The organism is Acinetobacter sp. NIOH-H-8, from assembly GCF_046635365.1.
Classification (GTDB): domain Bacteria; phylum Pseudomonadota; class Gammaproteobacteria; order Pseudomonadales; family Moraxellaceae; genus Acinetobacter.
In genome coordinates this window covers 57672-100906 of record NZ_JBHDVN010000007.1, presented here as the reverse complement: position 1 = coordinate 100906, position 43235 = coordinate 57672, and the positions used below count along the sequence as shown (strand labels likewise).

The 43235-nt window shown below is 44.4% G+C and carries 36 protein-coding genes, 7 tRNA genes and 1 pseudogene (1 of these 44 only partly in view); 22 read left to right on the top strand and 22 right to left on the bottom strand.

The features are described 5' to 3' along the window. Positions 1-261 precede the first annotated feature (261 nt). Positions 262-1923 (bottom strand): DNA repair protein RecN, encoded by a 1662-nt coding sequence (recN, locus tag ACEWB7_RS05225; RefSeq protein ID WP_180013368.1) that lies wholly within the window; start codon positions 1921-1923, stop codon positions 262-264. Positions 1924-2360: 437 nt separating this feature from the next. On the opposite strand from recN, the gene ACEWB7_RS05220 reads away from it, so the two are divergent. The 3 genes from ACEWB7_RS05220 (at position 2361) to ACEWB7_RS05210 (ending at position 4537) form a co-directional block, all read left to right on the top strand. Further along, positions 2361-2684, top strand: coding sequence for a pyrimidine/purine nucleoside phosphorylase (locus ACEWB7_RS05220; protein ID WP_004787221.1), 324 nt, complete (start codon positions 2361-2363; stop codon positions 2682-2684). A 142-nt stretch (positions 2685-2826) separates the two neighbouring features. Next, positions 2827-3576, top strand: a complete 750-nt coding sequence (rlmB, locus tag ACEWB7_RS05215) for a 23S rRNA (guanosine(2251)-2'-O)-methyltransferase RlmB (RefSeq protein WP_005233526.1) — start codon at positions 2827-2829, stop codon at positions 3574-3576. A 43-nt stretch (positions 3577-3619) separates the two neighbouring features. Then, positions 3620-4537, top strand: a complete 918-nt coding sequence (locus ACEWB7_RS05210; protein ID WP_312317085.1) for a DMT family transporter — start codon at positions 3620-3622, stop codon at positions 4535-4537. A 38-nt stretch (positions 4538-4575) separates the two neighbouring features. Here ACEWB7_RS05210 and coaE read toward each other — a convergent pair whose 3' ends face one another. Genes coaE through pilB form a run of 4 tightly spaced genes read right to left on the bottom strand, consistent with a single transcriptional unit; the run spans position 4576 to position 9012 of the window. Beyond that, positions 4576-5181 carry a dephospho-CoA kinase gene (gene coaE / locus ACEWB7_RS05205; protein ID WP_262738462.1) on the bottom strand — a complete coding sequence of 202 codons (606 nt, stop codon included), beginning with the start codon at positions 5179-5181 and terminating at the stop codon, positions 4576-4578. A 1-nt stretch (position 5182) separates the two neighbouring features. Next, positions 5183-6043, bottom strand: a complete 861-nt coding sequence (locus ACEWB7_RS05200) for a prepilin peptidase (protein ID WP_262738460.1) — start codon at positions 6041-6043, stop codon at positions 5183-5185. Beyond that, complete coding sequence (locus tag ACEWB7_RS05195) at positions 6043-7272, bottom strand: type II secretion system F family protein (RefSeq protein WP_411580479.1); 1230 nt, start codon at positions 7270-7272, stop codon at positions 6043-6045. The genes ACEWB7_RS05200 and ACEWB7_RS05195 overlap by 1 nt, the downstream gene beginning before the upstream one ends. A gap of 30 nt (positions 7273-7302) precedes the next feature. Further along, positions 7303-9012: a type IV-A pilus assembly ATPase PilB gene (gene pilB, locus ACEWB7_RS05190; RefSeq protein ID WP_302700322.1), complete on the bottom strand. Its 1710-nt coding sequence runs from the start codon at positions 9010-9012 to the stop codon at positions 7303-7305. A 278-nt stretch (positions 9013-9290) separates the two neighbouring features. On the opposite strand from pilB, the gene tpiA reads away from it, so the two are divergent. The 11 genes from tpiA (at position 9291) to ACEWB7_RS05135 (ending at position 16549) form a co-directional block, all read left to right on the top strand. Further along, positions 9291-10082: a triose-phosphate isomerase gene (tpiA, locus tag ACEWB7_RS05185; RefSeq protein ID WP_166136391.1), complete on the top strand. Its 792-nt coding sequence runs from the start codon at positions 9291-9293 to the stop codon at positions 10080-10082. A gap of 13 nt (positions 10083-10095) precedes the next feature. Next, positions 10096-10425, top strand: a complete 330-nt coding sequence (secG, locus tag ACEWB7_RS05180) for a preprotein translocase subunit SecG (protein WP_004787204.1) — start codon at positions 10096-10098, stop codon at positions 10423-10425. A gap of 53 nt (positions 10426-10478) precedes the next feature. Continuing rightward, positions 10479-10563 (top strand) — tRNA-Leu (locus ACEWB7_RS05175). A gap of 52 nt (positions 10564-10615) precedes the next feature. Continuing rightward, a tRNA-Met gene (locus ACEWB7_RS05170) sits at positions 10616-10692 on the top strand. Between the two features lie 81 nt (positions 10693-10773). Then, positions 10774-10850: transfer RNA gene (locus tag ACEWB7_RS05165), tRNA-Met, on the top strand. Between the two features lie 72 nt (positions 10851-10922). Further along, a tRNA-Met gene (locus tag ACEWB7_RS05160) sits at positions 10923-10999 on the top strand. Positions 11000-11087: 88 nt separating this feature from the next. Beyond that, a tRNA-Met gene (locus ACEWB7_RS05155) sits at positions 11088-11164 on the top strand. A 214-nt stretch (positions 11165-11378) separates the two neighbouring features. Then, complete coding sequence (gene rimP / locus ACEWB7_RS05150; RefSeq protein ID WP_125278902.1) at positions 11379-11903, top strand: ribosome maturation factor RimP; 525 nt, start codon at positions 11379-11381, stop codon at positions 11901-11903. A gap of 35 nt (positions 11904-11938) precedes the next feature. Continuing rightward, entirely contained in the window at positions 11939-13423 is a 1485-nt protein-coding gene (gene nusA / locus ACEWB7_RS05145) for a transcription termination factor NusA (RefSeq protein ID WP_004787201.1), read from the top strand. Positions 13424-13433: 10 nt separating this feature from the next. Next, entirely contained in the window at positions 13434-16145 is a 2712-nt protein-coding gene (gene infB, locus ACEWB7_RS05140) for a translation initiation factor IF-2 (RefSeq protein WP_262737959.1), read from the top strand. Further along, positions 16145-16549, top strand: a complete 405-nt coding sequence (locus ACEWB7_RS05135) for a ribosome-binding factor A (RefSeq protein WP_004810065.1) — start codon at positions 16145-16147, stop codon at positions 16547-16549. Before infB ends, ACEWB7_RS05135 begins: the two co-directional genes overlap by 1 nt. A gap of 72 nt (positions 16550-16621) precedes the next feature. Here ACEWB7_RS05135 and ACEWB7_RS05130 read toward each other — a convergent pair whose 3' ends face one another. The 11 genes and pseudogenes from ACEWB7_RS05130 to ACEWB7_RS05080 all read right to left on the bottom strand — a co-directional run bounded on the left by ACEWB7_RS05130 (position 16622) and on the right by ACEWB7_RS05080 (position 29695). Beyond that, complete coding sequence (locus tag ACEWB7_RS05130; protein WP_175966277.1) at positions 16622-17026, bottom strand: Na+/H+ antiporter subunit G; 405 nt, start codon at positions 17024-17026, stop codon at positions 16622-16624. Between the two features lie 10 nt (positions 17027-17036). Beyond that, complete coding sequence (locus ACEWB7_RS05125) at positions 17037-17312, bottom strand: monovalent cation/H+ antiporter subunit F (RefSeq protein ID WP_004787192.1); 276 nt, start codon at positions 17310-17312, stop codon at positions 17037-17039. After that, positions 17309-17827: a Na+/H+ antiporter subunit E gene (locus ACEWB7_RS05120; RefSeq protein WP_180025455.1), complete on the bottom strand. Its 519-nt coding sequence runs from the start codon at positions 17825-17827 to the stop codon at positions 17309-17311. Before ACEWB7_RS05120 ends, ACEWB7_RS05125 begins: the two co-directional genes overlap by 4 nt. Next, positions 17827-19635: a monovalent cation/H+ antiporter subunit D gene (locus ACEWB7_RS05115; protein ID WP_180013387.1), complete on the bottom strand. Its 1809-nt coding sequence runs from the start codon at positions 19633-19635 to the stop codon at positions 17827-17829. Before ACEWB7_RS05115 ends, ACEWB7_RS05120 begins: the two co-directional genes overlap by 1 nt. Then, a complete protein-coding gene (locus tag ACEWB7_RS05110; RefSeq protein WP_004787185.1) occupies positions 19635-20000 on the bottom strand; it encodes a Na+/H+ antiporter subunit C in 366 nt (121 codons plus the stop codon). The genes ACEWB7_RS05115 and ACEWB7_RS05110 overlap by 1 nt, the downstream gene beginning before the upstream one ends. 4 nt (positions 20001-20004) lie before the next feature. Beyond that, positions 20005-22842 (bottom strand): monovalent cation/H+ antiporter subunit A, encoded by a 2838-nt coding sequence (locus ACEWB7_RS05105; protein WP_262737958.1) that lies wholly within the window; start codon positions 22840-22842, stop codon positions 20005-20007. Between the two features lie 437 nt (positions 22843-23279). Beyond that, positions 23280-24674 carry an AAA family ATPase gene (locus ACEWB7_RS05100; RefSeq protein WP_262737957.1) on the bottom strand — a complete coding sequence of 465 codons (1395 nt, stop codon included), beginning with the start codon at positions 24672-24674 and terminating at the stop codon, positions 23280-23282. A 39-nt stretch (positions 24675-24713) separates the two neighbouring features. Next, positions 24714-26216 (bottom strand): AAA family ATPase, encoded by a 1503-nt coding sequence (locus ACEWB7_RS05095; RefSeq protein ID WP_262737956.1) that lies wholly within the window; start codon positions 26214-26216, stop codon positions 24714-24716. Between the two features lie 19 nt (positions 26217-26235). Next, positions 26236-27018, bottom strand: coding sequence for a bifunctional phosphoribosyl-AMP cyclohydrolase/phosphoribosyl-ATP diphosphatase HisIE (gene hisIE, locus ACEWB7_RS05090; protein WP_262737955.1), 783 nt, complete (start codon positions 27016-27018; stop codon positions 26236-26238). A gap of 215 nt (positions 27019-27233) precedes the next feature. Then, positions 27234-28121 (bottom strand): SDR family NAD(P)-dependent oxidoreductase, encoded by an 888-nt coding sequence (locus ACEWB7_RS05085; RefSeq protein WP_166136366.1) that lies wholly within the window; start codon positions 28119-28121, stop codon positions 27234-27236. Positions 28122-28417: 296 nt separating this feature from the next. Beyond that, positions 28418-29695, bottom strand: a pseudogene (locus ACEWB7_RS05080) (O-acetylhomoserine aminocarboxypropyltransferase/cysteine synthase family protein). 318 nt (positions 29696-30013) lie between these two features. Between ACEWB7_RS05080 and ettA the strand changes: the two are divergent. Continuing rightward, a complete protein-coding gene (gene ettA, locus ACEWB7_RS05075) occupies positions 30014-31675 on the top strand; it encodes an energy-dependent translational throttle protein EttA (RefSeq protein ID WP_005233568.1) in 1662 nt (553 codons plus the stop codon). Between the two features lie 45 nt (positions 31676-31720). Here the strand turns inward: ettA and ACEWB7_RS05070 are convergent, their stop codons facing one another. The 6 genes from ACEWB7_RS05070 to ACEWB7_RS05045 all read right to left on the bottom strand — a co-directional run bounded on the left by ACEWB7_RS05070 (position 31721) and on the right by ACEWB7_RS05045 (position 35135). Further along, on the bottom strand, positions 31721-32131 hold the full coding sequence (locus ACEWB7_RS05070) for an SEL1-like repeat protein (protein WP_125278893.1): 411 nt from the start codon (positions 32129-32131) through the stop codon (positions 31721-31723). Positions 32132-32451: 320 nt separating this feature from the next. Continuing rightward, entirely contained in the window at positions 32452-32793 is a 342-nt protein-coding gene (locus ACEWB7_RS05065; protein ID WP_004787163.1) for a hypothetical protein, read from the bottom strand. 143 nt (positions 32794-32936) lie between these two features. After that, positions 32937-33012: transfer RNA gene (locus ACEWB7_RS05060), tRNA-Glu, on the bottom strand. 36 nt (positions 33013-33048) lie between these two features. Next, positions 33049-33124 (bottom strand) — tRNA-Ala (locus ACEWB7_RS05055). Positions 33125-33181: 57 nt separating this feature from the next. After that, entirely contained in the window at positions 33182-34690 is a 1509-nt protein-coding gene (gene gltX / locus ACEWB7_RS05050) for a glutamate--tRNA ligase (protein WP_262737953.1), read from the bottom strand. Between the two features lie 139 nt (positions 34691-34829). Then, complete coding sequence (locus ACEWB7_RS05045; protein ID WP_005233572.1) at positions 34830-35135, bottom strand: hypothetical protein; 306 nt, start codon at positions 35133-35135, stop codon at positions 34830-34832. Between the two features lie 396 nt (positions 35136-35531). Here ACEWB7_RS05045 and ACEWB7_RS05040 point away from each other — a divergent pair, with 396 nt between their 5' ends. The 7 genes from ACEWB7_RS05040 to ACEWB7_RS05010 all read left to right on the top strand — a co-directional run. Continuing rightward, positions 35532-36536, top strand: coding sequence for a sulfate ABC transporter substrate-binding protein (locus tag ACEWB7_RS05040; RefSeq protein WP_411580476.1), 1005 nt, complete (start codon positions 35532-35534; stop codon positions 36534-36536). A 242-nt stretch (positions 36537-36778) separates the two neighbouring features. Continuing rightward, positions 36779-37798, top strand: a complete 1020-nt coding sequence (locus tag ACEWB7_RS05035) for a sulfate ABC transporter substrate-binding protein (RefSeq protein ID WP_004787154.1) — start codon at positions 36779-36781, stop codon at positions 37796-37798. 190 nt (positions 37799-37988) lie between these two features. Continuing rightward, entirely contained in the window at positions 37989-38900 is a 912-nt protein-coding gene (gene rsmH / locus ACEWB7_RS05030) for a 16S rRNA (cytosine(1402)-N(4))-methyltransferase RsmH (RefSeq protein WP_034702209.1), read from the top strand. Between the two features lie 10 nt (positions 38901-38910). Beyond that, the gene (ftsL, locus tag ACEWB7_RS05025) at positions 38911-39243 is read left to right on the top strand and encodes a cell division protein FtsL (RefSeq protein WP_034702206.1); all 333 of its coding nucleotides are present in this window, start codon (positions 38911-38913) and stop codon (positions 39241-39243) included. Positions 39244-39258: 15 nt separating this feature from the next. Continuing rightward, positions 39259-41082, top strand: a complete 1824-nt coding sequence (gene ftsI, locus ACEWB7_RS05020; protein WP_034702203.1) for a penicillin-binding protein PBP3 — start codon at positions 39259-39261, stop codon at positions 41080-41082. A gap of 11 nt (positions 41083-41093) precedes the next feature. Next, the gene (locus ACEWB7_RS05015) at positions 41094-42590 is read left to right on the top strand and encodes a UDP-N-acetylmuramoyl-L-alanyl-D-glutamate--2,6-diaminopimelate ligase (RefSeq protein ID WP_034702201.1); all 1497 of its coding nucleotides are present in this window, start codon (positions 41094-41096) and stop codon (positions 42588-42590) included. Positions 42591-42598: 8 nt separating this feature from the next. Next, positions 42599-43235, top strand: the beginning of a protein-coding gene (locus ACEWB7_RS05010; RefSeq protein ID WP_411580475.1) for a UDP-N-acetylmuramoyl-tripeptide--D-alanyl-D-alanine ligase. 767 nt of this gene lie beyond the right edge of the window; the window shows 637 of its 1404 coding nt (coding positions 1-637); the start codon lies at positions 42599-42601; the stop codon falls past the right edge of the window.

Genomic DNA, 43235 nt, shown 5'->3' with positions numbered 1-43235 from the left:
CTTTCAACTTTTGCCAGTGTTGATCTGTCAGCATGGTACGAGGCATAGCGAATAGTAAAATTGGGTTTGGCGATTTGATTTTACTACTTCGCTATTTTTTTAAGCTAAAAGTGTCAACACACCCTAAATAGAAGAAAATATTAAATTTTATATTTAAAGCGGAGTGCTTTATTTTTTATTAATTTTTTATAAGTTGTTTTAAACTAAAAGCTGTTCATAAAAAATCCCTGCACTAGTCAGGGATTTTTTATTAAGCATAATTCATGCTTGCTGAAACTTTAACTGTCTTAACTGACGTGCATGCTGCAAGGTGGTTTCATTAATTTCCACGCCACCCGTCATACGTGCAAGTTCCTGTACAATTTCACTTTCTTCCAGATTAATAATGGTACTGCTGGCTGGATCAGTCTGGCGTTTTTTCACCAGTAAATGCTGGTCGGACTGTGCAGCCACCTGCGCCTGATGGGTGATACATAGAATTTGTACATGCTGTGCCAGATCAGCCAATAAGCGACCCACGATTTCCGCAGTACCGCCACTGATCCCGACGTCGATTTCATCAAAGACCAATACTTCAGCTTCGGTTTTTTCTGCATTCATCACCTGCATCACCAAGGCGATACGGGATAATTCACCGCCTGAAGCCACGCGTGCCAGAGGTTGTGCTGGTATGCCCTTGTTGGCAGTAAACAGAAGCTGAATAAAACTCAAACCTTCACTTGATGGATGTTCCAAAGGCTCAAATTTAAATTCAAAATGCGCTTCAGGTAGGGCAAGCTGTTTCACCTGTTCGGTCAGTTTTTTCGCCAGCGGTTCGGCTGCATCACGGCGAATCTGGTCCAGATGTTGAGCTTTGCTTAGAAACTCCTGATAAGAGACCTCGACCTGTTCAGCCAGAGTTTCTGGGTCTTCTAGCTGATGCAATTGTTCAAGTTCAGTCTGCCAGGCCTCATATTCTTCTTTCAGCAATTCTGGCTGGGTGCGGTATTTGCGTGCTAAACGGTGAAACACTTCCAGTTTGGAATTCAGTTCTTCCATACGTTCCGGATCAAAGCTTTGCCGATCCATAAACTGGCGTAAGGTCGCCGTCGCATCTTCGAGTTCACTTTGGGCATTGAGCAATGAAGTGTAAATCTGGGAAAGCTGTTCGCTACGACCGGCATGCGATTCCATACGGCGTAAGATTGAAGCCAGTTCCTGAGAAATATTCTGTTCACCTTCGTCCAGGCCATTCAGGCTATAGACACAATCCTGCATGATGGCTTCATGATGGGAAAGGCGGTCAAATTCCTGCTCAATTTCCTGATAATCCGTCTGAACGACTTCTTCTAGTTCTTCGAGTTGCAGCTCCAGAGTTTCTATACGTTGCTTACGGGTTGCTTGTGCATCCAGCGCGGCCTGATGCTGGCGAATATTTTTATGCCAGGTGCTATAAGCATCACGTACTTCCTGAGCTGGTGCATAAAAATTGCTATAACGATCTAGCCAGTGTTTGGGATAAGGCGGTTCTAGAAGTTGCTGCTGACTATGCTGGCTATAAAGCTGGACCAAGAGTCGGCCAATTTCTTTCAGTTCGGATAGGCTGCTTGGGCGGCCATTGATCCAGGCCTTGCTACGGCCAGTGGCAAAGATCACCCGGCGTAAATGAATTTCCCCTGACTCATCATCGAGTTCATGCTCTTTTAACCAGCTCGCTTCAGGGCTGTCTTCCTGATAGCTAAAGGTTGCTGTTACATCGGCTTTTTCGGTGCCATAACGCACATAATTGGTATCGGTTCGCTCACCTAGACAGGCAGACAGGGCATCCAGTAACAGGGATTTACCTGCACCGGTTTCACCAGTAAGAACGTTAAAACCTTTATCAATATCAATAGCAAGATGCTCGGCCAAAGCAAAATTGATCAGAGTTAAATGTGTCAGCATAAACGCATCCGGGCTGCGAAAAGTTTGAATGAAATAGCATGTCAGTTGCTTCAGTCTAGCAACGCGGCTGTTATTATAAATCAGGATAAATCGATTTCATTCTATCTTAAATTTCATGGATTAATACACGCTTATTTGAATGTTATGTCACAGGAACTAAGATTAGGCCACTGAAGTTACAAAAGATATTTTCATTTTTCTGACATGCTTGAAATTTAAATTAAATCAGGTCGGAATATATTTTGCTTATAAATGACGGGAAAAATCACGGCATTTTCCAGGATCTGTCGAAATCACTCAAACAGGCTGGAATCAAGGCAAGCAGGGGCACCCAATAATTTCATTCAAGTCCGATAAACTTCGATTGATTAGTTGCGGGTGCACATTTAAACTACAGCAATCAAAATATTACAAAATGCTTTATCTGGAGAAATGGCATGTCAGCTCAGTTTGATCATGTATCAGTACTTAAAAAATCGAATGTGTATTTTGGCGGGTTATGCATCAGCCATGTGGTGCAATTTGAAGATGGCACTAAAAAAACCTTAGGGGTAATTTTACCTTCAGAAAATGCATTAACTTTTGAAACACATGTGCCTGAGCGTATGGAAATCATCTCAGGTGAATGCCGTGTACAAATCGCTGACAGTGAAGAGAAAGAACTGTTCCGTGCGGGTCAGTCGTTCTATGTGCCAGGCAATAGCCGTTTCAAAATCGAAACTGATGACGTGCTGGACTATGTTTGCCATTTTGAAGGCTAAACAGACCTACAGATGAGCTGTAACCGATCAAGAAATTTTGTTCTGAATCGGTTAAACTAAGCTTGATACAGAATCCTGTGAAGTTGGCTTTGCAGGATTTTTCTTTTGCTGCCTATTTCCTAATTTATTTTCGAGGTCGTTCATGGCTAAACCTGAGTATTATTATGGCGTCCATTCAGTAGAATCACTGCTGGAGCTTGAGCCTGAACGTGTCTTGACTCTTTTTACCCTGAAAGGCCGTGATGATCAGCGCCTGAAACGTGTGCTGGAGTTGGCTGAACCTTTCGGCATTAGTGTCCAGCAGGCTAGTCGTGACAAGTTAGAAAAACTGGCTGGTTTGCCTTTTCACCAAGGCGTTGTGGCGGCAGTTCGTCCGCATCCAACCTTAAATGAAAAGGATCTGGAAGATCTATTGAAGCAAGATTCTCAAGTACTTCTATTAGCGCTCGATCAGGTAACTGATCCGCATAACCTGGGTGCTTGTATTCGTACTGCCGCAGCGATGGGTGTAGCGGCTGTGATTGTGCCGCGTGACCGTTCAGCAAGCCTGACACCGACTGCACGTAAAGTAGCAGCGGGTGGTGCAGAAAAAGTGAAGTTTATTCAGGTGACCAATCTGGCGCGTACTTTGGGGCAAATCAAAGATGAATTTAATGTACGTGTGGTTGGTACCATGCTGGATGAGAAAGCTTTACCTATCCAGAAATTTGATTTTACTGGTACAGGTGTATGCGTGGTGATGGGTGCGGAAGATACCGGTTTACGACCAATTACCCAAAGCCAATGTGATCAGACGGTTTATATTCCGATGGCAGGCAATCTGCAAAGTCTGAATGTGAGTGTGGCAACAGGGATGGCTCTTTATGAAGCCTGTCGTCAGCGTCAAGCCTAAGTCCTTTTTATTATTTACCTAAATACTGTTAAAGAAGAAGTCTATGTCTCCCCGAACGCAAGGTTATGCCTTTGTCTTAATTACCATGTGTATTTGGGGAGGTTTTACCTTAAGCACGCGCTTAAGTGCCCAGTGGGGGATTAGTGCCTGGGATCTGGTTGGATTACGTTTTCTATTGGCTTTTCTGATTCTGATGCCAGTCCTGATTTATAAAAAGGACACAGCCTTTTTGTGGAGTAAGGAATCCTTTCTCTTAGCCATGATTGGCGGGGTGGGATATTGTCTGACTGCTTATACTGCTTTCCATTATGCACCTGCAGCTCATGCTGCCGTATTTCTAAATGGCTGTATTCCACTTTGTACCGCAGTGGCTGCTTTTGTATTATTTAAACAGGGGTTTGACCGACATACCTGGATCAGTATGACGATTATGCTGCTTGCGATTGGCAGTATGAGCTGGTTGATGTTCCGGGAGTCTGGTGTGGCCTTGGGACTAGGCGATCTGCTGTTTTTCATCAGTGCGATGTGGTGGGGGGTGTTTACTGTACTGCTACGTCAATGGAAACTCTCTGCCTGGCATTCTATGGCCAGTGTAGCGATCTGGTCAGCCATCGTTTATGTGCCCCTTTATCTGCTATTCTTCCCCAAACATCTGGATGCAGCTGAACCTTGGCAAATGGCTTCCCAGGTACTCTTTCACGGTGTTTTTGTGGTGATTGTAGCGACACTAACTTATGTGGAAGCGATTAAGCGTTTAGGTGCATTTAAAGCGGGTAGTATCGTGACTCTCGCACCATTTATTGCTGCCATACTCGCTGTGCCGCTTCTAGATGAACCTCTAAGTCTCGCGATTGTCTCTGGTTTAGTAGGTATGGCAATTGGTGCCATACAGCCTTGGCGTTGGTTGATGCATCAAGATGGCTTGAGTCAAAAACTGGAACAACAAAAAAAGCAGTCCTAACAAGGCTGCTTTTTATTTTAGTTTTAAATAGGTTTGGATTAATTATTTTGAGCAGCCATTTGAAGATATTTTTCATGTAATGGCGTGAGATGGGCATAAAGATGTTCCAGCTCACCATCATTCAGTACAATATCATTAGCCATAGCACACTTTTGTTCACGTGGCATTTGTGCGGCAATGATCTTCTGAATTTGCTCCATATTTTGTCCATCACGCTGTGAAGCCCGTTGAATTTGCAGTTCAATAGCAGCATCAATTAATAACGTATGTTGTGTCAGTTCATGCTGATTTGTTTCAAACAATAAAGGAGAAACTAAAATCGCATAAGGACTTTGTGCTGCATGCAACTGTTGAATAATTGAAGTGCGAATAGCAGGGTGAGTGATATTTTCCAGCGTTTTGCGTGCTTCAGGAGACTGGAAAATATGTTCACGTAAAGCACGGCGATTCAATGAACCATCCTCAAGCAAAACCCAATCGCCGAAAGCTTGCTGAATCTGCTGTAGGGTTGGTTGACCGATATCAACGACTTCACGGGCGACAATATCCGCATCTACGACAGCAATCCCTTGAGCTTCAAACCATTGGCTGGCAGCAGACTTGCCACTACCAATTCCACCAGTTAAACCGAGTACAAATTTCACTTTACTGACCTAAATAGATTTTCATGATCTGCTCACCCCATAAAAAGGCAATCCAGCCGGCAATGGCAATATAAGGGCCAAAGGCAAAGGGCTGATTTTCTTTACGGACTTTAAGCAGGATAATCCCAATAATCGCGCCCACCAATGATGACAATAATACAATGAGTGGTAGGAGCATAGGCCCCATCCAGGCACCTAAGGCAGCTAGTAATTTGAAATCTCCATAGCCCATACCTTCCTTGCCGGTCACCAGCTTAAACAGATAGTACACCACCCACAAGCATAAGAAGCCAATGATATAGCCCCAGATGGCAGAATCAGGGGTAGTATAAATCGCATAACTATTAATGCCCAGGCCGAGTGCAGCCAGCGGCAGGGTATAGCGATCGGGTAATAACTGGGTATCGAAATCAATAAAGGTGAGGGCAATCAGGACATAGGTAAAAACCAGACCAAACAGCATCTGTATGGTAGGCCCAAATACTGCCACCACTATCAGCGCACAAGCAGCTGTGAGAAGTTCAATAAATGGATAGCGGATACTGATTGGATTCTGACAGTTACCACATTTACCACGTAATAAGATCCAGCTAATCACCGGAATGTTCTGATACCAGCGAATAGGAGTCTGACATTTCGGGCAGGTGGAAACTGGTTTGCTTAAAGTAATTTTGTTCTCATCAATGATGGGCTGGTCTGGATGCAAAAACAGCTGGCAATCTGTACGCCATTCCTGTTCCATCATTTTAGGGGTACGGTAAATGACAACGTTTAAAAAGCTACCAATACAAAGACTAAAAAGCCCAACTGCGAGATAAAGCGCAGTTGGGTTTTGACTGAAATATAAAATAAAATCTTGCATTAAACCACGGAACCCATTTGGAAAATTGGAAGGTACATTGCGATAACAAGGCCACCAACAAGGACACCAAGAATTGCCATAATCAAGGGTTCCATCATCGAGGTTAAACCGTCGACCGCATTGTCGACTTCGTTTTCATAATGGGTTGCAACTTTATCCAGCATGGCATCCAATGCACCAGATTCTTCACCAATCGCGACCATCTGTACGGCCATAGAAGGGAATTTATCGGTGACACGCATGGCAAATTGAAGCTGTTGACCGGTTGCTACGTCTTCCTTGATTCTTAATACTGCCTCTTCATAGACTACGTTATTGGTCGCACCAGCAGTCGATTCAAGCGCATCAATTAATGGCACACCGGCAGCAAAAGTGGTGGCGAGAGTGCGGCTATAACGAGCAATAATCGCTTTATAGACCAGGTCACCAAAGATGGGGGCTTTGAGTGCGGCTTTATCAAGCAAATCACGGAATTTTTTACTACGTTTTTTTGCTTCAAGAAAGGCCGTAATCACAACACCAATCCCGAGAATTAACAGAAACCAGTATGCCTGCATCCAGTTAGACATATTTACGACCATTTGGGTAAATGCAGGTAAGTCAGCACCAAATGAAGAGAATAAGTCCTGGAATACAGGGACTACTTTCACCATCAGAATAATTGTTACGATCACAGCTACTACAATTACTGTAGCTGGATATTTCATGGCTTTTTTAATTTTTTGCTTTAAAAGCTCACTTTTTTCTTTATAAATCGCGACACGATCCAGCATGGTTTCCAGAGCACCAGATTGCTCGCCAGATTCGACCAAAGAACAGAATAGGTTGTCAAAATATTGTGGGTATTTTCGTAATGCTCCGGCAAAAGTATTCCCCCCTTCAACTTCACCTTTGATTCCCAGTACAACCTCGCGCATAGATGGATTTTCTAAACCTTCTGCAACAATTTCAAAGCCTTGTACTAAAGGCACCCCTGCTTTCATCATGGTGGCGAGCTGACGGGTGAAGATGGTGATATCCAGAGTGGAAACTTTTTTCTTCATCAAACCTTCGAGAATATTTTTTTTCTTTTCCCGGATGGTTTTGATCGTAATGCCTTGTTTGCGCAAGTTCACTTTTGCCAAGGCCATATTTCGTGCCGGCAATTCCCCCTTGATCTTGGCGCCTTTGCGATCAACTCCTTCATAACTGAAGATCGGTGTCATCTGGCCTTTTTTTACTGCTGCCATAGCTTTATCCTTATTTTATATTCAGCACGATCATTCGCTGGTTACACGATTGACTTCCTGTAAAGAAGTCACCCCCTGCATAACCTTCACTAACCCTGATCGGCGTAAATTGTTAAATCCTGCACGTGCGGAAGCTTCAGCAATTTCAATGGCATTGCCATCTTCCATAATAATTCTTGAAATTTCAGGTGTGACTTTCATAACTTCATAAATACCGACCCGGCCCTTATAACCTTCACGACATTCATTACAGCCGACTGGCTCATAAATCTGAAATTCAGGGCTTTGTAAATCTGCTTCGGTAAAGCCCATCTCCAGTAAGCTTTGCTTTGGAATGTCAGCCGGTTTTTTACATTGTGAACACAAGCGACGGGCCAGACGCTGCGCAATCACCAGATTGACTGAAGTCGCGATATTGAAAGAAGGTACGCCCATATTACGTAAACGGGTCAAAGTTTCCGGAGCACTGTTGGTGTGCAGAGTTGACATCACCATATGACCTGTTTGCGCTGCTTTGATTGCAATTTCAGCTGTTTCCAGATCACGGATCTCACCGACCATGACAATATCAGGATCCTGACGCAGAAAGGATTTTAAAGCAGCTGCAAACGTCAGGCCAACTTTATTATTGACGTTCACCTGATTAATCCCTTGCAGGTTAATCTCGACTGGGTCTTCCGCAGTAGAAATATTGGTATCTTCACGATTTAAGATGTTTAAGCCCGTATAAAGGGATACTGTTTTACCGGAACCAGTAGGACCGGTAATCAGTAACATCCCTTGCGGTTTATCTAAGGCTTCCATAAATAATTCTTTCTGCTCAGGTTCATAACCTAAAGCATCAATTCCCAGCATGGCACTAGACGGATCTAAAATACGTAGAACCAGTTTTTCGCCAAACAGGGTAGGGAGCGAGTTAACACGGAAGTCGATGGCTTTGTTTTTTGAGAGCTTTAATTTAATACGGCCGTCTTGAGGCACGCGTTTCTCAGAAATGTCCATCTGCGACATAACTTTTAAACGTGACGCCAAACGGTTTGCTAGTTGTAGCGGCGGTGTTGCAATCTGACGTAAAACGCCATCGACACGATAGCGTACCCGATACATTTTTTCATAAGGTTCAAAATGTAAATCTGATGCCCCCATACGAATGGCATCAATCAGTAATTTATTAATATATTTAACAATCGGGGCTTCTTCACCCTTGTCTTTTTCATCTTCTTCTTTCGTTGGATCGGCTGTGTCGACATCAACATCCAGATCGAAATCATCATCAAAATCAAAAGTACTTTCTTCAGTAAAGTTTTGCTCGATCAGTTTCTCGAGTTTATTGTGTTCAACAATAACGGTTTCAATATTCAGTTTAGTCGCAAAGCGGATGGCATCCGTGGCTTCAATATTAGTCGGATTGCTCGTGGCGACATAAAGAACATTGGCGTTTTTATAAATTGGCAAAATTCGATGCTTGGTGATCAGCTTTTCATCGATATCTTCACGCAGGATTTGTCCCGGATCATAAGCGCCAATATCAAATAGAGGTTCACCAAATTCTACTGAGATCGTTTCGGCAATGGTGGTAGGGGAAAGATTATGATGACTGACCAAATAGGCCACAATATCTGTTTTTTCTTGTTTGGCATTGGCTAAAGCAGTACGCATATCTTCAGCCGATAATACCCCTTCATCGACCAGGCGACGAATAAACCCTGTAAATCTTGGTGACCCCTGCAATGCTGTCATGCTTCAATATGCCTATCAATTCAATTTTTTTAATTTGCTATTCTAAAATTATACGTTTGTTATACAAAAATACCATAGCTGAAAATGCTGCAATCTTCCTGATATTCAGTAAAAGCTTGAACTGGTCGGAAGAACCGGGCATTTTTTCAGTGATAACAAAAAATAACCAATTTGAATAGTCTAAACTGAGAAATAGGAGGAATAAAACTATTCTTTAAATTTTACAATTCCGTGTAGAATGTGCGCAATTCAAGATATGTCAGTGAAATAGGTTATTTATGTCGGTTTCGACGATTACCCCTTGGGTGGTGGGCAACTGGAAAATGAATCCAATGCAGGCAGATGCCCAGGCTTTGGTTCAAAATTTCAAAGACTTGCTTGAGTCTGCACCAGTTTCAACAGAGAAATGTCATTTGGGTGTGGCACCGACAACCCTTGCCTTAACTCAAATTCAAACTGCATTTGCTTCTGCAAATCGCCCTGTATATACCGTAGCACAAGATGTATCACGTATTTCAGGTACAGGCGCTTATACCGGGGAAGTAAGTGCTGAATTATTGGCTGATAGCCAGATTCGCTATGTATTGATTGGACACTCTGAACGTCGTGAAATTTTTGCTGAAAGTTCACAGATTCTAAATGCTAAAATCAAGAATGCTTTAAATGCCGGTTTAACCGTAATTTACTGTGTGGGCGAAAGTCTGGAACAGCGTGAAGCAGGGCAGGCGGAAGCAGTGGTTCTGCAACAGATTTGTGATATCGCGACTGTGGTTGCAGGCGAGCAGTGGAAAAATATCGTGATTGCTTATGAGCCAATCTGGGCCATTGGTACCGGTAAAACAGCTTCTCCAGAAGATGCGCAGGCCATGCATGCCCAGATCCGTCAGGGCTTGAGCCAGATTACAGGTTATGCTGCGACTATGGCGATTTTATATGGTGGTAGTGTAAAACCGGAAAATGCAGTAGAGTTAGCAGCCTGTCCTGACATTAACGGGGCATTGGTGGGTGGTGCATCACTCAATGCTGAGTCGTTCCATCAAATTGCTCAAGCATTTGCAAATACACAATAATTAGGAGTTCAGCATGCAAACTTTTGTGCTGGTAGTACATATTATCTTAGCGATTTTGATGATTGTCTTGATTTTGGTTCAGCATGGTAAAGGTGCGGATGCAGGTGCATCATTCGGTGGCGGCGGTGCGGCAACGATCTTTGGTGCCTCGGGTTCGGGTAATTTCATGACCCGTTTGACGGCAGTTTTTACCGCATTGTTCTTTGTAACCAGTATTACTTTGGCGATTCTTGCCAAGAAACAAACCACTGATGCGTACAGTTTGTCTTCAATTCAATCAGCTCCAACTGCGCCTGCACAACCGGTTGAAACTTCACCAACTGCACCACAAACGACCGAATAATTTTAATTAAACCTTTCTTTTTTTCAGTGATGCGACTAGAATGCGTCACAGCTGCGGTGGTGGTGGAATTGGTAGACACGCTACCTTGAGGTGGTAGTGCTTTCGGGCGTGGGGGTTCAAGTCCCCCCTTCCGCACCAACTTATAATCCAGAACATAAGTTGGTGTATGCAGCTAAAAAACTTCTGTTGTTGCGGGATGGAGCAGTCTGGTAGCTCGTCGGGCTCATAACCCGAAGGTCGTTGGTTCAAATCCAGCTCCCGCTACCAATCAATCCTTTTTTAAAGACGCAAACTTTTAAAAGGCAGCTTAAATCTGATTTAAGTTGAGAAGGATTATTTGCATGTTGTTGCGGGGTGGAGCAGTCTGGTAGCTCGTCGGGCTCATAACCCGAAGGTCGTTGGTTCAAATCCAGCCCCCGCTACCAATCCTTTAAAGATGCAAACTTTAAAGGCAGTTTAATGATAGAATATTAAGCTGAATGTTATTTGTATGCTGATGCGGGATGGAGCAGTCTGGTAGCTCGTCGGGCTCATAACCCGAAGGTCGTTGGTTCAAATCCAGCTCCCGCTACCAATTTTTCAGTAACAGATAACAAATATGCAGAATGATGTGGTTGTGATTGAAAAGTTCGCATCTTTTGTATATAATTTTTGCACGTTGATGCGGGATGGAGCAGTCTGGTAGCTCGTCGGGCTCATAACCCGAAGGTCGTTGGTTCAAATCCAGCTCCCGCTACCAAGTTTCTTAAAAGAGGCTCACAACTATGGTGGGCCTTTTTGCACAGTGGGATTTGAAAAAAGTTCAAATTGTGTATTAATTGGGGCGATTTACGCCCTTTTTTATTGGCTATCGTGTAGTGTCGACAATATTTGGTCAAATCTCCATGTTTCACTACTACTATAGTTTGTAGTGGTCAAATAGATCATAAAATCGCACCAGATGACGAGAGTAAATGAAGCTATCAAATAAAACTCAAGCACTTCAGGACTTGATTGCACCAGCAGTTGAAGCCTGTGATGTAAACCTGTGGGGGATTGAATTCCTGCCACAAGGCAAACGTTCATTATTACGGATCTATATCGACAAACCGGTCGATGAAAATGCAGCACCTGTTGTCAATGAAGATGGTGAAGAAGAGCAGGGTCGTGGTATTGGGGTTCAGGACTGTGTGCGTGTCACACAGCAAGTCGGCGCTATGCTTGATGTCCATGATCCAATCTCAGGTGACTATTCGCTTGAAGTTTCTTCACCAGGTTGGGATCGTCCATTCTTCCAGCTGGAGCAGATGGCTCATTATATCGGACAAATGGTTGCGCTGCGTTTGATCAGTGCCGTCGATAATCGTCGTAAATTCCAGGCAAAACTGGTTGCAGTCGACCTTGAAAATGAAATGATTCAAGTTGAAGTAGAAAAGCAACAGATTTTGGATATCGACAGTCACAATATCGATAAAGCAAACTTGGTCTATCAAGATTAATCCAATTAATAAGAATCTGAACGAATAGGTGACTTATGGCACGTGAAATTCTTACCGTGGTTGAAACGGTTAGTAACGAAAAAGGTGTAAGTCGTGAAGCAATTTTTGAAGCGCTAGAACAAGCTTTGGTTGCAGCGACTAAGAAGAAATTCTACGAGGGGACTCACTCGGAAGAAGCTCGTCTTCGTGTAGAAATTGACCGTAAAACTGGGGATTACCGTACTTTCCGTCAATGGGAAGTGGTGGCTGATGAAGATCATGAAATGCCTGCTTGTCAGGATGCGATCTCTGATGTTGATCCCGCACAATGGTCGATTGGCGATATCCGTGAACTGGAAGTAGAATCAATCGATTTCGGTCGTATTGCTGCCCAGATCGCGAAACAGGTGATTGTACAGAAGATCCGCGAAGCAGAACGTGCACTAGTTGCTGATGCTTATGAATCTAAAGTCGGTGAGCTGATCTATGGTGAAGTGAAAAAACAAACCAAAGATGGTTTTATCATTGACTTGGGTGACAACGCAGAAGCGTATCTGGCACGTGAAGAGATGATTCCGAAGGAAATCCTTCGTCCGAAACAGCGCGTAAATGCGATTCTATACAGCGTTAACCGTGAAGGCCGTGGTGCACAATTATTGTTGTCACGTGCTAAACCGGAAATGCTGATTGCATTGATGAAAAAAGAAATTCCTGAAATTTCTGAAGAAATCATTGAAATTAAGGCCGCAGCTCGTCAACCGGGCGTTCGTGCTAAAATTGCAGTGAAAACCAACGACCACCGTATTGACCCGGTGGGTGCTTGTATTGGTATGCGTGGTACACGTATCCAGGCTGTACAGCAAGAGCTCAATGGCGAGCGTATTGATGTAGTGGTTTGGTCGGATGATCCTGCGCAATATATCGCAAGCGCATTAGAACCAGCCGATGTATCTAGTATTGTCATCGATGAAGATGCACGTACTGCAGATATCATTTTCGCGACTAGTGATCAGCTAGCTCGTGCAATTGGTTCACAAGGTCAAAACGTTCGTCTGGCATCTGAATTGACTGGCTATAAGCTGGACATGATGTTGGAAGAAGAGTACTACGCACGTCAGCAAAGCGAAGCACAAAAATACCTGGACATGTTTGTTACACGTCTGGATATTGCTGAAGATTTGGCGATGGCGTTGGTAGAAATGGGCTTCACCTCGCTTGAAGAAATTGCTTACGTACCGCCAGAAACGTTTGATGAAATCGAACTGGATGCGGAACTGGTTGAACTACTGCAAAGCCGTGCGAAAGAAATTGCACTTGCTGATGCATTACAACAGCAAGAAAACGTACAAGCGCCAAGTGAAGAACTTGTTGCAATGGAAGGCATGACAGCAGAGATCGCGCAAGCTCTCGCAGCTCGTGGTGTGGTAACCGTAGATGACTTAGCTGACCAAGCGACTGATGATATTGAAGATATCGAAGGTCTCGGTGCTGAGAAAGCCGGTCAACTTATTATGAAAGCGCGCGAATCATGGTTTAACTAGGAGGTAGTATATGACGGACAAGTCGATTAAAGAGTTAGCACTCAGCGTGGGTCGCCATGTTGATAAGCTCCTAGAGCAGGTTCGTGAGGCAGGTTTACCACAGCGTAAAGCTGACGATATTATTACCACCGAACAACAAGATCGCTTAATGAATCATGTGAAAAAGACACAAGGTTCAGATGGCCATGCAGGACAAATCACGTTGAAACGTAAAACGACCAGTACTGCTAAAGTGGCAAGTACTTCAGGTAAGGCGAAAACGATTAATGTAGAAGTTCGCAAGAAACATACATTCGTCAAGCCAGACCCGGAACAAATTAAAGCAGAAGCTTTAGCGAAGGCTCAAGCTGAACAGCAAGCGAAAGCAGAAGCTGAACAGAAGCCAGCACCAGCTAGAAAACCTGCTGATGCACCTAAATCGGGTACAAACAATGCAAGTAAAGCCCTAGAAGCAATGCGTGCAGCTCAGAAACAAGAAACTGAGAAACAGGAAACACCTAAAGCAGCTGTTGTGGTAAAACGCAAATCAACTAACAAGCCGATTGTGAAAGCAGCGGTTAAACAAGTTGAAACAGCAGAACAGAAAAAAGCACGTGAAGCTCAAGCCGCTCAATTAAAAGCAGCTGAAGAAGCGGCACGTCGTAAGGCAGCTGAAGAAGCACAACAACGTACCCTTGAGCAAATGCGCAAGATGGCGTCGAAGTATTCTTCTGAAGATACCACTGCAACCATTCGTGTGATTGATGATTCTCCACTTGCTGCTGGTCTGGTTGGCCAGGCATATGAAGACTCATTTGCGAAAGAAGACCGCGAAATTAAACGCGGTACCAATACTTCAAATACACGTTCACCGAAGAAAGGTGGTCGTCGTGGTGAAGAGCAGTCTTTCCGTGATAACTCACACAAACGTGGTCTGAAATCTAGCCAAGCGAACAAGCATGGTTTTGAAAAACCAGTGAAAAAACAGGTTTATGACGTTGAAATCGGTGAAACGATTGTCGTTGCTGACCTTGCTGCGAAAATGGCGGTTAAGGTTCGTGAAGTGATCAAGTCACTGATGAAAATGGGTGAACTGGTTACTCAAAACCAGGCGATCGATCAGGAAATCGCAGCACTTGTGGTTGAAGAAATGGGCCATAACCCGGTACTGGTTTCTGAAACTGCAGTTGAAGATAACCTGCTTGAACAGGCTGAAGAAGCTCGTGGTGCGCAAACTACTCGTGCGCCAGTTGTTACGATTATGGGTCACGTTGACCATGGTAAAACATCGCTTCTGGACCGTATTCGTCGTGCCAAAGTGGCGCAAGGTGAAGCAGGTGGTATTACCCAGCATATCGGTGCTTATCATGTAACGACTGATAAAGGTAGTATCACATTCCTTGATACTCCGGGACACGCAGCGTTTACTGCAATGCGTTCACGTGGTGCCAAAGCGACTGATATCGTAGTCTTGGTTGTTGCAGCAGATGATGGCGTGATGCCACAAACTGCAGAAGCAATCGATCACGCACGTGCAGCGGGTACGCCAATCATTGTTGCAATCAACAAGATGGATAAAGACTCTGCTGATCCAGATCGCGTATTGAACGAATTGACCACCAAAGAAATCGTACCTGAAGAATGGGGCGGTGACGTTCCTGTCGCGAAAGTATCTGCACATACTGGTGCGGGTATTGACGAACTTCTTGACCTGATTTTAATTCAGTCTGAATTGCTTGAATTGAAGGCGTCTGAAGAAGGTGCGGCACAAGGTGTTGTGATTGAAGCGCGTGTTGATAAAGGCCGCGGTGCAGTGACTTCTATTCTTGTACAAAACGGTACGCTGAAAGTGGGTGACCTGGTTCTTGCTGGTTCATCTTATGGCCGCGTTCGTGCCATGACCGATGAAAACGGTAAACGTATCAAGTCTGCAGGTCCTTCGATTCCAGTTGAAATTCTGGGTCTTCCAGAAGCGCCGATGGCAGGTGACGAAGTTCTTGTTGTGAATGACGAGAAGAAAGCACGTGAAGTTGCCGATGCGCGTATGGATCGTGAACGTCAAAAACGTCTTGAACGTCAATCTGCAATGCGTCTTGAAAACATCATGGCGTCTATGGGCAAAAAAGATGTGCCAATCGTCAATGTGGTATTGAAAACTGATGTACGCGGTACATTGGAAGCACTGCATGTTGCATTGGCTGAGCTTTCAACGGATGAAGTAAAAGTACGTATCATTGGTTCTGGTGTAGGTGCGATTACTGAATCTGACGTAACACTTGCTGAATCTTCAGAAGCGGTTCTTCTGGGCTTTAACGTACGTGCCGACAATACTGCACGTCAAAAAGCAGATGCAGACAGTATCGACATTCGTTACTACTCAGTAATCTATCAATTGATTGATGACGTGAAAGCAGCGATGAGCGGTAAGCTTGCTCCTGAACACCGTGAAACGATCTTGGGTGTTGCTCAAGTACGTGAAGTGTTCCACTCAAGCAAATTTGGTGCTGCAGCAGGCTGTATGGTCCTTGAAGGCGTATTACACCGTAATAAACCGATTCGCGTATTACGTGATGACGTGGTGATCTTCCAGGGCGAGCTAGAATCTCTTCGTCGCTACAAAGAAGTAGTGGAAGAAGTTCGTGCCGGTATGGAATGTGGTCTTGCGGTGAAAGGCTATAAAGACATCAAACCTCTCGACAAGATCGAAGTGTATGATGTGCAATTGATTAAACGGAGTCTTTAATGGCGGGTAGTCAACGTCTTAAGCGTATGGCGGATACGGTACAACGTGAGTTGTCTGAACTGATCCGTCAGGAGCTGAAAGATCCACGTCTGGGGGGTCTGGTGACCATCTCAGCCGTGAAGGTGAGCCCAGACTTAGGATATGCAGAAGTTTATGTCACAGTAATGGGTCGTGAACTTGGTGATGAGCAAAGTGAAGCGGCAAATAAAGAAACACTCGATGTCCTGAATAAGGCATCTGGGTTCTTGCGCCATGAACTGAGCCGTCGGATCAAGACACGTATTACACCTCGTCTACGTTTCCATTACGACAAAACCAATGCATATGGTAACTATATGTTTGGTCTGATTGCTGAAGCAGTGAAGGATTTACCTCCTGCTGAAGACAAGAAAGATGAAGAATAAGCTTTTATAAAGCTCAATAAAAAAGCCACCTTAGGGTGGCTTTTTTATTACTGAACTTTTAAGTAGAACTGGCTAACTATTACTTGAGTCTTGATCATTCATTTTCTTTTCATAAAATGCACGACGGCGGGTTTTCTGCCAAGGCAATGGACGTTCCAGAGTTTCTGGCACTTCACCACTCATCGAGCGTAAACGTAAATGCAAGGCGGCTTGTGCCATCAGGTTGGCAGATACCGGTGCAGTAATGAAGGCAAATAGGGTAATCAGTACTTCGGCAAAACCTAAACGGCCATAGATGGCTGAAAAAATAATAGAAGCGATCAGGAAGCTTCCTAAGCCTAAGGTACTGGATTTGGTCGGTGCATGCAGACGCATAAACAGATCGGGTAGACGTATCATCCCAATACCGCCCACCAGCATAAAGAACGCGCCAATCAATAAAAAAATCGAAACTAGTATTTCTAAAATCAAAGGCATTTAAGAACTCCTAGTCGATGACATGGCCAGTGGTGAAATAGCGGGCAAGGGCAGCGGTAGAGACAAAACCTAACATGGCCACTAGTAAGGCACCTTCAAACATGAAAGTACTGCTCCAGTAGATTCCCAGAATCACCACCAGACAGGTTGCATTTAAAAATAGAGTGTCCAGTGCCAGCAAACGGTCGACGATTGATGGGCCCATGACCAGCCGGATCAGACACAGCAACATGGAGATCGTGACAGCACCCAGACAAATCAGCAATGCATATGGCAGAATGGTCATGCTTCAGCTCCTGATTGTGCGCTAAAAATTTTAATCAATGGTTGTTCATAGCGCTGTTTGATGGTTTCAATTTCGGCCTCTTCATCATCCGTGCTTAAGGCATGCACCAGAATATCGCCACGATCCTGATCAATCCCCGCAGAGACTGTACCTGGTGTGGTGGTAATAATCATTGCCAGCAAAGTATTCACTTCTTCATGCTCGGTATCCAGAGGAACACGAAACCATTTTGGATGCAGATTTTTGGTCGGTCCCAGTACTAAAATCGCGACTTTAATATTAGCGACAATGATGTCCCAAACAACGATCCAAAACAGGCGCATCGCCGGGATCCACCGGATATTCGGCGTGTAATCAATGAAAGGGGCGACCATTCGCGGAATCAAGATGGCCAGAAATAGTGCCATGAGCACTGTGCCGGCTTCCATATTATGGGCCAGCATGACCCAGCTCATCGCCACAATCACGGAAACGAAAGGATGAGGGAACCAGCGTTGAAGTAATGATTTAGCCATTAAAGTCCCTCCGCCGGTTTAAGTTGATTGTCGTCGTATTTGTTCTGTTCAATATACTGTTTATCAATCTGACGCTGTTTAAATTCAGAAATATGGTCGCCATTTAAGGTATTTTCTGAAATGACATAAGGAATCAGATGCGCATTTGGATCAGGCGTTTCACCACCGTATTTGGTTTCTGGTAAATAACCCGGATCAAATGGCTGCACACTAATAAACTTACCTTCAGCATCACGTTTTAATAATGCTGCTTCATAAATCGGATTGGTTTTAATCTGTGCTGCGGTCTGATAATTATATTGATAGATCGGTGCAGCAAAAACCACGTAGGCTGTCAGACTGAGCAATAACAGATAAATAACCCTGTCATTTCGTGCTGGTGCCTTGCTTGGTAAGGCTTCATACTTGCTAAATTCTTCAGAATTTTCATCCTGTTCCGGTCGGCTTGAACGCCAGAACAGAATAAAACCGACCCGGGTAAAAGCCAGAATACTCAGTAAGCTGACCAGTAGAACCGTAAAGATAATCAGCATTTGATGCTCAGACTGTCCTGAAGCTTGCAGAATAAACACCTTGCCGAAGAAGCCGCTGAAAGGTGGTAAGCCGGCCATCATCAAGGCAATGATGAAATATACGATGGAAACCAAAGTATTCTGTTTCATCTGTGGGGCAATTTTAAAATGGTCTTTAAACTCACCGCGCTGTGAGGTAATCCAGCCACATAGGATATAAAACGCTGCGCCAATCAGGGTACTGTGCACCATATAGTACAAGGCACCTGCCCAAGCCTGGGTGCTATTCATGGCAATCGCAATCAGAATGGTGCCGACCGAAGACAGAATCATAAAGCCGACGAAACGGCGTAAACGTTCAGTCCCAATGGCACCAAATGCGCCATACAGTGAGGTAATCACCCCAATTATCAGCAGACAGTTCATCAGGATCTGATGACTGTATTCATCATCAAATACAGTACCATTGACCCGGATAATCGCGTAGATCCCGACTTTGGTCATGATGGTAAACAGGGCAGCCACCGGAGTAGTTGCCACAGCATACGTTTTAGGAAGCCACAGGCCTACCGGTAACATGGCTGCCTTGATCCCGAACACCACAAATAGCATCAGTCCGCCCGCAACGGCCAGCTTATGCTCATCTCCTGCCAAAGTTGGCATTAGGCGGGCAACATCAGCCATATTCAGACTGCCGACACTGCCATAAATCATGCCGAGCCCGATCAGGAACATGGCAGAAGCGAGCAGGTTAATAGCCACATAATGTACACCGAGCTGGAAGCGTGCCTTGCCTTGCCCATGCAAAAGTAGAACATAGGATGCCATTAACAGGATCTCGAAGAACACGAACAGGTTAAACAAGTCACCGGTCAGAAAGGCACCACTAAGCCCCATTAATAGAAAATGGACCATGGCGTGGAAATAGCGCCCGCGAATATCCCATTCTTTGCTGGCATACCAAACGATTGGCAAAGCGAGTGTATAGGTCAGTACCAGCATCAAGGCAGAGAGCTGGTCCAGGACCAGCACAATACCAAAAGGGGCAGCCCATTCACTTAAAGTGTAGACATTAATTTGCCCTTGGCTGCTATTGATCAGGTAGCCAATCGCCATAATCAGACCCAATAGGGTCGAAATATGACTCACACCACGACGCCACGGCTGACGCCAGTCGGTAATCAGAGAACCGGAACCCGGGTTACCCAACAGTACTAGAATAAAGGCAGTAAAAGCCGGTAAAAGAATACTGAAAATAGGGGTGTGTTGATTCAAGAAGTTGAGAAGATCAGTCATTACGGCTCATCCTCACGTGGGTCATGTTGCGGTATCTCTTCTTTGGAATCAACGTGATCTGTTCCTGATTCATAACGGCTACGTAAGGCCAGCTGTACAATAAAGGCGGTGGTGGCAAAACCGATTACAATTGCGGTTAAAACCAAGGCCTGAGGTAAAGGATCGGTGACCTGCGTGGCTTCGGTGAGTACTGCAGGTGAATTCATCTGAATACGGCCCATGGCAAATAAAAACAGGTTCACTGCATAACCAATCATGGCCAGTCCGAGGACCACCGGAAAGGTACGTGCCCGCAGAATCAGATAGATCCCGGTGGCAGTGAGTAGGCCAATTGCTGAGGCTAATAAAAGTTCTAAACTAATCATTCTATTATCCTCTTGGTACTGGGCCAGTCATACTTGAGTGACGGGAGTCACCCAGAACGGAAATCATCAGCATGGTCGCACCGACTACGGTGACATAGACACCGACATCAAATAGTGCAGCCGAAGCTAAATGCATATCGCCAAGTAATGGCGGATGGACATGAATATGGGCACTGGTCAGGAATGGACGTGACCAGAACCAGGCTGCGATACCGGTTAGGCCTGCAATAGTCAGGCCGACACCAATCCAGATTTCATAGAGACGTCCAGATTTAGCTCCCAGCATTTTTTCTGCATGATCCTGACCAATGGCAACGTATTGAATGATCAAGGCCAATGAGGTGACCAGACCGGCAATAAAACCGCCACCCGGAAGATTATGGCCGCGCATAAAGATATACAGACTCACCACCAGTGCTACCGGTAAAATCCATGATGCAGTAATTCGTAGCATCAAAGGGGAGGGGTTAAAACGGTAAGTCAGGCCTTGGGTAATAGTGGTGCCATGAGCACGCATACCGTCCATTAGACTCAGTACACCGATTGCGGCAATCCCGAGTACGGTAATCTCGCCGAAGGTATCGAAACCACGGAAATCGACCAGAATTACGTTGACGACGTTTGTACCGCCACCAAGCGGAATCGATTGTTGGATGAAGAACCAGGAAATTGAATTATGGTCACGTGTCATAACTAGCCAGGCAACCGTTGCAATTCCTAGACCCCCGCAGACCGCAATCACTGCATCTCGCCAGCGTCGGGTCGGGCTGGATTCATAAGGCGTTAATTGTGGCAGGAGTGACAGGCTCATCAGTAGCAGAACAGTTGTTACTACATCGACTGTAATCTGGGTCAAAGCCAGATCGGGTGCTGAAAAACCAATGAAAACCATGGTGACGACCAGACCGACCGCACCGCTGATCAGGATGGCTTTAATCCGTTCATGATGGAACCACAGCATCATCCAGCAGGCTGAGAACAGCAGTAACCATAGAACGATGGCCAGAACTGGTGCATGGGTCAGTTCGCGGCTACCGGTGTCGATCCCATTGACGACGAGTGGATAGCCCACCAGACCAATGGTAAACAGCACCGTCCACAAAATATAACTTTGCAGTTTGCCATTTTCAGTCGCACGGCGGAAACGTCTTGAATTCAGTAACAGATTTTTCAGGAACAGATCAAACAGTACACGACCTTGCAGTTTGCCCAGTTTCGGATCCAGATCAATTTCCCGAATTGCGCCGCCTTTGGCCAGTGCAAAATAGAAAATTGCACCGCCGAATATCGCAATAATACTCATCACCAAAGGCAGATTAATACCGTGCCAGAGGGCGAGGTGAGCTCCTTCAAAGGCGAAATTCTGGGTTGACGCTTGTGTGGTGCTATTTACAATCTTTTCGACCAGCAATCCTGGTAGCAGACCAACTGCGATACACAGGAAAGCCAGTAAAATAGCCGGTGCACGCATACCGAATGGCGGCTCATGCGCATCTTTATTTGGGACTTGCTGGCCTAACGGACCATCAAAAAATACGCCATGTACCAGACGAATCGAATAGGCGACAGCGAAAATTCCGGCCAGTGTTCCTGCAATGGCTGCACCCACCATGACTGGGCCACTTAAGTTTGCGACCAGTTCGGTAAAGAACATCTCTTTGGACAAGAAACCATTAGTTAATGGAATACCAGCCATGGAGGCGGCGGTGATCATGGTCAGCGTTGCGGTAAAAGGCAGCATTTGCCAAAGACCAGACAATTTTCGCAGATCCCGGGTACCGGATTCATGGTCAATAATCCCGGCAATCATGAACAAGGCAGCTTTAAAGGTTGCATGGTTAATGATATGGAAAATTGCTGCTGCGACGGCTAGTGGTGAGCCAATACCCAGCAGACACATGATCAGGCCTAAATGGCTAATAGTTGAATAGGCCAACAGACCTTTCAGATCTTCTTTAAAGATGGCAAAGAACGCTGCCACACACAGGGTAAATAACCCGATAAAAGTAACAATATTATGGAACAGTGCCGCGCCTGCAAAAATCGGCAATAAACGTGCAACTAAAAACAGGCCTGCTTTAACCATAGTTGCAGAGTGCAGATAGGCAGACACCGGCGTCGGTGCAGCCATCGCATTTGGTAACCAGAAGTGAAACGGGAACTGCGCACTTTTGGTAAAAGCACCGAGTAAAATTAATAATAATGTCGGTACAAATAGAGCATGCGCCTGAATCTGTTCGCCCATCATCAGGATCTGGTCAATCTGATAGGTACCCGTAATCTGTCCGAGTAGAATAAAACCACCCAGCATAGATAAGCCGCCCATGCCGGTAATGGTTAGAGCCATGCGTGAGCCGCGTTGGGCCGCTTCGTAATTGCTCCAGTAACCCACCAGCAGGAAGGAAGAAATACTAGTGAGTTCCCAAAAGATCAGGAGAATCAGAAGATTATTAGACAATGAAATGCCGAGCATCGCTGCCATAAACAGCATCAGCAGGAAATACAGTTTACTCAGGGAGTTTTTAGGGCTGAGATAGTAATAGGCATAGATATAAATCAGGGTACCAATCCCACTAATCAGCAGAGCAAACAGCATGCCCAAAGCATCCAGCCGGAAACTGAAATCGATTCCAAGCTGGGGTAGCCAGGACCAGGTCTGGGTAATTACCGTTCCATTAAATACAGCAGGCGCCTGACTCAACAGTAATAAGAAACTGCTGAGGCTGACGGCAATTGCTCCTAAAGCCGTTACCCCGCGTGAAAATTGCTTCAGCCACGAGACAAGGGTTGTGCCTAATACTAACGGTAACAATATAATAATTGGCAGCACACTCGTATCCATTGTCGTGATATAGGTTAAGGTCAACCTAGGGTGAATCTTTATCTTTCAAGGATTACAGGACCGCAAAGAGCGACCCAAAACTTCTCGATCTTGAAAGCCAGAATGATATTCAAACAGAATAAAACAGTTGTATTGCGCAACTTATAAACGATAGCAAATTCCGATTTTACAACGAAAATTGCAAGTAAAACCGATCATATTACAGGATAACCACAACATCAATGTTTTTATGTAGAACTTGTAGATTATACGTAAGCTTGGTTTTGATATGGGGTGCATGCTTGAACATCTCGTACAAATTTGACCGAAAATAAAGATCAAACTCCCTGCATTTATTGATAAAAATTTATAACTTCTTGATCAGAAATGCAGAAAATCAAAACCTATTCTTGCATCCTGATTTTAGTTTTTAAATTGCATTATTGTTTCAGCGCTATTTAAGAAGATTGAGGCAGGCTTTGTGAATTATCCTGACTCAACAGTTGTAAAAGTTCTTGCTGCTGTTCTGTGCTTAGCTGTTCCTGAATCAGTTGCAAAACAGACTGAGCCGTCAGGTTGACTATTTCTGGTTCCTGAAGTGCATCTTCAACTTTTTCTATCTCTGAATGATTCTGGCTCATCTCAAGCGGCAACTCTGCATAAAAATGATCATACTGAACCTGCATTGGATTTAGATGGATGGGATGCAACTGTTTATTTTCCAGTTTTAGACACTGAAAATGCTGAGCCTGCTCCAGCAATTCCGGCCGGTTTCCAGTCACAATAATCTGCAAGTTAGGAAACGCCTGATGCAGACGCGGTAAAATGACGGCGACCATGTCCTGATCCAGTTGATGATCAATTTCATCAATCAGTAAAATGCCAGTACCTTCCTGACAGGGAAATAAGCTGTGCGGATTAAGCAGACAAAGGCGCCGTACAACATCTCCCACCAGTGCAATCCAGTTCCGGATACTGCTCGACAACTGCTGAAAGCTAAAGGTGTGATCCTGATAACGCACCATCAATTGCAGCTTGGGCTGGTAGTCCAGATAAATCTGGCTAAGTTCTGGTAGTACAATGGATAAAGCTTCACGCAAGGCAGTCAGGCTCGGTGTATGCATATGTGCTTTAGCTTTTTCAATTTGCTGGACCAGCTGATCTGCTTGTATATCATCCGATTGCTGTAGCGCCTGATCTAGAATCTGGTCAATGATCTTGGCACTTTGTGCATTTTCGATATCACTGATTTCACGAAACCATTCAAAGAAACGTGCAAAAGTCGTAAAAGGGATAGCAGTAATTTCATAGGCATGCGCAGTCTGAAAAATGGCCTGATTATTTTTGCTGAGTATATTGATTTCATTGACGAAGCGTTCAGCCGGATAATAGGCGACCATAGGCAGACCGAGCAAAGGGTCATGTTGTCTTGCCTTTTGATAGAGATTCACCATGGCATCGAGTTGCTGGGTTTCCGCTTTGGCAAAGCCAATGCCCTGACTATTTAAGGTTTTATATAACTGCCAGGAACAGGATTGGGTAGGGGCTGCTTCTCCCTGTGCTGATTCAGGCAATGATCCCAAATCATCAGGAAAACGCACCTGGATATCAATTTTGGATTGCAGGCGGTTTTGCAGGATATCCTGATCCAACATGCTTAAACCTGCGGTACGCAAGTCACGAAAACGTGCAGAAAACCAGGTCAAAGCCTGATAACTTAAGCGCAGCAAGGTGGTTTTACCCGAACCCTGATCACCCAGAATTAAAGTCACAGGTGATTTTTGCAGATCAAAATCGAGCTGGATATTGGAAAAGTGCAGAGCATGTTTGAGTTGTATTTTTTCGATGTGCATGGATCACCTGTAGCGTGATTTTTACATCTATGTTTTACCTTAGCCGACGGCTTGGCGCAGTGACTGTGGCATCCTGATTTTCAGTTGTTGAATGAGGTCATAAATGTGATGAATATTTAAGCTTACTTTAGCACGAGTACAGGCCACGTACAGCAGACGTAACTCTTCGTCACTAATTTTATGGTCTTTCTCATTCAGCTTGAACTGGTAGTCATCTTCAATATGCACACGATCCCATTCCAGACCTTTGGCCTTATGCGCGGTAGAGATAATGTAGTCTGCTTGCCCGATTGGGGTGATTTTGGCGAGGGCAGTTTTCAGGGGATCAGTGCCATGTTCATCGACCAGTTTGACTAAAGGTTTGATATCACTACCTTCATTGGTCTCGCAGTACTCATGCACATCATGCCAGGAATTAAACCAGGCCAGTTCAGGTACATCAACCACACGTTTGCCCTGTTTCAGCATCGCAGCGGCATCAACAAAACGGTTCAGTTTGACATGATCCGCTTGCAGGCTGACTTTATCGCCACGTACTAAGCCGGCGAGTAACAGTTCCATAGCACGCGCATTGGTCCGGCATAGAATCGCATCGCGCAATTTGGTATGTGGTTTATTGACCACTTTAGAACGTAAATGCGGATTACCGAGTAGGGGCACGGTTTCATTTAGTGCTCCCAAAATCGCATTGGCATTCAGCGCAATTTCAGGCCCGAAACGGAAGGAAGTGGTCAGACGAGATTCAGGTAATGGCAGCTGCTGCATGGCATTCACTGCACCACGCCAGGCATAAATCTGCTGGTGCGCATCGCCGACATAGATGACCTGAGTGCTACGCTGTTTCAGCAAAATTCCCAGCATCAGTGGGTCGGCATCCTGTGCTTCATCAAACAGCACATAGTCGGCAGGAATATTGGGCTCAGACAATGCCCAAAGTTTCAGGTAAATATCATGCCCAATCCCGGCCTGATGATTGGGATCAATTGACTCTAACCAACGCCGTTCTACAGCGGGATAAAGTTTCTTTTGTAGTGCTTCAATATCATCTGGGTGTAGCCAGCTCGGTGCCTGAATATGTCGGGGGGCGGGATATTGCGAACTGGTCGAGCAGAAATAGCCGACTGCGTTCGCAACCAGACTGGCCAGACGCGAAGGCATCAGTACATATTTTTCATAACGTCCGCCCATCATCCGGCGCAAGGTCATGGGCTCAAGACGATATTCCTTGGCAATAAAGCTTGGACTTAAACGCGGTAGGCGTAGCTTATCCGTGACTCCACGTGGAACACTGCGAAAGGCCAGGGAGTGAAACGTTCGGCAGTCCACACCCCGATGAAACTTGTTCTGTGCTTCAGAAGCAATCGATTTATTAAATGCCAGATACATACCGCGCCGTTCCGGCATGGCATCACTGATCATTTGCAGGGTCGTGGTTTTACCTGTGCCCGCATAGGCAATGACTTTAAAAGATTTTCCCAGACGTGCGTTATCAATGGCAGTTGCCTGCTCATAGGTCGCTTTGGGTTTTTGCAGATCAGACACAGGTAGATTCATTCACGACTTAATGTTGACGATTTGCTTTTTCAACCAGACCGGATAGACCCTGACGGCGTGCCAGTTCATTCAGGACCAGTTGTGGATCCAGGTCGAAGTAACCGAGCATCACAATGGTATGGAACCACAGATCAGCCACTTCATAGATCAGGTCATTCTTGTTGTCTTCAGAGGCTTCAGTTTTGAAATCTTTAGCCGCGATCACGGTTTCAAGGCTTTCTTCACCGACTTTTTCCAGAATCTTGTTGAGGCCTTTGTGGTACAGCTTGGCCACATAAGAGGATTCCGGATCAGCTTTCTTACGCTCTGCCATCATCTCGCCCAAGTATGACAATACTTCAACCTGTTCAGACTGAGCAGTTGAGGCATTCATAGCAAGGGTATGTGGATTTGTTGATTTTTCACCATAGATTGCTGCTGGATCTTTAATTTGTGCATCCACAATTTCCCAGCCATTCGGTGTCAGTTTACGATAGAAACATGATTCACGGCCGGTATGGCAGGCAATACCACCATGCTGTTCAATCTGTAAAATAATCACGTCCGCATCACAGTCCAGACGGATTTCATGCACAGTCTGGAAATGACCAGATTCTTCACCCTTATGCCATAACTTGTTACGTGAACGGGAGAAATATACCGCCTGATTTTTTTCAGCAGTTAAAGCCAGCGCTTCACGATTCATCCAGGCGACCATCAATACACGACCAGTTTGATGGTGCTGGGCAATGGCAGGGATCAGACCTTGTTCGTTAAATTTTACTTCATCGAGCCATTGCACGTTGTTCATAAGGGTTTCCATTAATTGAATCAGAATATAAAAAGATGGATAGGAAATATCCGTCCATAGTGTACGTGATCTCGTCGCATTTGCGGCAAAAATCTGTACCTGAAAAGACAGGATGTGTCGTTAGGCACATTCAGATTATAAACCTGAGCGGTTGAATCTCTAAAGTGCAGAAATAAAATAGCCGCCCTTAGGCGGCCGAAATATTCTTGAAGAAATTACCAGTGCTCGCCCGGGAAGATCCGTGCATAGGCCTTTTGTACCCAGTTCAGTTTTTGCGGTTGACCCACTGATGCTGAAGAGCTTGGGAACAGGTTATAACCGATCGACATCAGGACATTGTTGATGTCTGGTGCAATCGCATAGGTAATCGAAGCCAGACGTCCCAAATTGGTTGCGACTTTCTTCGGACGTTTCACAATCGCATAAGCAATCAGTTCGGCTGCCTGTTCTGGAGACAGGGTAGGCACATATTTATAAATCTTGGTCGGTGCAATCATTGGCGTACGAACCAAAGGCATATAAATCGAAGTGATCGCAATTTTATGTGAATGGACTTCTGCAGACAGACAGCGACTGAAAGCATCCAGTGCGGCTTTAGATGCGACATAAGCCGAGAAGCGGGTAGCATTCGCCAATACACCAATCGAGCTGATATTGATGATATGACCTGCACGGCGAATCATCATTTGCGGCAGGATATTCATCACCAGACGTACTGCACCAAAATAATTTAGCTGCATGGTACGTTCAAAATCATGAAAACGATCCACTGATTCATGCACCGCACGGCGAATCGAGCGACCCGCATTGTTAATCAGGATATCGATATGGTCGACTGAAGCAATAATCTGTTTGGACACTTCATCAATGGATTCCATATTGTTGAGATCACATGGAAATACTGAAGCTTTACCGCCTTTGGATTCAATTTCTTTTTTTACTTGTTCTAGGGTGTCTTTGGTACGCGCGACCAGTAAAACATGTGCGCCAGCATCTGCCAGCTGATGTGCCGTCGTTAAACCTATACCACTGGATGCGCCTGTAATGAGAACAGTTTTACCTGCGATACGTTTTTCCAATTGTTTCTGTAGTCTAGTTTTCACGTTTGTTATCCCTAATTTGAAGACTGCGTTCAAATTATTTTTATTAAAAAATCAAAGATGGCTCTAACAGAGATAAGAGCGAAGATGAGTACTAATATGATAACTAATTATTTAAGAAAATCTATACATTAAACTATTGAAAATAAAATAAAAAATTAGAGTAATTGCTCTATTTGTGTTCGCCGTTTCAATTGATTTTTATCATAAAAATAAATCACAAAGCAAGTGATTGTATTCAAAAAATAAATAAAAAAACTCCAGCATTTTTGCTGGAGTTTTTTGCTTTCAAATGGCGCTTAAACTGCTGCAAGAGACTGTTCTAGATCCGCAATCAGGTCATCAATATGTTCAATTCCGATCGATAAGCGAACCATATCTTCACTCACACCAGCCGATTTAAGCTCTTCAGGATTGAGCTGGCGGTGGGTGGTGGTTGCAGGATGACAGGCGAGGCTCTTGGCATCCCCAATATTGACCAGACGGGTGAACAATTGCAGGGCATCGATAAAACGGGCACCGCCTTCACGACCACCTTCTACACCAAAAATCAGAATGGCAGACGGTTTACCTTTCACATATTTTTGTGCCAAAGCATGCTGCGGGTGATCTTTCAGACCGGCATAATTGACTCATTTTACTTTTGGATGTTGTTGCAAATATTCTGCAACCTTCAGCGCATTTTCAGTATGACGTTCCATACGTAGGCTCAAAGTTTCCAAGCCTTGCAGAATTAAAAATACATTTTGCGGGCTGATCGCTGCCCCGGTATTACGCAGAGGTACGACGCGAGCACGCGCGATATACGCCGCTTCACCTAAAGCTTCAACATAATTCACACCATGATAACTCGGATCAGGTGTATTCAGAGCAGGGAAACGTTCAGCATGTTGCCCCCATGGGAACTTGCCACTATCCACGATAATACCGCCGATCGAATTACCATGACCGCCAATGTATTTGGTGAGTGAATGCACCACGATGTCGGCGCCGAAATCAAAAGATTTCTGTAGGACTGGGGTGGCAACCGTATTGTCGACGATGACTGGTACGCCATATTCATGGGCAATCTTGGAAATCGCTTCCAGATCAATGATATTACCTAGTGGATTACCGATCGATTCCACAAAAACCAGTTTGGTTTTGTCATCAATTAGGCCACGTAATGCCTCTGGGTTTTGATAATCAAAGAAGCGAACTTCAATCCCTTGTTTAGGCAGCGTATGCGCAAACAGGTTATAGGTGCCGCCATATAAAGTAGACACTGAAGCAATATTGTCACCCGCTTCAGCAATGGTCTGAATCGCATAGGTAATCGCAGCCATACCCGAAGCCAATGCCAGTGCGCCAATACCTCCTTCCAGAGCAGCAATACGTTGTTCAAGCACCGCTGTGGTAGGGTTCATGATGCGGGTATAAATATTGCCCTGAACTTTTAAATCAAATAGGTCTGCACCGTGCTGAGTATTGTCAAAAGCATATGAAGTGGTTTGATAAATGGGAACCGCAACAGCTTTAGTGGTAAGTTCCGGGCTATAGCCTGCGTGAATCGCTAAAGTTTCTGCTTTATAAGTCATGATCGTTAGTCTTCTTGTGTTTTTAGCTGTAATGAAACTGCTCAAATATTAGCACTTGAAATATGAAGAAAAGTGCATATTTATTCAAATGAATATCTTAATTAACGATATAGCATCAACAAAATAATGCAAGTTTAGGTGTCAGAAATACTGTTTGAAAAATAAACAGGATTAAACTTGTAACAAGGCATTAACTTCACGTGAATGGCTTATGTTTTGAAGACTTTCTGCGTATAATAGCCGATTATTTTTTCGCTCATGATTGAGCAGGGGAAGTTTGTTTCTTCCCCATTTGGTTTTTCAATTGAGGAGTCCTACGTGGCCCAATATATTTATACGATGAACCGAGTGTCCAAGATGGTTCCGCCAAAGCGCGAAATCCTCAAGGATATCTCCTTATCATTTTTCCCAGGCGCAAAAATTGGTGTGCTTGGTCTGAACGGTGCAGGTAAATCTACTTTGCTTCGTATTATGGCGGGCGTAGATAAAGATTTCTCTGGTGAAGCACGTGCGCAACCGGGTATCAAAATCGGTTACCTCGAGCAAGAACCACCACTTGATCCAACCAAAGACGTTCGTGGCAACGTTGAAGACGGCGTACGTGAAGCACTTGATGCATTAGAACGCCTTGATCAGGTATTTGCAGACTATGCAGATCCAGATGCAGACTTCGATGCACTAGCAAAAGAGCAGGAAAAACTGGAAGCAATTATCCAGACTTGGGATGCGCATAACCTGAATAACCAGCTGGAACAGGCTGCAGCAGCATTAAATCTGCCTGCATGGGATGCAGATGTAACCATGCTTTCAGGTGGTGAACGCCGTCGTGTTGCATTGTGCCGTTTGCTGCTGTCTAAACCAGACATGCTGCTTCTCGACGAACCAACCAACCACTTGGATGCAGAATCTGTATCTTGGCTGGAACGCTTCCTGAAAGACTTCCCGGGCACTATCGTGGCGATTACGCACGACCGTTACTTCCTGGATAACGTGGCCGAGTGGATTCTGGAGCTTGACCGTGGACATGGTATTCCTTACCAAGGTAACTATTCTTCTTGGCTGGAACAGAAAAATGCGCGTTTAGAACAAGAGAACAAACAGGAAGAATCTTTTGCTAAAGCATTGAAAAAAGAACTTGAATGGGTTCGTTCAAATGCGAAAGGCCAGCAGAAGAAAAACAAAGCACGTATGGAGCGTTTCGAAGAGCTTAACTCTCGTGAATTCCAGCAACGTAACGAAACATCTGAAATCTATATTCCACCTGGTCCGCGTCTGGGCAACAAGGTGGTTGAAGTTGAAGGGATCAGCAAATCGTTTGGTGACAAACTGCTGTATAAAGACTTGTCTTTCACAGTTCCACCAACAGCGATTGTCGGTATCGTAGGTCCAAACGGTGCAGGTAAAACTACATTGTTCCGTATGATGACGGGCGAACAGCAACCCGATACTGGTACAGTGACTTTGGGTGATTCTGTAAAAGTTGCTTATGTGGGTCAGATTCGTGACACCCTGGATGATAATAAAACCGTTTGGGAAGAAGTGTCTGGCGGTCTGGATATCCTGAAAGTAGGCGATTACGAAATTGCATCTCGTGCTTATATCGGGCGCTTTAACTTTAAAGGCCAAGATCAGCAAAAACGTGTAGGTGAATTGTCAGGTGGTGAGCGTAACCGTTTACAACTTGCGAAAATCCTGCAACAAGGTGCGAACGTAATCCTGCTCGATGAACCATCAAACGACTTGGACGTAGAAACTTTACGTGCGTTAGAAGATGCAATTCTGGTCTTCCCGGGCTGTGTGATGGTGGTATCGCATGACCGCTGGTTCCTGGACCGTATTGCGACTCACATCTTGTCATTTGAAGATGAGACTCCAGAATTCTTCACCGGTAACTATACCGAGTTTGAAGAGTATCGCCGTAAGAAATATGGCGATGATCTGGCAGCGAAGCGTCAGAAATACCGCAAAATTGGTGCTTAATCAAAGCGAATAAAAAATCCAGCCTTCGGGCTGGTTTTTTATTATTTAGTATTGGACACTCATTTGGCTATAAGTGTTTGATAGTAGCCTCGCAGCTTTTAAATGACCTTGCTGTTTAGCCTTATTCAGCCATTCTTCAGCATGAAAATAATTCTGATCTAAACCTAGACTACCTTTAAGAAAGTGTTTACCCAGTCTATATTGCGCTTCGGCGTGTCCACGCGTGGCTGCACTTAAGTAGTTCCAGAAAGCATTACGTTGATAATTTTCTTGCTGCTCTAGCTGCACAATTTGAAAATGTTCAGCTTGGTGTTGCTTTAAAACATGGTAAAGCTTTTCAAGCAGTACAGCTTCCAGATAATAGGTGTCTGCTTCAGAAATAGAATTCTCCACTTCTGAACTTGTAGGCTCATCATGAGAAAACATAAAATGTATGACTTTTTTAAGTTTAAGCATTTTTATTCCTCACCTTTGCCATTATTAATAATTAATTAAACTATCCACTAAAGATTACAATATAAAGCGGTTTTATTTCGGTAATGAATTACATGCTTTTAGTCTCATGTTGATATTTTTGTGTATTTAATGAGCAAAAACAAGCAGTAGAAATAAAAAAACTTCATTTTAAAAGTGAAGCAAATTGGAAGAAATATGAATTTTGTTGTTCTAGTCGACATTTTGATATTAAGGGGTTAGGAGATTTAGTTTTACTAATAAAAAAATCTTGCATAAGCATGCAAGATTTTTCGGCTTTGAAAGTGAGTAAATTATAGAAATCAGATTTCCCACTCATGATTGCATTCACGGCATTTCCATTTTTTTTGACTTTGCATGAAAGCCTGCATGGAAATTTTAAAATCAGGTAAATCTTTATAGAACATGAAGCCTGCGATCAGACAGATTATAAACACGATCACAGTAGCGGTCTGTAAAGTCGTACCTGCACCATCTCCAAAAATCCACATCGCGATGCTAATGATGACCAATAGCAATAATACAAACAGGGCAGGCACCAGCATGATCAGGCTTTTAGGCACGACAGGACGCGCCGCCGGTTGACCTGGCTGAGCCACGGGCATGATTTTTGGGCTTTGACATTTAGGGCAACGATATTGCATTACAACTCCAAAATTCTAAATTACTGATTATTTTATCGGAAGATACGCAAAAACCGAAATACCGCCAATATAAAACAGACAGACAATAAAAAACCCAAGTCACAATGCTTGGGTTTTTTATTAAGATGTTGCCATCTTGAATATGGCGTCCCTACGGGGATTCGAACCCCGGTTACCGCCGTGAAAGGGCGATGTCCTAGGCCTCTAGACGATAGGGACAAATGAGGCAAATACACAGGTAAAGCAAGACTTATTTGGTGGAGTCAAGGAGGATCGAACTCCTGACCTCTACAATGCCATTGTAGCGCTCTACCAACTGAGCTATGACCCCAGTCTGTGTGAGCGCTATATTATGGATATAACGTTCAGCCGTCAACTAAAAAATAAATTAAGCTTGATCAACTGCTTCATTTTTCGGCAGTTTCAGACTCTCATTCAGTTTTTCCCAAGCTTTTACTTCTTTCTTGCTAGGACCACCGACCACTTCCAGTGCATGGCGCAGACGGGCAAAAGTCAGATCCGGACCAATGGTAACCATGGTCTGCATGACTGGAGTAGAAGCGGTTGAACCAGCAATCGCAATAAAGAACGCTGGCATAAAGTCACGTAATTTAACGCCCATCTGATTCGCCAGATCCATCAGTGTTTGGCTGACAGTGTCATTGTTCCAGGTGAACAGGCTTTCCAGACGCCAGATCGCAAATTGCAGGCTTTGACGAACTTGTTCTTCAGAAAGTTTTTTGCTTTCGAACTGTTCTTTAGTCAAAGTCGGGAAATGGTTGAAATAATGCGCTGACCAATTCACTGCTTCAGACAGCAGATTGATCCGTGGTTGAATTGCAGCAGCGATTTCTTCCAGTTTGGCACGGTCTGCTTTCCAAGCCAGTAAGGTATCTAGCAGTTCAGCAGGAGAGAGAGCTTTAATCCACTGACCATTCAACCAGTTTAGTTTTTCAACATCAAAGATTGGACCACCCAGAGAGACACGGTTAATATCAAAGTGTTCAATCATTTCAGCCAAAGTGAATTTTTCACGCTCATCTGGCATTGACCAGCCCATACGGCCAAGATAGTTCAGCAACGCTTCTGGCAATACACCGATGTCTTTATAATAGTTGATTGAAGTCGGGTTCTTACGTTTAGACAGTTTTGATTTATCCGGATTACGCAGTAGCGGCATGTGGCATAGGACTGGCATATCCCAACCAAAGTATTTGTACAGCAACTGATGTTTCGGTGCAGATGGAATCCATTCTTCACCACGAATCACATGCGTAATTTGCATTAGGTGATCATCAACCACGTTTGCCAGATGGTAAGTTGGCAGACCATCAGTTTTTAGCAGAATTTGCATGTCGACTTGCGCCCAGGGAATTTCTACTTCACCACGGAGCATATCATTAAAGGTACATACCCCTTCAGTCGGCACTTTCATACGGATGACATGCGGTTCGCCAGCAGCCAGACGACGTGCCACTTCTTCTTTAGATAGTTTTAGACCGCGGCCATCGTAGCGTGGAGTTTCACCACGAGCTTGCTGTTCAGCACGCATTTCATCCAGTTCTTGCGCTGTTGCGAAACAGTAGAAGGCATGACCTTTATCTACCAATTCTTCTGCGTATTTTTTATAGATGCTCATTCGTTCTGACTGACGGTACGGTGCATGTGGACCACCGACATCTGGGCCTTCTGACCAGTTCAGGCCTAACCAGCGTAGTGAGTCCAGAATCATTTTTTCAGATTCAGGAGTAGAGCGCAGCTGATCCGTATCTTCAATACGAAGAATGAATTCACCACCGTGCTGTTTGGCAAAACACAGGTTGAACAGGGCAATATAGGCAGTTCCCACATGCGGGAAACCGGTAGGAGAAGGTGCAATACGAGTACGAACAGTCATAACCGGATCTAATCTTAAATATAAAATTGCAGCTATTATAACGAAAAAGCCACATCACTTAATGCTTTATTCAACATTGGATGATGCGGCTTTTCAGGATGAGCAAAATATAACGAATGTGGAGAACTAAAACTAAGTCTTATGAATTGCTCGGAGAAAAAATACTTTGTACAAAGCGGGTAAAGCGCAGGTTTTGAGCTGCAAAAAAGCTTTGAGTCGGATTTGATTTGAACGCAGTCAGCGCTTTAAGTTCATCCTCAGTATGAAAAGCATTTTTATCAGCTTTATGTTGCTGAATTGCTTTTTCAATTGGTGAGGTTTTCACTTCAATTGCATTTACAGAGGCTTTAGGTAGCTCTGTTTTTACAACTACGGCATGACCAAGTTGAATCGAGAACAGCATGATAAGACTTAGGATGCTGGCTGTGAATATTTTAAATTTCATATCCAAACTTCCTCCTTGGCTCTGGTTAATCTTGTTTTGTTAAAAATGTTGTTATAATACTGGCTACAATCTAATCACATTCAGATATAAAAAAGTAGAACCAGGTCACATTTTTTACAAAAAAACTAATATTTCTCTGTGGAAAATTACTAAATTTCAGAATTTCCACATTTAAGTTGCCTATTTGTAACAGATAACTGTGTAGAGATCGTGAAGAACTGTCTTAAATTGTAGCAGGATATTAAATTTTTAGGGGAAAATGTATCCGAAATGAATTGTGAGCATATATATCAAAAATAGAATACGATTGGATAAAATATTATAAACGCATGATTGTTAAGTACTTTTTTATTTATATAGTGCTGGATAAAGATAAATTAGCAATGAGCTCCAATCATGAAAAAGATAATAACTTCTACTATTTTAGTATTACTTGGCGGAAGTGCCATTTCTGGCTATGCTGCTAAAGACTTTCTCAATGTTTCCTATGACCCGACCCGTGAATTCTATCAGGAATATAATGAAGAATTTGGTAAGTTCTGGAAACAGAAAACCGGGCAAGCGGTCAATTTCAAACAGTCGCATGGGGGTTCAGGCAAACAGGCACGCTCTGTGGTGGACGGTTTGCAGGCCGATGTCGTCACTTTGGCGCTAGGCAATGACATCGAAGAAATCGTCAATGCAGGCTTAATCGAAAAGGGCTGGCAGAAAGAGTTCCCAAGTAATTCGGCTCCTTATACTTCTACAATTGTCTTTCTGGTTCGTAAAGGCAATCCAAAACAGATTAAAGACTGGAATGACCTAACCAAACCAGGCGTTGAAATTATTACGCCAAACCCAAAAACTGGCGGTGCACCGCGCTGGATTTATCTGTCGGCTTGGGGTTATGCCTTGAAACAGCCAGGTGGTAATGATGCTAAAGCCAAAGAACTGGTGAAAAAACTCTATGCCAATGTCAAAGTACTGGATTCAGGTGCGCGTGGTTCCTTAACGACCTTTGCTGAACGCGGAATCGGCGATGTATTACTCTCTTGGGAAAATGAAGCGTTATTGGCTACGCAAGGTCTGGGTAAAGATAAGTATGAAATTGTCTATCCTTCAATTTCTATTCTGGCTGAGCCTTCAGTGGCGATTGTCGACAAGACCGTGGATAAAAATGGCAACCGTAATTTAGCCAAAGGTTATCTGAACTATTTATATTCACCAAAAGGGCAAGAGCTGGCAGCGAAATATTACTTCCGTCCACGTGATGCCAAAGCAGCAGCGAAACATGCAGCTCAATTCCCGAAAATCCAGACTTTTACTATTGATAAAGTCTTTGGCGGCTGGGCAAAAGCGCAGAAAACCCATTTTGTGAATGGGGCGATCTACGATCAGATCTCTGCGGAAAACCGTAAATAATTTTACTTACTGAACCATAATGAGAAAGCGGATAATTTATTATCCGTTTTTTTTATATCTAAAGCATAAAATGCTATAAAAATGGGATAAGCCTTTAATCTAGAAATTTTTATTATATAAAACATGAAATTAAAACAAAAAATAACTAAATATTACCCTGTATGCACTTTGTTTGCTCAATTGCGAAAAATAACTTTATTTCATATAGTTATATCTAATGAAGATAATCTCCCGATGCTCTTATGAAAACTCAATTAAAATCACTGGTTAGTGCTGCCTTATTGGCAACAGGTCTGACATTTACTGCAACTGCGAGCCAAGCCGCGGATCGTGAATTCCTGAACGTTTCTTATGATGCGACCCGTGAATTCTATGACGAATTCAACAAATCTTTTGGTGCCTACTGGAAAAAACGAACCGGTATTGATGTGAACTTTAAACAGTCTCACGGCGGTTCAGGTAAACAGGCCCGTTCTGTGGTCGACGGTTTAAAAGGTGATGTGGTTACTTTGGCATTGGCAAACGATATTGAAGAGATCGTAAGATCTGGTCAGATTCAGCCAGGCTGGCAAAAAGAGTTCCCGCATAATTCTGCACCTTATACTTCAACGATTGTCTTCATGGTACGTAAGGGTAACCCTAAAGGAATTAAAGACTGGAAAGATCTGACTAAGCCGGGTGTAGAAATTATTACACCGAACCCGAAAACTGGTGGTTTGCCACGTTGGGTCTATCTGTCAGCTTGGGGTTATGCAGAGAAACAGCCAGGTGGTAGCAAAGCAAAAGCTCAAGAATTTGTCGGCAAGCTTTATAAAAACGTAAAAGTGATGGACTCTGCTGCACGTGCATCGATGACCACATTTGCTGAACGTAATATTGGTGATGTGTTGTTAACTTGGGAAAATGAAGCTCTGGTAACGCAAAAAACTTTAGGTAAGAATAAGTTTGATATCGTTTATCCATCTTTGACCATTCTGACTGAACCCTCTGTAGCCATCGTAGATCGTACAGTGGATAAAAATGGCAATAAATGGTTAGCTAAAGGTTATATCAACTATCTTTACTCTCCACTTGGTCAGGACATGGCAGCACGACATTTCTACCGTCCACGTAATGAGAAAGTATTAGCCAAATATTCATCACAGTTCCCGAAAATTAAAACCTTTACGATTGATGAAGTATTCGGTGGCTGGGCCAATGCACAGAAAACTCACTTTGTGAATGGCGCAATCTTCGACCAGATCTATAACTCGAAGCGTTAATCTGTTGATTAGAAAATAAATTTAAAATATAAAAAAGCTTCCTCGATGGAGGCTTTTTTATCGGCTGTCGAAAAATAAAAACGGTTTTCTCTATAGAAATTAATATTTATCTACAAAAAGTCGTTTGGAGCTTTAGCTAAACAGAGTGATAATGTGCAGTTAAATTTTTCGCCCTATTGATTGAGTTTTTATGTCACATATTTCTGTATTACTTCACGAAACGATTGATGCCTTACTGGCTGGTCGCAATACGGGAATTTATGTGGATGGAACCTTTGGCCGCGGTGGGCATACACGTTTATTGCTTTCCAAATTGGATGAAAATGCACGCGTCTATGCTTTCGATAAAGACCCGCAAGCATTGGCTGTTGCCGCAGAACTGGAACAGGGAGATTCACGTTTTAAAATTATCCATGCCAGCTTCGCTGATTTAAAACAGGCACTGGCTGAGCAGGGTATTGAAAGTGTAGATGGTGTGATGGCTGACTTAGGGGTGTCTTCACCGCAGCTGGATCAGGCAGAACGCGGTTTCAGCTTTATGAAAGATGGCCCGCTGGATATGCGTATGGACAACTCGCAAGGTCCGACTGCAGCAGAATGGCTGGTGGATATTGAAGAAGAAGCACTGGCCAATGTGATTTTTCAGTATGGGGAAGAGCGTTATAGTCGTCGTATAGCCAAAGCGATCAAGGCTGCCGGATATATTGATACCACAGCCAAACTGGCGGAAATTGTGAAAGTTGCCCATCCAAAATGGGAAAAAAATAAACATGCTGCCACCCGAACTTTCCAGGCAATTCGTATTGCTATTAATAAAGAATTAGAAGATATTGAAACTTTCCTCCCTCAAGCGGTTGAAATTTTAAAACCAGAGGGACGTTTGGCTGTGATCAGCTTCCACTCACTGGAAGACCGGTTGATTAAGCAGTTTATTCAAAAAGAATCAACGCTTGAAGAAGATTCAGGCTGGGGAATGCCGCAACAACAAAAGGATACGCGACGTTTAAAGAAAATCGCCCGGGTCAAGGCAAGTGATGAGGAAGTTAAAGCCAATCCTCGTTCACGTAGCGCATGGCTGCGCGTGGCAGAACGTTTAGCTTAATAGGCACATCATGAAAACTGAAGTGGTTGATAAAAAAACAGAAAAATTATGGCTGAAAAAAGTCATTGTTTACCTCATATTGATATTGATGGTCTTCATCAGTGCGGTATTTGTCGTCTTCCAAGTCTTTGAATACCGTCAGGATAACCGCAAACTAAGTACCTATCTGCGCGAACGGGATGACCTGAATGCAGAGTGGGGACGTTTGCTGATTGAACAGCAGACCTTTGGTGCGACCGCGCAAATTGGTACCCGTGCAGTGACCCAGTTAAGGATGTATTCACCTCCGATTTCACAGAGTGTCGTGATTTCCTTACCACAACCTTCAGATGAGAAAAAATAAGGCTAGCGCTCGAACATGGTAGACAAGAGAAAGAAGCAACCGGTACGTAAAAAGCAGTCCGTCACCGAGAAAAATGCCTTAAATGTTTATATCAACCGTTTTTACATCATGTGGGCTGTGGTGCTACTGTGTTTTGTGACACTGATCGGCCGAGCTTTCTATGTGCAGATTATCAATAAAGACTTTCTGCAAAATAAAGCCAATGCCAATATTTTACGAACCAATACCATCAAGGCCATGCGTGGCGTAATTTATGATCGTAATGGTATTCCGCTGGCGATCAGTACGCCGATTATGAAAATCGTGATTGACCCACGTGACTATTTTGATAATAAAAAACTCTATGATGAAACCATGCTGGCACTACAGAAAGAGCCGAATAGCCGTAAACTGAAACGCCAGCTCCCAGATAAAAACCTGAATCTGGATGAGCTGGCTGATGCAGTGGGCATGGATCGTGCTGAATTGCGCAAAAAGATGGAAGAGCGTCCACGTTCACGTTATCTGATCCTGAAAAAAGAAGTGCCGCCACAACAGGCGGAACTGATCATGAAGCGTAATTTCCAAGGTGTGTATACCGAGAAAAACTATAAGCGCTATTATCCTCAGCCCCAGCCAAACTCCCAGATTATTGGTCTGACCAATAGTGAGGGAATTGGGATCGAAGGTCTGGAGATGCAGCTGAATACCCGTCTTGCCGGTCAGGATGGTGAACAGCAGATTATCCGTGACAAGAAAGGCAACCGGGTTAAAGAACCGGAAGTGATTAAAGAAGTCGAGCCGGGTGAAAACATTACCCTGAGTATCGACTCACGTTTACAGTACATTATGTATCGTGAACTGACTGCAGCAGGCGTCGCCAATAATGCCCGCTCCGCAACAGCGATTGCAGTCGACGTCAAAACCGGTGAAATTCTGGCAATGTCTTCTTGGCCCTCTTATAACCCGAATGACAAGAATGGCTTATTAAATAAAGACGCAATGCGTAACCGTGGCGCTGTCGATTCCTTCGAGCCGGGTTCAACCATGAAGCCGCTAACTGTGGCGATGGCTTTGGAGAGTGGGAAATATACAGCCAATTCGGTGATCAATACGAGTCCAGGTAGTATGCGGGTCGGAAACCACACCATCCGTGATACGCATAACTACGGTCAGTTGACACTGGGTGGCATTATCCAGAAATCATCAAACGTTGGTGTGGCCAAATTGGCTTTATCACTGCCGTATGAAACTTTACCGACTTTCTATAAACGTCTTGGTTTTGGTCAGCGTTCCGCAGTGAAATTTCCGGGCGAAAGTTCCGGTCTGATTCTGCCGCCAAGTAAATGGAATGTGTCTGAAGTAGCAACCATGGCGTATGGTTATGGTCTGAATGCGACTGTGCTGCAATTGGCTGATGCCTATGCCATGCTGGCGAACAAAGGTGTGAAAGTGCCTTTAAGTCTATATAAGTTAGAAGAACAGCCACAAGGCGAGCAGATGATTGATCCACAAATCGCAGAACAGGTTCTGCTGATGATGGAAACAGCAACTTTGCCTGGTGGTACAGCAACCCGTGCAACCGTACCTGGTTATCGTGTTGGAGGTAAAACTGGTACTGCGCATAAATTGCGTGCCGACCGTAAAGGCTATTCAACTAGTGAATACCGTGCTTTATTTGCTGGTGTAGCACCCGTGAGTGATCCGCGTATTGCTATGGTGGTGGTCGTGGAAAATCCGCAAGGGTCTTATTATGGTGGTACGGTATCTGCACCTGTCTTTGCCCGTGTGATGCAGGAATCTTTACGCCTGCTGAATGTCCCTTTGGACAAACCTTTAGAATCTCCCAAAGTCCAGTAAATAGGTGATCAATGTCCATTACATTTCAAGATCTCTACGCCGTTCAAGAACCTGCTGAATGGATGCGACAATCCTTTCAGGGTTTCGAACTGGACAGCCGCAAAGTTAAACTGGGGCAAATTTTTATTGCCCTGACCAGCTTGTCTCAACCTGAAAAAACCGCAGAATATGCCAAGAAAGCCCTGTCATTAGGCGCGTTAGCGGTGATTTCTGAACAGGAGCTGGGTGTTACTCCAGCTTTGGTAGTACCCAATGTCCGTCACCTGATGGGCGAATGGCAGAAGCGCTATCTGCAAGCGATTCAGCCAGTCAATGCTGCCCGTATTCTGGCCGTGACCGGTACCAATGGTAAAACCACGATTTCCCGTCTGGTTGCTGAGTTGCTGATGCTGCAAGGCAAAGCTTGTGCAGTTATGGGGACTACAGGGAATGGTGTTTTGCCGAATCTGGAAGCCTCTTCTCATACCACACTGGATGCCCTGCAATTGCAAAATGCCTTGCATGCCTATGCACAGGCAGGCGCGGAATTTGCTTCAATTGAAGCGAGTTCGCATGGTCTGGAGCAGGGCCGTCTGAATGGTTGTGCGATTGAAATTGCGGCTTATAGCAATTTAAGTCGTGACCATCTCGACTATCACGGTACGCTGGAAGCTTATGCAGAAGCAAAATCGCGTTTATTCAGCTTTGAATCTCTGAGAGTTGCAGTCATCAATATTGATGACGCACATGCAGAGGTGATGCTGAATACTGCAAAAGCCAATCCGAATCAGCCGAAAATTCTGACTTATTCTTTGTCGCAAGCAGCTGATTATCAGGTTCAGGATATCCAGTACAGTATTTCCGGTGCTGAATTCAAACTGATCACTGCACAAGATACATTTACTGTGCATAGTCCTTTGCTGGGTCATTTCAATATCGAAAATCTGGTTGCCAGCCTGGTTGTGGCAGAGCAAGCCGGTTTTGCATTAGCCGATTTAATTGCAACTGTGCCCGAGCTGAAAGGTGCTCCAGGCCGTATGCAGGTCATTCGTGATGATGAGCGTCTGTTTGTGGTGGATTATGCGCATACTCCAGATGCTCTGACTCAGGTCTTGCTTACACTGAAGCGTCATGTCAGCCAAAAACTCTGGGTTGCTTTTGGCTGTGGCGGTGATCGTGATCGTGGCAAACGTCCGCTGATGACTCAGGCGGCCCTCGAAGGTGCTGATATTGCAGTGCTGACTTCGGACAATCCGCGTACTGAAGATCCAAACCAGATTTTCGCTGACATGAAGCAGAGTATCGATTTTTCAGGCAAAACCTATCATGAAATTCATGACCGTCGTGAAGCAATCCGCTTTGTAGTCGACCAGGCGCAGCCAGGTGACATTGTGGTGATTGCCGGTAAGGGACACGAAAATTATCAGGAGATTGATGGGGTGCGACATTGGTTTGATGATGTGGTCGAGGTACAGGCCGCAATTGATGCCCAGCATCATAACCGTGATTTAGCATTTCCAGCGCATTAGGATTTCACATGCATACTTCAACAACAAGTACCGTGCCTCTAGAGTCATGGACAATTGAACAGTTACAGCAAGCCACTCAGGGTTATTGGCTGAATGATAAAAAACCTGAAGGCCAGATTAAGCGGATTTTAACTGATTCCCGTCATGCCGAAGCAGGTGATGCTTTTCTGGCATTGAAAGGTGAGCGTTTTGATGCGCATGACTTTATCGCACAAGTGGCTGAGAAGGGCTGTGGAATCGCGATTGTCAGCCAACCTGTTGACGCAGATATTTGTCAGCTAGTAGTTGAAGATACTCGCCTGGCGCTGGGTCATCTTGGCGCATATCGTCGTCAGCAAAATCCACAGCTCAAAGTCATTGCTTTGACTGGCAGTAGCGGTAAAACCACGACCAAGGAAATGCTGGGCAGTATCCTGTCACGTCTGGCACCGACTTTAGTCACTCGCGGTAACCTGAATAATGATTTGGGTGTCCCAATGATGTTGCTGGAACTGCGTGCTGAACATCAGTATGCGGTGATGGAGCTGGGTGCGAGCCATCAGGGTGAAATTGATTACACTTCCAATCTGGTACAGCCGCATGTGGCCGGTATCATTAATATCGGTACTGCACACTTAGGTGAGTTTGGTGGCCGTGATGGGATTT

What these genes read in the sequence shown, in the direction of transcription:
- recN (WP_180013368.1), bottom strand. Translation starts at nt 1,923, where the DNA reads ATGCTGACACATTTAACTCTGATCAATTTTGCTTTGGCCGAGCATCTT.
- ACEWB7_RS05220 (WP_004787221.1), top strand. Translation starts at nt 2,361, where the DNA reads ATGTCAGCTCAGTTTGATCATGTATCAGTACTTAAAAAATCGAATGTG.
- rlmB (WP_005233526.1), top strand. Translation starts at nt 2,827, where the DNA reads ATGGCTAAACCTGAGTATTATTATGGCGTCCATTCAGTAGAATCACTG.
- ACEWB7_RS05210 (WP_312317085.1), top strand. Translation starts at nt 3,620, where the DNA reads ATGTCTCCCCGAACGCAAGGTTATGCCTTTGTCTTAATTACCATGTGT.
- ACEWB7_RS05200 (WP_262738460.1), bottom strand. Translation starts at nt 6,043, where the DNA reads ATGCAAGATTTTATTTTATATTTCAGTCAAAACCCAACTGCGCTTTAT.
- ACEWB7_RS05195 (WP_411580479.1), bottom strand. Translation starts at nt 7,272, where the DNA reads ATGGCAGCAGTAAAAAAAGGCCAGATGACACCGATCTTCAGTTATGAA.
- pilB (WP_302700322.1), bottom strand. Translation starts at nt 9,012, where the DNA reads ATGACAGCATTGCAGGGGTCACCAAGATTTACAGGGTTTATTCGTCGC.
- tpiA (WP_166136391.1), top strand. Translation starts at nt 9,291, where the DNA reads ATGTCGGTTTCGACGATTACCCCTTGGGTGGTGGGCAACTGGAAAATG.
- secG (WP_004787204.1), top strand. Translation starts at nt 10,096, where the DNA reads ATGCAAACTTTTGTGCTGGTAGTACATATTATCTTAGCGATTTTGATG.
- rimP (WP_125278902.1), top strand. Translation starts at nt 11,379, where the DNA reads ATGAAGCTATCAAATAAAACTCAAGCACTTCAGGACTTGATTGCACCA.
- nusA (WP_004787201.1), top strand. Translation starts at nt 11,939, where the DNA reads ATGGCACGTGAAATTCTTACCGTGGTTGAAACGGTTAGTAACGAAAAA.
- infB (WP_262737959.1), top strand. Translation starts at nt 13,434, where the DNA reads ATGACGGACAAGTCGATTAAAGAGTTAGCACTCAGCGTGGGTCGCCAT.
- ACEWB7_RS05135 (WP_004810065.1), top strand. Translation starts at nt 16,145, where the DNA reads ATGGCGGGTAGTCAACGTCTTAAGCGTATGGCGGATACGGTACAACGT.
- ACEWB7_RS05130 (WP_175966277.1), bottom strand. Translation starts at nt 17,026, where the DNA reads ATGCCTTTGATTTTAGAAATACTAGTTTCGATTTTTTTATTGATTGGC.
- ACEWB7_RS05125 (WP_004787192.1), bottom strand. Translation starts at nt 17,312, where the DNA reads ATGACCATTCTGCCATATGCATTGCTGATTTGTCTGGGTGCTGTCACG.
- ACEWB7_RS05120 (WP_180025455.1), bottom strand. Translation starts at nt 17,827, where the DNA reads ATGGCTAAATCATTACTTCAACGCTGGTTCCCTCATCCTTTCGTTTCC.
- ACEWB7_RS05115 (WP_180013387.1), bottom strand. Translation starts at nt 19,635, where the DNA reads ATGACTGATCTTCTCAACTTCTTGAATCAACACACCCCTATTTTCAGT.
- ACEWB7_RS05110 (WP_004787185.1), bottom strand. Translation starts at nt 20,000, where the DNA reads ATGATTAGTTTAGAACTTTTATTAGCCTCAGCAATTGGCCTACTCACT.
- ACEWB7_RS05105 (WP_262737958.1), bottom strand. Translation starts at nt 22,842, where the DNA reads ATGGATACGAGTGTGCTGCCAATTATTATATTGTTACCGTTAGTATTA.
- ACEWB7_RS05100 (WP_262737957.1), bottom strand. Translation starts at nt 24,674, where the DNA reads ATGCACATCGAAAAAATACAACTCAAACATGCTCTGCACTTTTCCAAT.
- hisIE (WP_262737955.1), bottom strand. Translation starts at nt 27,018, where the DNA reads ATGAACAACGTGCAATGGCTCGATGAAGTAAAATTTAACGAACAAGGT.
- ACEWB7_RS05070 (WP_125278893.1), bottom strand. Translation starts at nt 32,131, where the DNA reads ATGCTTAAACTTAAAAAAGTCATACATTTTATGTTTTCTCATGATGAG.
- ACEWB7_RS05065 (WP_004787163.1), bottom strand. Translation starts at nt 32,793, where the DNA reads ATGCAATATCGTTGCCCTAAATGTCAAAGCCCAAAAATCATGCCCGTG.
- gltX (WP_262737953.1), bottom strand. Translation starts at nt 34,690, where the DNA reads ATGACTGTTCGTACTCGTATTGCACCTTCTCCTACCGGTTTCCCGCAT.
- ACEWB7_RS05045 (WP_005233572.1), bottom strand. Translation starts at nt 35,135, where the DNA reads ATGAAATTTAAAATATTCACAGCCAGCATCCTAAGTCTTATCATGCTG.
- ACEWB7_RS05040 (WP_411580476.1), top strand. Translation starts at nt 35,532, where the DNA reads ATGAAAAAGATAATAACTTCTACTATTTTAGTATTACTTGGCGGAAGT.
- ACEWB7_RS05035 (WP_004787154.1), top strand. Translation starts at nt 36,779, where the DNA reads ATGAAAACTCAATTAAAATCACTGGTTAGTGCTGCCTTATTGGCAACA.
- rsmH (WP_034702209.1), top strand. Translation starts at nt 37,989, where the DNA reads ATGTCACATATTTCTGTATTACTTCACGAAACGATTGATGCCTTACTG.
- ftsL (WP_034702206.1), top strand. Translation starts at nt 38,911, where the DNA reads ATGAAAACTGAAGTGGTTGATAAAAAAACAGAAAAATTATGGCTGAAA.
- ftsI (WP_034702203.1), top strand. Translation starts at nt 39,259, where the DNA reads ATGGTAGACAAGAGAAAGAAGCAACCGGTACGTAAAAAGCAGTCCGTC.
- ACEWB7_RS05015 (WP_034702201.1), top strand. Translation starts at nt 41,094, where the DNA reads ATGTCCATTACATTTCAAGATCTCTACGCCGTTCAAGAACCTGCTGAA.